This is a genomic window from Streptomyces sp. Y7 (assembly GCF_043195415.1).
GTDB lineage: Bacteria > Actinomycetota > Actinomycetes > Streptomycetales > Streptomycetaceae > Streptomyces.
This window is the reverse complement of sequence record NZ_JBIDDQ010000001.1, coordinates 398,707-454,804: the sequence shown is the minus strand read 5'-3', so window position 1 is coordinate 454,804 and position 56,098 is coordinate 398,707. Positions and strand designations below refer to the sequence as shown.

General features: G+C 70.4%; 53 protein-coding genes (2 of these 53 running past the window's edge). 22 read left to right on the top strand and 31 right to left on the bottom strand.

Annotated features, from left to right (window positions below):
- Both ACGFW6_RS01935 and ACGFW6_RS01930 read left to right on the top strand, forming a co-directional pair.
- A protein-coding gene (locus ACGFW6_RS01935) for a response regulator transcription factor (protein ID WP_030952744.1) crosses the window boundary here: on the top strand, positions 1–341 show its 3' portion. 313 nt of this gene lie to the left of the window's left edge; the window shows 341 of its 654 coding nt (coding positions 314–654); its start codon lies beyond the left edge, outside the window; its stop codon occupies positions 339–341.
- Positions 322–1,512 carry a sensor histidine kinase gene (locus ACGFW6_RS01930; RefSeq protein WP_393503462.1) on the top strand — a complete coding sequence of 397 codons (1,191 nt, stop codon included), beginning with the start codon at positions 322–324 and terminating at the stop codon, positions 1,510–1,512. The genes ACGFW6_RS01935 and ACGFW6_RS01930 overlap by 20 nt, the downstream gene beginning before the upstream one ends.
- A 21-nt stretch (positions 1,513–1,533) precedes the next feature.
- On the opposite strand, the gene ACGFW6_RS01925 is transcribed toward ACGFW6_RS01930, so the two are convergent.
- A complete protein-coding gene (locus tag ACGFW6_RS01925; protein ID WP_393503459.1) occupies positions 1,534–2,493 on the bottom strand; it encodes an LLM class F420-dependent oxidoreductase in 960 nt (319 codons plus the stop codon).
- Positions 2,494–2,608: 115 nt separating this feature from the next.
- Between ACGFW6_RS01925 and ACGFW6_RS01920 the strand changes: the two genes are divergently transcribed.
- Together ACGFW6_RS01920 and ACGFW6_RS01915 are read left to right on the top strand one after the other, a co-directional pair.
- Positions 2,609–3,019, top strand: coding sequence for a hypothetical protein (locus ACGFW6_RS01920; protein WP_393503456.1), 411 nt, complete (start codon positions 2,609–2,611; stop codon positions 3,017–3,019).
- A gap of 145 nt (positions 3,020–3,164) precedes the next feature.
- Positions 3,165–3,491, top strand: a complete 327-nt coding sequence (locus tag ACGFW6_RS01915; protein WP_393503454.1) for a plasmid stabilization protein — start codon at positions 3,165–3,167, stop codon at positions 3,489–3,491.
- A gap of 15 nt (positions 3,492–3,506) precedes the next feature.
- Here ACGFW6_RS01915 and ACGFW6_RS01910 read toward each other — a convergent pair whose 3' ends face one another.
- The 4 genes from ACGFW6_RS01910 to ACGFW6_RS01895 form a co-directional block, all read right to left on the bottom strand.
- A complete protein-coding gene (locus ACGFW6_RS01910; protein ID WP_393503452.1) occupies positions 3,507–5,033 on the bottom strand; it encodes an FAD-dependent oxidoreductase in 1,527 nt (508 codons plus the stop codon).
- Positions 5,034–5,207: 174 nt separating this feature from the next.
- Positions 5,208–5,429: a DUF6480 family protein gene (locus ACGFW6_RS01905; protein ID WP_393503449.1), complete on the bottom strand. Its 222-nt coding sequence runs from the start codon at positions 5,427–5,429 to the stop codon at positions 5,208–5,210.
- A 39-nt stretch (positions 5,430–5,468) separates the two neighbouring features.
- Positions 5,469–5,891, bottom strand: coding sequence for a CBS domain-containing protein (locus tag ACGFW6_RS01900; RefSeq protein ID WP_393503446.1), 423 nt, complete (start codon positions 5,889–5,891; stop codon positions 5,469–5,471).
- Positions 5,892–5,998: 107 nt separating this feature from the next.
- Positions 5,999–6,736: an NADPH-dependent F420 reductase gene (locus tag ACGFW6_RS01895; protein WP_393503444.1), complete on the bottom strand. Its 738-nt coding sequence runs from the start codon at positions 6,734–6,736 to the stop codon at positions 5,999–6,001.
- Between the two features lie 74 nt (positions 6,737–6,810).
- Here ACGFW6_RS01895 and ACGFW6_RS01890 point away from each other — a divergent pair, with 74 nt between their 5' ends.
- Entirely contained in the window at positions 6,811–7,188 is a 378-nt protein-coding gene (locus ACGFW6_RS01890) for a winged helix-turn-helix transcriptional regulator (RefSeq protein WP_393503441.1), read from the top strand.
- A gap of 42 nt (positions 7,189–7,230) precedes the next feature.
- On the opposite strand, the gene arsM is transcribed toward ACGFW6_RS01890, so the two are convergent.
- The 7 genes from arsM to ACGFW6_RS01855 form a co-directional block, all read right to left on the bottom strand.
- Positions 7,231–8,133, bottom strand: coding sequence for an arsenite methyltransferase (arsM, locus tag ACGFW6_RS01885; protein ID WP_393503438.1), 903 nt, complete (start codon positions 8,131–8,133; stop codon positions 7,231–7,233).
- A 4-nt stretch (positions 8,134–8,137) separates the two neighbouring features.
- A complete protein-coding gene (locus tag ACGFW6_RS01880; RefSeq protein WP_393503435.1) occupies positions 8,138–8,344 on the bottom strand; it encodes a hypothetical protein in 207 nt (68 codons plus the stop codon).
- Positions 8,345–8,354: 10 nt separating this feature from the next.
- On the bottom strand, positions 8,355–8,903 hold the full coding sequence (locus ACGFW6_RS01875; protein WP_393503432.1) for a GNAT family N-acetyltransferase: 549 nt from the start codon (positions 8,901–8,903) through the stop codon (positions 8,355–8,357).
- 47 nt (positions 8,904–8,950) lie between these two features.
- Positions 8,951–9,580, bottom strand: a complete 630-nt coding sequence (locus tag ACGFW6_RS01870) for a TetR/AcrR family transcriptional regulator (RefSeq protein ID WP_393503430.1) — start codon at positions 9,578–9,580, stop codon at positions 8,951–8,953.
- Positions 9,581–9,658: 78 nt separating this feature from the next.
- The gene (locus tag ACGFW6_RS01865; protein ID WP_393503427.1) at positions 9,659–10,594 is read right to left on the bottom strand and encodes an SDR family NAD(P)-dependent oxidoreductase; all 936 of its coding nucleotides are present in this window, start codon (positions 10,592–10,594) and stop codon (positions 9,659–9,661) included.
- 233 nt (positions 10,595–10,827) lie between these two features.
- Positions 10,828–11,487 carry a response regulator gene (locus tag ACGFW6_RS01860; RefSeq protein WP_393503424.1) on the bottom strand — a complete coding sequence of 220 codons (660 nt, stop codon included), beginning with the start codon at positions 11,485–11,487 and terminating at the stop codon, positions 10,828–10,830.
- Complete coding sequence (locus tag ACGFW6_RS01855; protein WP_393503421.1) at positions 11,484–12,677, bottom strand: sensor histidine kinase; 1,194 nt, start codon at positions 12,675–12,677, stop codon at positions 11,484–11,486. Before ACGFW6_RS01855 ends, ACGFW6_RS01860 begins: the two co-directional genes overlap by 4 nt.
- Positions 12,678–12,913: 236 nt before the next feature.
- Here ACGFW6_RS01855 and ACGFW6_RS01850 point away from each other — a divergent pair, with 236 nt between their 5' ends.
- Both ACGFW6_RS01850 and ACGFW6_RS01845 read left to right on the top strand, forming a co-directional pair.
- Positions 12,914–13,513, top strand: a complete 600-nt coding sequence (locus ACGFW6_RS01850; protein WP_393503418.1) for a hypothetical protein — start codon at positions 12,914–12,916, stop codon at positions 13,511–13,513.
- 72 nt (positions 13,514–13,585) lie between these two features.
- Positions 13,586–13,846: a hypothetical protein gene (locus ACGFW6_RS01845; protein ID WP_393503416.1), complete on the top strand. Its 261-nt coding sequence runs from the start codon at positions 13,586–13,588 to the stop codon at positions 13,844–13,846.
- A gap of 68 nt (positions 13,847–13,914) precedes the next feature.
- Here ACGFW6_RS01845 and ACGFW6_RS01840 read toward each other — a convergent pair whose 3' ends face one another.
- The 5 genes from ACGFW6_RS01840 to ACGFW6_RS01820 all read right to left on the bottom strand — a co-directional run bounded on the left by ACGFW6_RS01840 (position 13,915) and on the right by ACGFW6_RS01820 (position 20,154).
- Positions 13,915–15,348 carry a cellulose binding domain-containing protein gene (locus tag ACGFW6_RS01840; protein ID WP_393503413.1) on the bottom strand — a complete coding sequence of 478 codons (1,434 nt, stop codon included), beginning with the start codon at positions 15,346–15,348 and terminating at the stop codon, positions 13,915–13,917.
- Positions 15,349–15,396: 48 nt separating this feature from the next.
- The gene (locus ACGFW6_RS01835) at positions 15,397–16,929 is read right to left on the bottom strand and encodes a beta-N-acetylhexosaminidase (RefSeq protein WP_393503411.1); all 1,533 of its coding nucleotides are present in this window, start codon (positions 16,927–16,929) and stop codon (positions 15,397–15,399) included.
- Positions 16,930–16,961: 32 nt separating this feature from the next.
- Positions 16,962–17,771 carry a carbohydrate ABC transporter permease gene (locus tag ACGFW6_RS01830; protein ID WP_393505044.1) on the bottom strand — a complete coding sequence of 270 codons (810 nt, stop codon included), beginning with the start codon at positions 17,769–17,771 and terminating at the stop codon, positions 16,962–16,964.
- Positions 17,772–17,827: 56 nt separating this feature from the next.
- Entirely contained in the window at positions 17,828–18,814 is a 987-nt protein-coding gene (locus tag ACGFW6_RS01825) for a carbohydrate ABC transporter permease (protein ID WP_393503408.1), read from the bottom strand.
- Positions 18,815–18,897: 83 nt separating this feature from the next.
- Positions 18,898–20,154, bottom strand: a complete 1,257-nt coding sequence (locus tag ACGFW6_RS01820; RefSeq protein WP_393503405.1) for an extracellular solute-binding protein — start codon at positions 20,152–20,154, stop codon at positions 18,898–18,900.
- 279 nt (positions 20,155–20,433) lie between these two features.
- On the opposite strand from ACGFW6_RS01820, the gene ACGFW6_RS01815 reads away from it, so the two are divergent.
- Positions 20,434–21,276: a GntR family transcriptional regulator gene (locus ACGFW6_RS01815; protein ID WP_393503402.1), complete on the top strand. Its 843-nt coding sequence runs from the start codon at positions 20,434–20,436 to the stop codon at positions 21,274–21,276.
- Between the two features lie 106 nt (positions 21,277–21,382).
- Positions 21,383–24,739: a S8 family serine peptidase gene (locus ACGFW6_RS01810; protein WP_393503399.1), complete on the top strand. Its 3,357-nt coding sequence runs from the start codon at positions 21,383–21,385 to the stop codon at positions 24,737–24,739.
- Positions 24,740–24,866: 127 nt separating this feature from the next.
- Here the strand turns inward: ACGFW6_RS01810 and ACGFW6_RS01805 are convergent, their stop codons facing one another.
- The 6 genes from ACGFW6_RS01805 to ACGFW6_RS01780 all read right to left on the bottom strand — a co-directional run bounded on the left by ACGFW6_RS01805 (position 24,867) and on the right by ACGFW6_RS01780 (position 28,210).
- Positions 24,867–25,229 (bottom strand): ArsR/SmtB family transcription factor, encoded by a 363-nt coding sequence (locus tag ACGFW6_RS01805; RefSeq protein ID WP_393503396.1) that lies wholly within the window; start codon positions 25,227–25,229, stop codon positions 24,867–24,869.
- Positions 25,230–25,435: 206 nt separating this feature from the next.
- Complete coding sequence (locus tag ACGFW6_RS01800) at positions 25,436–25,810, bottom strand: hypothetical protein (RefSeq protein ID WP_393503393.1); 375 nt, start codon at positions 25,808–25,810, stop codon at positions 25,436–25,438.
- A gap of 157 nt (positions 25,811–25,967) precedes the next feature.
- Complete coding sequence (locus tag ACGFW6_RS01795) at positions 25,968–26,165, bottom strand: hypothetical protein (RefSeq protein ID WP_393503390.1); 198 nt, start codon at positions 26,163–26,165, stop codon at positions 25,968–25,970.
- Positions 26,166–26,184: 19 nt separating this feature from the next.
- Positions 26,185–27,000 (bottom strand): SAM-dependent methyltransferase, encoded by an 816-nt coding sequence (locus ACGFW6_RS01790; protein WP_393503387.1) that lies wholly within the window; start codon positions 26,998–27,000, stop codon positions 26,185–26,187.
- A gap of 83 nt (positions 27,001–27,083) precedes the next feature.
- Positions 27,084–27,341 (bottom strand): DUF397 domain-containing protein, encoded by a 258-nt coding sequence (locus ACGFW6_RS01785; RefSeq protein ID WP_393503384.1) that lies wholly within the window; start codon positions 27,339–27,341, stop codon positions 27,084–27,086.
- Positions 27,338–28,210 (bottom strand): helix-turn-helix domain-containing protein, encoded by an 873-nt coding sequence (locus tag ACGFW6_RS01780; RefSeq protein WP_393503381.1) that lies wholly within the window; start codon positions 28,208–28,210, stop codon positions 27,338–27,340. Before ACGFW6_RS01780 ends, ACGFW6_RS01785 begins: the two co-directional genes overlap by 4 nt.
- Before the next feature lie 316 nt (positions 28,211–28,526).
- Between ACGFW6_RS01780 and ACGFW6_RS01775 the strand changes: the two genes are divergently transcribed.
- Complete coding sequence (locus tag ACGFW6_RS01775) at positions 28,527–28,970, top strand: ATP-binding protein (RefSeq protein WP_393503378.1); 444 nt, start codon at positions 28,527–28,529, stop codon at positions 28,968–28,970.
- A 356-nt stretch (positions 28,971–29,326) separates the two neighbouring features.
- On the opposite strand, the gene ACGFW6_RS01770 is transcribed toward ACGFW6_RS01775, so the two are convergent.
- Positions 29,327–29,755, bottom strand: a complete 429-nt coding sequence (locus ACGFW6_RS01770) for a hypothetical protein (protein WP_393505123.1) — start codon at positions 29,753–29,755, stop codon at positions 29,327–29,329.
- Here ACGFW6_RS01770 and ACGFW6_RS01765 point away from each other — a divergent pair.
- The 4 genes from ACGFW6_RS01765 to ACGFW6_RS01750 all read left to right on the top strand — a co-directional run bounded on the left by ACGFW6_RS01765 (position 29,666) and on the right by ACGFW6_RS01750 (position 37,224).
- Positions 29,666–30,367: a 2OG-Fe(II) oxygenase gene (locus ACGFW6_RS01765; RefSeq protein WP_393505042.1), complete on the top strand. Its 702-nt coding sequence runs from the start codon at positions 29,666–29,668 to the stop codon at positions 30,365–30,367. The two genes, ACGFW6_RS01770 and ACGFW6_RS01765, sit on opposite strands and share 90 nt — an antisense overlap.
- A gap of 54 nt (positions 30,368–30,421) precedes the next feature.
- On the top strand, positions 30,422–34,699 hold the full coding sequence (locus ACGFW6_RS01760) for an amino acid adenylation domain-containing protein (protein ID WP_393503375.1): 4,278 nt from the start codon (positions 30,422–30,424) through the stop codon (positions 34,697–34,699).
- Positions 34,700–34,731: 32 nt separating this feature from the next.
- Entirely contained in the window at positions 34,732–35,490 is a 759-nt protein-coding gene (locus ACGFW6_RS01755; protein ID WP_393503372.1) for an SDR family oxidoreductase, read from the top strand.
- A gap of 123 nt (positions 35,491–35,613) precedes the next feature.
- On the top strand, positions 35,614–37,224 hold the full coding sequence (locus ACGFW6_RS01750) for a class I adenylate-forming enzyme family protein (RefSeq protein ID WP_393503369.1): 1,611 nt from the start codon (positions 35,614–35,616) through the stop codon (positions 37,222–37,224).
- A gap of 47 nt (positions 37,225–37,271) precedes the next feature.
- On the opposite strand, the gene ACGFW6_RS01745 is transcribed toward ACGFW6_RS01750, so the two are convergent.
- Positions 37,272–38,222, bottom strand: a complete 951-nt coding sequence (locus ACGFW6_RS01745; RefSeq protein ID WP_393503367.1) for an RNA-binding protein — start codon at positions 38,220–38,222, stop codon at positions 37,272–37,274.
- A gap of 136 nt (positions 38,223–38,358) precedes the next feature.
- Between ACGFW6_RS01745 and ACGFW6_RS01740 the strand changes: the two genes are divergently transcribed.
- Both ACGFW6_RS01740 and ACGFW6_RS01735 read left to right on the top strand, forming a co-directional pair.
- The gene (locus ACGFW6_RS01740; protein ID WP_393503364.1) at positions 38,359–39,147 is read left to right on the top strand and encodes a hypothetical protein; all 789 of its coding nucleotides are present in this window, start codon (positions 38,359–38,361) and stop codon (positions 39,145–39,147) included.
- Between the two features lie 259 nt (positions 39,148–39,406).
- Positions 39,407–40,816, top strand: coding sequence for a DEAD/DEAH box helicase (locus ACGFW6_RS01735; RefSeq protein ID WP_393503362.1), 1,410 nt, complete (start codon positions 39,407–39,409; stop codon positions 40,814–40,816).
- 134 nt (positions 40,817–40,950) lie between these two features.
- Here ACGFW6_RS01735 and ACGFW6_RS01730 read toward each other — a convergent pair whose 3' ends face one another.
- Together ACGFW6_RS01730 and ACGFW6_RS01725 are read right to left on the bottom strand one after the other, a co-directional pair.
- Complete coding sequence (locus ACGFW6_RS01730; protein ID WP_393503359.1) at positions 40,951–42,003, bottom strand: alcohol dehydrogenase catalytic domain-containing protein; 1,053 nt, start codon at positions 42,001–42,003, stop codon at positions 40,951–40,953.
- 24 nt (positions 42,004–42,027) lie between these two features.
- Positions 42,028–43,035, bottom strand: coding sequence for an NADP-dependent oxidoreductase (locus tag ACGFW6_RS01725; RefSeq protein ID WP_393503356.1), 1,008 nt, complete (start codon positions 43,033–43,035; stop codon positions 42,028–42,030).
- A 335-nt stretch (positions 43,036–43,370) separates the two neighbouring features.
- Here ACGFW6_RS01725 and ACGFW6_RS01720 point away from each other — a divergent pair, with 335 nt between their 5' ends.
- The 4 genes from ACGFW6_RS01720 (at position 43,371) to ACGFW6_RS01705 (ending at position 51,376) form a co-directional block, all read left to right on the top strand.
- Complete coding sequence (locus ACGFW6_RS01720) at positions 43,371–44,336, top strand: hypothetical protein (RefSeq protein WP_393503353.1); 966 nt, start codon at positions 43,371–43,373, stop codon at positions 44,334–44,336.
- A 105-nt stretch (positions 44,337–44,441) separates the two neighbouring features.
- Positions 44,442–46,331, top strand: coding sequence for a propionyl-CoA synthetase (locus ACGFW6_RS01715; protein ID WP_393503350.1), 1,890 nt, complete (start codon positions 44,442–44,444; stop codon positions 46,329–46,331).
- 401 nt (positions 46,332–46,732) lie between these two features.
- Positions 46,733–51,004 carry a discoidin domain-containing protein gene (locus ACGFW6_RS01710; protein ID WP_393503347.1) on the top strand — a complete coding sequence of 1,424 codons (4,272 nt, stop codon included), beginning with the start codon at positions 46,733–46,735 and terminating at the stop codon, positions 51,002–51,004.
- A 114-nt stretch (positions 51,005–51,118) separates the two neighbouring features.
- Positions 51,119–51,376 (top strand): hypothetical protein, encoded by a 258-nt coding sequence (locus ACGFW6_RS01705; protein ID WP_393503344.1) that lies wholly within the window; start codon positions 51,119–51,121, stop codon positions 51,374–51,376.
- A gap of 19 nt (positions 51,377–51,395) precedes the next feature.
- Here the strand turns inward: ACGFW6_RS01705 and ACGFW6_RS01700 are convergent, their stop codons facing one another.
- The gene (locus tag ACGFW6_RS01700) at positions 51,396–52,280 is read right to left on the bottom strand and encodes an NAD-dependent protein deacetylase (RefSeq protein ID WP_393503341.1); all 885 of its coding nucleotides are present in this window, start codon (positions 52,278–52,280) and stop codon (positions 51,396–51,398) included.
- Between the two features lie 184 nt (positions 52,281–52,464).
- On the opposite strand from ACGFW6_RS01700, the gene ACGFW6_RS01695 reads away from it, so the two are divergent.
- A complete protein-coding gene (locus ACGFW6_RS01695; RefSeq protein WP_393503338.1) occupies positions 52,465–53,469 on the top strand; it encodes an RNA polymerase subunit sigma-70 in 1,005 nt (334 codons plus the stop codon).
- Positions 53,466–53,921, top strand: coding sequence for a DUF6069 family protein (locus tag ACGFW6_RS01690; RefSeq protein WP_393503335.1), 456 nt, complete (start codon positions 53,466–53,468; stop codon positions 53,919–53,921). The genes ACGFW6_RS01695 and ACGFW6_RS01690 overlap by 4 nt, the downstream gene beginning before the upstream one ends.
- Positions 53,922–53,942: 21 nt before the next feature.
- Here ACGFW6_RS01690 and ACGFW6_RS01685 read toward each other — a convergent pair whose 3' ends face one another.
- The 3 genes in view from ACGFW6_RS01685 to ACGFW6_RS01675 are tightly spaced (at most 59 nt apart) and all read right to left on the bottom strand, a layout consistent with a single transcriptional unit that may run on beyond the window.
- On the bottom strand, positions 53,943–54,176 hold the full coding sequence (locus ACGFW6_RS01685) for a hypothetical protein (RefSeq protein WP_393503332.1): 234 nt from the start codon (positions 54,174–54,176) through the stop codon (positions 53,943–53,945).
- A gap of 59 nt (positions 54,177–54,235) precedes the next feature.
- On the bottom strand, positions 54,236–55,630 hold the full coding sequence (locus ACGFW6_RS01680; protein WP_393503329.1) for a sensor histidine kinase: 1,395 nt from the start codon (positions 55,628–55,630) through the stop codon (positions 54,236–54,238).
- Positions 55,627–56,098, bottom strand: partial view of a response regulator transcription factor gene (locus tag ACGFW6_RS01675; protein WP_393503326.1) — the 3' portion only. 215 nt of this gene lie beyond the right edge of the window; 472 of the gene's 687 nt are visible here — the last part of the coding sequence; the start codon falls outside the window, past its right edge — the gene reads right to left on this strand; it ends in the stop codon at positions 55,627–55,629. Before ACGFW6_RS01675 ends, ACGFW6_RS01680 begins: the two co-directional genes overlap by 4 nt.

Sequence of the window (56,098 nt, the reverse complement as noted above, 5' to 3'; positions counted from 1 at the left end):
TCGCCGAACTCGTCGCGCGGATCCGCGCCCTGGCTCGCCGTGCCCACCCCGCCGTGCCGCCGGTGCTCACCCACGACGACCTGTCGCTGTCGCCCGCCGAGCACACCGCCTGGCGCGGCGGACGCCAACTGGACCTGTCTCCCAAGGAAATGGCCGTACTGGAGCTGCTGCTGGCCGCGCGCGGCGCGGTGGTGTCCGCGGAGGAACTGCTCGAACGGGCCTGGGACGAGGCCACCGACCCCTTCACCAACACGGTGAAGGTGACCATCAGCCGCCTGCGCCGCAAGCTCGGCGACCCGCCGGTGATCGAGACGGTGCCGCATGTCGGCTACCGCATCTGAGCCCGCCGGCCGGTTCCGCATCCGCTGGTCGGCCCGGCTCCGGCTCACCCTCCTCTACGGCACGCTGTTCTTCGTCTCGGGCGCCACCCTGCTCGCCGTCACCTACCTCCTGGTCGTGCAGAGCCCCGCCTCCAAAGGCACCAAGATCACCACCGGTAACGCCTCGCGCAACCCGGCGGTCCAGGAGATCTCGGGCCAGATCTCGTACGTCGCCGACCGCCAGCGGCAGGAGGCCCAGCGCACCCTGCTCACCCGGTCCGGCATCGCGCTCGGCGTCATGACCGGCGTCTCCGGCGGCCTGGGCTGGCTGGTGGCCGGGCGGGTGCTGCGCCCCGTACGTGTGATGACGGAACGCGCCCGCCGTATCTCGGCGCACAACCTGCACGAACGGCTCGCCATGCCCGGCCCCGCCGACGACGAACTGAAGAACCTCGGCGACACCTTCGACGGCCTGCTCGGCCGCCTGGACGCCGCGTTCGACGCCCAGAGACGCTTCGTCGCCAACGCCTCGCACGAACTGCGCACGCCGCTGACCCTGCAACGTACGGTGATCGAGGTCGCGCTCAGCACTCCCGACCCGGACGCTAAGGCCCTGCGGGCGGTGTGCGAACGGGCCCTGACCATAGGTGAGGAGCAGGAGCGGCTGATCGAGGCGCTGCTCACCCTGGCGAGCAGCCAGAGCGGTGTCTTCGCCACGGAACCGCTGGACCTCGCCGAAGTCGTCACCGACGTGCTCGACAACCTCACGCCCACCCGCCCCGACGACGTCGCCCTCGACGTCAGGCTCGCCTCCGCCGGGACCGAGGGCAACGCCAGCCTCGTGGAACGGCTGGTGACCAACCTGGTCGGCAACGCCCAGCGCTACACCAACCGGGGCGGCTGGATCACGGTGACCACCAGCCTCGAAGGAGGGGTGCCCACGGTGCGCGTCGTGAACAGCGGACCGGTCGTCCCGCGCGACGCCATCCCGTCCCTCTACCAGCCCTTCCAACGGCTCGGCCACCGTTCCGCACGCCACGACGGCCACGGCCTCGGCCTGTCGATCGTCGCGGCCGTCGCCAGCGCCCACCGGGCCAGGATCGTCACCGAGCAGGGCCCGGAGGGCGGCCTCGACATCACGGTCGCGTTCCCGCGGCGCAGGGACGGGGTGTTCGGGGTGCCCGTGCCGTGATCCGAGGCCCGTCGGCGGGCCTCACGCGTCGCGCATCTGCGGCAGGATCTTCGTGCGGTAGAAGTCGAAGAAGCCCTGCTGGTCCTTGCCGATCTGGCTGACGTACACGGTGTCGAACCCCGCGTCGACGAACGCGCTCAACGCCTCCAGATGCGGGTCCGGATCATCGCCGCAGGGTACGGCGGACGCCACCTGGTCCTCGGTGACCTGCTCGGACGCCTGCTCGAAGTGGCGTGGCGTGGGAAGGATCTGGGGGAGTTCGCCGGGCAGCTGCTCGTTGGCCCACAGCCGGTGCGCCGTGCGGATCGCCTCCTGACGGTCCGCGCCCCAGCACACCTTGAGCCCGCCGTACACCGGCTTGGTGCCGCCGCCCGCACGGCGGAAGCGCTCGACGAGAGCGGGATCGGGCATCATCGTGATCAGGCCGTCGCCGATGCGTGCCGCGCTCTCGACGGCCTGCGGTCCGAAGGCGGAGACGTCGATGGGCACCGGCTCGTCCGGCAGGGTGTACAGGCGGGCGTTTTCCACGGTGTAGTGCTTGCCGTAGTGGCTCGTCCGCTCGCCGGTGAACAGATGCCGGATGATCTGGACGGCCTCCTCCAGCATCTCCAGACGCACCGGTGCCTCGGGCCAGTGCGTGCCCAGAATGTGTTCGTTGAGCGCCTCACCGGTACCGACCCCCAGCCGGAACCGGCCTCCCAGCTGGGCGGCACTGGTGGCGGCCGCCTGGGCGATGACCGCGGGATGCGTGCGGACGAGGGGGCAGGTCACGGCCGTCTCCACCGGCAGGGACACCGCCTGCGACAGGGCGCCGATCACCGACCACACGAACGGACTCTGGCCCTGGTTGTCGTTCCACGGGTGGTAGTGGTCCGAGATCCACAGTGAGGTGAAACCGGCCTGTTCGGCCATCCGGGCCTGATCGACGAGTTCGGCCGGGGTGTGTTCCTCGCACGACAGGAAGTATCCGAAGTCGGGCATGGTGTCTCTCTCAGAGGAGGCGGGGACAGCGGTACTGCGACGCGTCGGCGAGTACCCGGTGGGCTGAGGGGCCTAACCGCGGCGTGCGCGTGTTCCGGGCGCGCGGGAGGTACTGATGATGACCGAGACCGGCGTGCCGGTGGTCATGGGGCTGCTCGCCCGGGTCAACCCCCTGGTGCTGACCACGATGGGCGCGGCCGCTGTCGCACACGGCGCCACCGCGGTCTACGACGTGTCGCTGGCCACTGGCGAACGGGAGGTCCGGCCGATCGAGCAGCACATCCACAGTTTCCTTGAAGTGCTGCCGCTCACCGCGCTGGCCTTCACCGCTTGTCTGCATCCGGACCAGGTCCGTTCAGCGCTGCGCGGCGGACGGCACCCGCGGGACTGGCGGCTGCTGCCCAAGGAGGACCCGCTGCCGCCTGCGTACCTCGCCGGACTCGCCGCCGTCATCGGGCTGGGGGTCGTCATGCCGTACGCGGAGGAGCTGCGACGGTGTCTGCGGGCCGGGCCCGGAACCGCGTAAGGGCCCACCCGGCGGCCGCCGCCCATGCTTCGGACAACCCCCCCCGGGGAACTCGGGTGACCTCGGTGCCCCGGCTCGGCGGGCAGGTTCCCCGGCTGGGCCGCGATGCCGATCTCACCGCAGCGCGTAGGTAAGGAGAGGTGTCATGCCGGCAGGTTCGAGCTCGAAGCGCGAGCGTCAGTACGAGCACGTCAAGGAGAGCGCCCGGGATCGTGGCGAGTCGCCGAAGCGGGCCAAGGAGATCGCCGCGCGGACGGTGAACAAGGAGCGGGCGAGGTCGGGGGAGTCGAAGACCGCCGGCAAGGCCTCGACCCGCGATCCGAAGTCGGCGTCGCAGCGTGGCGGGCAGCGCTCGCACAGCGGTGCCGAGGGGCCGACCAAGGATCAGCTGTACGAGGAGGCCAGGAAGCGGAACATCCAGGGCCGCTCCTCGATGACCAAGAAGCAGCTGGAGAACGCCCTCGGCCGCTGAGCGGCGGCGTACCCGTCAGAGCTCGCGCTTCTTCAGCGGCCGCACCGCGGGCCCCTGCAGGACCCGGCCGTCCGGAGCGAAACGGGAGCCGTGACACGGGCATTCCCATGCCTTCTCCGCCCGGTTGAAGGCGACGACGCAGCCCAGATGCGTGCAACTGGCCGAGACAGCGTGCAACTGACCCTGCTCGTCGCGGTGCACCGCACATTGCCCCGCGCCCACGCGCACCACGGCGCCGTCGCCCCGGGCGATGTCCTCCGGGGCGGGCCCGGTCAGCGGCGGTATGCGGTCGCCGACGAAGTGCCGGGCCACCTCGGCCTGGTGCTTCAGGAACGACCCGCCCTCGCGCACGACCGAGGCGATCCGCCGGGGATCGTAGAGGCCGCTCCACTCGACCGCGCGACCGGCGATGAGGTCGCTCAGCAGCAGGCCCGCCATGATGCCGCCGCTGAGGCCCCAGCCGCCGAAGCCGGTTGCCACGTAGGTGTGACGGCTGCCGGGACGGAGCGGTCCGACGAGGGGGACGGAGTCGGTGGAGTCGTTGTCCTGAGTGGCCCACCGATGGGTGAGCCTGACGTCGGGGAAGCGGGCCTCGGCCCAGGTGGACAGGCGGGTGAACCGCTTCTCGACGTCGGCGGTGCCGGGCGTGAAGTGCTCCCCGGTGACGATCAGCAGACGCTCACCGTCGCCGAGGGGTGCCGTGCGCACCGAGCGTGTGGCCTGATCCGGCGTGATGTACATGTCACGAGGCGCGCGCTCCTCGTCGATGACCCCGGCCACGACCAGTTCCCGGCGCGGGGACAGCCGGGAGAAGAGCAGGGCCCGGTCGAAGACGGGGTAGTGGGTGGCGATCACGACCTCGCGGGCGCACACCGACACCCCGGCCTCGGTGGTCAGCGTGCAGGGCTCGCCCTCGGTGAGACCGACGACCCGAGTGTCCTCGTACACCGACGCACCGCGCCGGCGCAGGTCGTCAGCGAGCGCCAGCAGATATTTCCGGGGATGGAACTGGGCCTGACCGCTCACCCGCACCGCTCCCGCGACGGGATACGGCAGCCCCGTCTCCGTGACGAACTCGGCGGGCAGGCCCGCCTCCTGTGCCGCGTCCGCCTCCGCGCGCAGTTCCGTCAGGCGCCGGGGGTTCTCGGCGTAGGTGAAGGCTGCCGCCTCCTCCCAGTCGCAGTCGATGTCCAGTTCCTCCACGACGGCTTCGGCATGCCGGATCGCGGCGGTCTGCGAGCGGGCGTACAGCCGGGCGCCCTCGGCGCCACGGGTACGGCGCAGGTGGTCGTAGATCAGGGTGTGCAGGGCGGTGAGTTTGGCGGTCGTGTGCCCGGTGACCCCGGCTGCGAGGCGCGCGGCCTCGAGTACGGCGACCTCGCGTCCTTGGCGTGCGAGTTCCCAGGCCGCGCTGAGTCCCGCGATGCCGCCGCCGACCACGGCGACGTCGACGCCGATGTCGGCGTCCGGTGGGGGAGCGGGGGCGCCGGCCGGGGCGGTTTCGAGCCAGTAGGAGCTCTGCGACAGTCGCTCAGCGTTCATGGCGGCCGAGTTCCCCTTCCACCGTCGTGGCACGCGGACCATTCGGCCTGGGGTTCGCGGCTCGCGTGCGACACCCCTGCCGGGCGGGGCCGTGCCCCTGTCCGACAAGCGCACACGCACACCCCTGCCCGACAGGGCTGTGTGCCTGCCTCACTGGGGCGCGATGTGCTCGCCTCACAGGGCCACGGCCATGGCGATCAGGCCGATCGCCACCAGCACCACCAAAGCGATGATCACGGTCAGAGGCATCGCGCCCCAGCCCTTGCGCAGTTCGGGCGGTTCCGGATGGGAGATGCCGTAGGTGCCCCCTTCGGCGGGCGGGGTCTCTCCGGGGGAGACCTGACCACCTGGTTCGAGTCCGGGGGTCCGGGTGGGCTCGGGGTCGGGAGAGGTCATGGTTGCTGCCCTCCTTCCGGCTGTCGGCCGGGCGGCAGGTCAGGTGTGGGGAGTGGCGGCACTGATGTCACCCAGTGCGGAGTGGGGATCACGCTCGATGGCCAGGTCGCCGAGTGAGACGACACCCACCGCGTGCTGTTTCTGATCGACGACCGGGACCCGGCGTACCGAGTGCTCACGCATCACGTCGACCGCACGGTCCAGGTCGTCGTCGGGCCCGACCGTGATCACCTCGTCGCTGCACGCGTCGACGACGGTCGTGGCGGCCGGGTCGTGCCCCGCCGCCACCGAGCGAACGACCAGGTCGCGGTCCGTGACCAGGCCCCGCAGCTGGTTGCCGTCGGTGACGAGTACCGCCCCGATGTCCTCGTCACGCATCATCTCGGCGACGACTGCCACCGACGTCTGCGGTTCGACGGTCACCAGGTCGGTCGTCATGACGTCGCGGACATGGTGAGCCATGGGAAGCGTCCCTTCGTGACGGGGCGGTGCGTTTCACCGCCGCTGCAGCCCGAGTACCCGCCCACGGCGTACCGCCACGTGGCCACGACCGTCCTTTCGTCCTCCTCTCACGGCCGCTGATCACGGCCGGCTGACCTCTGACCGTGCATGCCCTGCCGCTGACCGACCGCCTCCGTGCCGCCTGCTCCTGCCTGCCCACCCGGTCCGGTCGCGTATGCCAGCGGTGGTGCGATGGCCTGCGCGTCCGCTCCCTGGCCGACCCACAGGGCGATGAACAGGGCAGCGGTCGCCTCCAGGAGCCCCGCCCGTTCCAGACCACCACCGGCGAGGGGTGTACAGCCCAGGTCCCGCACCAGTTCCCGTACCCGCGCCAGGGCGGTTTCGTCGTCCCCGCACACCGGGACGGCCAGGGGCCGACCGCCGAAGACCGGCGGCCGCATCCGCCACACGTCCTCATGGCAGAGGTTGAAGGCTTTCACCACGTGAGCGCCCGGGGCTGCCGCGGCCAGGTGCTGCGCGGCTGAGACGCCGGGCCGCGTCAGCAGCCGGAAGCCCGGCCCGACGGGGTTGGAGCAGTCGATCAGCGCCTTGCCGTCCAGGGCCGCCTGGTGCTCCCGCGCCACGTCCTCGCCCGCCCCGAAGGGCAGCGCCGCCAGCACCGCGTCCCGGCCGGACGCGGCCGCCTCGCGCAGACCGCCGGCCCGGGCGTCGCCTCCGATCCGCGTCGCGAGCCGCCGCGCCTTGTGCGCATCACGTCCTCCGACGGTCACCTGATGTCCCACGCGCACCCAGTGCGTGGCCAGCGCCTCGGCCATGTTGCCCGTCCCCAGCACACCGATCCTCATCACAAGCTCCCTCTTCGCGTCGGCGACTACGGTTCACAGAGACGCTAGAGAGACGTGCGGGCACCATTTGGTACGTGACCAACGACGCCTTCCTCGCCGACTGCCGCGCCCGCCTCGCCTTCGACCTGCTCTCCCACACCTGGAACGCCGTGGTGCTCTGGGCGCTGCGTGACGGCCCGAGCAGGCCGGTCGAACTACGGGAGCGGATCGGCGGGATCAGCTCCAAGGTCCTCACCGAGACGCTGCGGCGGCTGCAGTTCAACGGCCTGATCGACCGGCACGTCCACGCCGACTCACCCTCGCGGGTCGAGTACGAACTCACCGCTCTGGGACGGACCTTGCTCACCCCCATCGACGCCTTCGGAGCCTGGGCCTTCGAGCACGGCGACGAGGTGATGGCGGCCCAGGAATCGGCATGTGCTTCCGGCGATCGACCTCCTGCCGCCAGGTGACAGGGACAGCAGGGTCGGGGGTCCGGACCCTGCCGGCGTGCGTCAGTCCTGGCTGTCCTGGCAATCGCACCCCGACGCGTTCTTGGCGTCCGACACCGTGCGGGCAGGGGCGACCGAGGTCTCGGCGGGTGTGCAGCAGGAGTTGACACCGCAGCAGGCTCTGCTCGCTTCGGTGGCCGGTGGGGCGCTTTCGGCGGCGACGGGCTTGGTGGCGCGGACGATCGCGGAGTGCATGCCGTCGGCGACCGCGTGGGTCGGGGTGATCTCGACGTCCGTGAACCCGGCGGCTTCGAGCCCGGCGCGGTACTCGGCGAAGGACAGGGCTCCGGCGATGCAGCCCACGTGGTCGCCGCGCTCGGCCCGCGCCTCGGCGGTCAGGGTGTCGTCGGCGACGACGTCGCAGACGCCGATCCGGCCGCCGGGCTTGAGGACGCGGAAGGTCTCCGCGAACACGGCGGGCTTGTCGGTGGACAGGTTGATCACGCAGTTGGAGAGGACGACGTCCATGGTGTTCGCGGGCAGCGGGACCGCCTCGATCGTGCCTTTGAGGAACTCCACGTTGCGCGCGCCCGCCTTCGCCGCGTTGGCCAGCGCCAGGGCGAGCATCTCCTCGGTCATGTCCAGGCCGTACGCCTTGCCGTCTGGACCGACACGGCGGGCGGAGAGCAGGACGTCGATGCCGCCGCCGGAACCGAGGTCGAGGACGCGTTCGCCTTCGCGGAGCTCGGCGACGGCGGTGGGGTTGCCGCAGCCGAGGGAGGCGGCCACCGCTTCGGCGGGCAGGGCGTCGCGCTCGTCGGCGGCGTAGAGCGTGGAGCCGAAGCTCTCGTCGACCTCGACCGGCTGCGGCCCGCAACAGGCGGTGCCGCCCTCGGTGACCTTCACGGCCGCCGCCGCATACCGCCGGCGGACGGTCTCCCGGAGGTCGGTGGACTGCTCGCTCATGACTTCACTCCTGGATGACGGGCCAGGCGGTGCCCGAACGGCCTGTATTGACGTTCATTGATGCAACCTTGCGCCTTGAATCGAGGAACGTCAACATAGAGATGTGTCGAAGCAAGAGCTTGAGGTGATCGGCCAGGCCGCCGCCTGCTGCGCGGGCCTGTCCATCGCCGCCGGACGAGGCCCAGACCGCCGACCTGGCGAAGGTCTTCAAGGTGCCGACCTCAGGCGGACGGGGGGAGCGCGGTCCGCACACCGAACCACTGCTCGGTGCCGTACTGCTCGAACCGCGCGACCTCGGTGAACCCCAGCTTCCCCGCGAGGCGCCGCGCGCGGTCATTGCCGCTCTGGGTGCAGAGCACCACCGGCTCGCCGGGAAGCGCGTCGGCGAACCAGTCGAGCGCCGCCGCACACGCCTCGGCGGCGTACCCGCGTCCCCAGGCCCCGGGCAGGAACATGTAGCCGAGCTCCGCCTCCCCGGCATACGGGTTCACATGACCGGGACTCTCCGGTGCGCGACGTTCCAGCGTGATCATGCCGATCATCGCTCCGTCGAGATCGACCACGAAGACGCCGGGGCGCCGCCCCGGCACCTCGGGCACCGCGCGTTCGAGTTCCTCGCGGGGTCGCGGGCCACCGATGTAGGTACCGACCTCGGGTGAGGCGAACAGTTCGATGAACGCCGGGCGGTCCCGGGCGTCGGACGCGCGCAGCACGAGCCGTTCGGTCCGTATCGGGGCCGGGGGCCAGGCGGCGGTTCCGAAGTCGGTCATGGCACGCAACCTATCCCGGCCCCTGAGAGAGATCGGCGAGAGAAGGCTCAAGTGGTGCTGTCGGGGCGGCGGTAGGCGCCGTGCCACCAGATCTGGGCGAGTTCGCGGGCGAAGACGCTGTCCCCGGTGCCGTCGTCGACGCGGATGTGGTGGGCGATGGCCTGGGCGCCGCCCCAGACGATGATGCGGCTGGCGGAGACGGCGTCGACGTCGGTCGGGGTCAGGCCGGCGCTCTGGTCGGACAGCAGCGAGCGCAGGGCCGTCTCGTCGAAGCCTTCGAGGTCGGCGGTGTAGAAGTCGTCGACCGTGGAGTCGTAGGCCGACGCCTCGCGGACCGCGGTGATCACGCTCTGGTGAGCCCGGTGGATCTTGATCACTTCCTCGAAGAACCGGGCGAGGCTGTCGGGACCGGCGGAGGGGTCCCACTGCTGGGCCAGTGTCAGCAGGGACGCGCGCAGGTCGTTCGTGAGTCGCACCAGGACGTCGGACTTGCCCTGGAAGTGCGCGTAGAAGGTGGCTCGGGAGATGCCGGCCTCCTCCAGGATCCGCTGGACGCTGATCTCGGAGAAGGCCTCGCCCGCGTCGAGAAGTCGCTGAAGGGTGGACATGACCTGGGCCACGGTCGCGGCCGAGCGTGCCGCATGGTGGTCGGCCTGGCGTCGGGTCACGGGTCTCATCGGGAACCTTCTGGTGTGTCTACGTTCTCGGTCGAACCACTGCTCCTCGAAGGAGCATGGCCTGCGGGCGGCAGTGGATCAACGCACAACGGGGAGAGCGTAGTCCCACAGCCGGTCGGCGGCGGCGGGGTCGACCGACCACTTCGCCACGCCGGCCATCACCTCGGGACCGCCGTCCACGACCTCGGCCTCCTGGTTGTCCTCGAAGTACCGTCCCGTGACGCCTTCGAGGAGAGGTGACGCGGCCAGCAGAACCGCCGTGGCGGCGCCCTGCGCCGGGGTCTTGTAGTAGTCGGGAGTGAGGAGATTGCCGTCCGAGTCCATCGCGCCGAGGGCCTGCATGGTGGCCGTGTCGATGTGCCGGGCCAGGTTGGTGTGGATCCATCCCGGCGCGCAGGCGTTGGCGCTGATGCCGTCCTCGGCCCACCTGTCGCTGATACCGACGGCCAGCAGCACGTCCGCGGTCTTGGACCGCGCGTAGGCGACGAACGGGTCGTAGGGGTGCCGTTCGAACTGCGGGTCGTCGAAGTCGAATCCCGCCCGCAGTTGTGCACCGGAACTGACCACCACGACACGCGGCTTCTCGGCCTCCCGCAGAGCGGAGTGCAGGCCAACGGCCAGGGCGAAGTGGCCCAAGTAGTTCGTGGCGAGCTGCATTTCCCAGCCCTGCGCGTTGACCTGCCGGGTCGGGAGCATCATCACGCCGGCGTTGGCGATGATGCCGTCGAGGGGCCCGCTCCAGGCGGCGCAGAAGGCACGGACGGACGCCAGGTCGGCAAGGTCGACCGCGACGGCCCTGGTCTCCGGGAACTCCTCGAGCAGCGCCTTGGCGGCCTCCGGGGTCCGGGTGGCTATGGTCACCCGCGCTCCCGCACCGGCGAGTGCGCGCACCGTCTCGACGCCGAGGCCGGAGGCTCCTCCCGTGACGACGATCCGGCGTCCGCTCAGATCGACCCCGTCGAGCACCTCCGCGGCGGTGGCGCGCATCCCGAATGGAGTGGTGGTGAGCGTCATGGCTGTGTCCTGCCTTCAGAAGGGGTCGCTGCTTCTTGGGTGGTGGCGTGCGTGGCGCTGCTTCGGCAAGCCATCGCGCGAGTAACCATACAGTGTGTTCGGACATGATGAATGAGTTGACGGAGCGGTTCCAACTCGCCACAGAGGGTGACGGTTCGCAAGCATGGCGCCGCGCAGATGAGGCCGCGTACGAGGTGCGGAGGGCCGCGCGAGGTCGACAGCGCGGCCGCGGCTCAGGGGTAGAGGCCCGCCCGGAAGGTGAACGAGACGAGTTGCGCGCGATCACGTGCGCCGACCTTCGTCATGGCCCGCACCGCATGCGTCTTCACGGTGAACGGCGACACGGACATCTGCGCCGCGATCTCGTCGTTGCCGAGACCGCTCGCGACGAGAACGACCACGTCCCGCTCCCTGGGCGTCAGGGCGTCGAAGCGGCGCAGCAGTTCCCGGTCGATCACCGGGGGCGGACTGTCGGTCATATGGCCGATGAGCGCCGCTGTCGCGGCGGCCGACAACGCACCGCCACCACCGACGACCTCGGTGATGCCGGCGACGAGTTCGGCGGGACTGACCGTCTTGCTGAGGAAACCGTTGGCGCCGGCGCGCAGGGCGGCGAGCACGATGTCGTCCTGGTCGAAGGTGGTCAGCACGATCACCCGGGTCTTCTCGGGCGGATGCTCCAGCCGGATCCGGCGGGTGGCTTCGACGCCGTCGATGCCGGGCATCCGGATGTCCATCAGGACCAGATCGACGGGGTGGTCCCGGAGGAAGGGGACGACCTGGAGTCCATCGGAGAGATCACCCACGACGACGAGGTCCGGGTCGAGCCGGAGCATCGTGCGGATCCCGGCCCTGATCTCGTCCTGGTCGTCGACGATCAGAACGCGTGTCATCGGACGACCGCTCCCAGCGGGCTGAACTCGGCGTGGACCCGGAACCGCCCGTCGTGACGGTCGATCGTCAGCCGTCCGCTGGAGGACTCGACACGTTCGCGCATCCCCACGAGCCCGAGTCCACTGCCCGTCCCCGAGCCGCGGGGCGAGCGGGCGACGGGGTTCTCGACGGTGACGCAGATCCTGCCGTCGCGCTCACGCACCTCCACCGTCGCCGTCCCCTCGCCGTGCCGGTAGGCATTCGTCAGCGCTTCCTGGACGACCCGGTAGACCGTCACGCCGACGCTGGGTTCCACGAAGCCGGCAGGGATGTCGAGGGAGGGCCGGACGTCGAGACCGATGCTCTCGAAGGAGGCGACGAGTCCTTCCAGGCCGCTGAGCGCCGGGGTCGGCCGGAGCGCCTCGTCGCCGGAGACGTCGTCCCCGAGGCGGAGGAGGGCGAGGATGCGTTGCGTCTCCACGACCACGGTGCGGGCACTGGACCTGGCCGAGTCGAGGGCCTGCCGGGAGGACTCGGAGCCTTCGGGCAGCCCGATCTCGGCGGCGCCGAGGTGCAGGCTCAGCATCGCGACCTGGTGGCCGATGACGTCGTGGAGGTCTCGGGCGATGCGGAGCCGTTCTTCGGTGACGCGTCGGGTGGCTTCGATCTCACGGGTGGCGATGGCGCTTTCGGCGCGTTCCTCCAGGGTCCACCAGTGCTCGCGGTGGATCCGCAGCGCGGCTCCCGTCGCACCGCCCGCCATCGCCGAGAAGAGGGCGGCGGCTCCCACGACCGCACCGCCGCGGAATCCTCCCACCGTCATGAACGCCCCGAGGAAGAACGCCGCCACGATCCCGGTTCCGGCCAGCGGCTGCTTTCCCCGGAGCGTGACCGAGAACAGCACGAGAACCGCCATCATCCACACCGACAGGGGGTCGTGCCCCACCGCCGTCACGGCGAAGGACGCCGCGCTCGTCACGACCAGTCCCGCCCACGGCTTCCACCAGGAGAGGGCGACACCGCCGCCGGCGAGGAGCACGGAGAGGGCCGTGGGCCAGTCCGAGCCCCTCAGGACCGCGGCCACGATCTGGGTTGTGAACACCAGCGCGGCCACTGCGTAGGCGACTCGGTGCAGCACCTCCGGCCGGCGGACCCACAGCGGTGCCGCGGGCCCGTCGTGACTGTTCTGCGCCTTGACCATGAGCACCATGAGCCGATTCTCGTCCACGCGTGCGGCGGCCGTGTACTTCAAATGATGTAGACGAACGAAGTCGCTCCGGTCGCCGCATGCGGCGGTGCTCCTCCCGCCTAAGTGGAGACAGAGGTACCGCGCCCGAAGTGAGCGGCAGAACTACTTCGTTCGAAGTACGCGGCCCTTGTCGAGGCCGCTGAGACTCGTGGTCGAGGCGACCGCCTCACACCGTCACGATCACCACGGGACACCTGATGACTCAGACCACCGTAACCACGACCGCTTCGACCGCGGCCACGACGCTGTCCTCCGGGCTCCGCTCGCTCTACCTGATCCGAGTCGCCTTCTCCCTGATCTGGGTGGCACTCGTCTTCGGTACGTCCGGCCGGCTCGTGTCGGGGGACAGGCCCACGGCGATCGCGGCAGCGCTCCTCGTCGTCTACCCCCTGTGGGACGTCATCGCCACGCTCCTGGAACGTCGCCTGGCGGGCCCCGGCTCCACCGACCGTGTCAGTACCGTCACCATCGGTCTGGGCCTCGCCACCACCGCCGGAATGATCGTCGCCGCCTTCTCCACCATCGGCAAGGCACTCCTCGTGTTCGGCGTCTGGGCCCTCCTCGCCGGAGCCGTCCAGCTCGCCGTGGCGCTCCGGCGCCGTCGCACGGTCGGCGCCCAGTGGCCCATGGTCATCAGCGGCGGGCAGTCCGTCCTCGCCGGCGCCACCATCGCCGGCACGTCCGCCTCGGCGACGAGCGGTCTGTCCACCGTGGCCGGCTACTCGGCCTTCGGTGCCTTCTGGTTCCTCGTCTCCGTCATCGTCCTGAGCCTCCGCGGCCGAGGTGACAGGCGCTGACCTCGGCAGTCCCCCCAAGGCGCGGCGAGGTCAGCTCTCCGGCCGGTCCGGGCGCCGCAGGCCGCGTCCGAGATGGCGCGCACGCTGCGCGACGGCCTCGGCGCGAACGGCCGCAGGGTGTCCACCCGCCGGATACCCGACGCCGTCGTCCGCCTCATGGCCCGGTACCGGGACCCGTCCCTGAGGGAGATCACGCCCTCCCTCGGCCGCCGCAACCGGCACACCACCGACAAGGCCCGAACGGTCCTCGGGTGGCAGCTGCGGCCCGCCCGGGAAGCGGTGCTCGACTGCGCGGAGAGCCTGCTCGCACACGGCGCCGTCGAAGGAGTCTGAGGAGCGTCCGGCGGCCGGCGGGGCCCGTCGAGGTGAAACCGGGGGCCCCGCCGCCGCGTCGGCGTGCGCTAGCTGCTGGGGACGGTGTCCTCGAAGGCCGTGCCGGCCGTACGGTAGGCACCGACCTTCGCCGCGACCTGTGCCGGGGTCAGGACCTGGTCCTTGACGTGGAGGACGTAGTCGACCTGCTGGTCGTAGGACCGCGGCGTGGTGCTGGTCTGGCCCGCCAGGTCGATCAGCCACTGGTTGAAGTTGATCGACATGGGGCGCTCGGGCAGATAGGCGGCGTCGTGGGTGCCGAAGAGCTGTCCGTCGACGTAGTACTTGATGGTGCTGTTGTCGATGGTGAGCACCAGGTCGTGCCAGCCCGCGTAGCTCTGCCGGGACTCGGTGTGCTGGTTGACGGCCTGCCAGGGATCGGGGTTGTAGGTCTCCCACGACGTCGTGTACAGGATGTTGGCGGGCTCGCCCCAGCCGCCGTTGGGCAGGTACTCGAAGTCGTACTCCGCGTAGTCGTCGGCCATGGGCGCCTTGAGGTCGTTGATCGTGAAGAACGTCTGGACGAGGCGGTCGCCGTCCGGACCGGACACCGGCGCGTCGGCGAACTTGACCCGGGCCGCGTAGGTGCCGTTCTTGAACTTCGTCGCCTTGGTGAGGACTTCGGTCTGCTTGGTGCTGTCGGCCGTGCCGGCGGTCGAGGTCCGCAGGTTCATCACCGAGTTGCCGCCGGAGGCGGCGAAGGTGACGTTCTCCGGGGACCAGGTGGCACCGGGCACGCCCGGACCGCCGGAGCTGGCGCGTACGTTCCAGCCGTTGGCCGAGATCTTCGGGTCGCTCGAGCTGGTGTAGTTGAAGTCGTCGAACAGGCTCTGCCCGCCGGCCGGAGGGTCCGTGGGCGGGTCGGTGGGCGGATCGGTCGGCTCGTTGCCCTCGGGGGCCGTTCCCCACACCGTGCTGCCGGACACCTGGGCGGTGACCTTCGACCAGTCCGCGTACGTCGTCTGGGACGCGCCGAAGGAGTAGTCGTCGCCCTGGTTGAGCGTCTGCCAGTCCGCCCGGTGGAAGCGCAGCTGCATGTCCCCGGTGTCGGCGCCGGGAGCGAGGGTGCCGGCTCCCGCGGTGAAGCCGATGTCCAGGTAACGGTCGGCGGTGGCCGTGGGATTGGCCGGCGTGCCGAAGGTGCCGGTGATGTTGGCGCAGCCCTTGACCGCCCAGGAGCAGGCGAAGCGGTAGGCGGTGCCGGCCGAGTCGGCCTTGAAGTAGTAGCGCACCTTGACGGTGCTGAGCGACAGGGCGCTGTCGCCCGTGTTCCTGACCTTCAGCCAGGGTTCGGCCTGGTCCGCCGTGAGACCCGTGGCGCTGGTCCGGTACTGGACCGTCACGTCGTCGGTCGCGGCGCTGGCGGTGCCGGTCAGGGCGGTGAGGCCGACGGTGCCCATGGCCATGGCCACGGAGGCGGCTGCGACGATACGCAGCCTGCTCGGAGTGGTTCGGGACGTCATGCCGATTCCTTCCAACACGGGATGTGGGGTTCGTCGTGCTCGGTGGGATCAGGGGTGGCGGCGCACGTCGAGGGCGTCGAGACGCGGGAGGTGCCGGTCCAGGCGGGAACGGAAGTCCGTCCACGGCGTCGGGCCGCTCCAGGCGCGGTCCGCCAGGGCGCACAGCCGGGGGTAGGTGAGGTATTCGAGCCGGTCAGGGGTGGCGGCGTACTCGGTCCAGAGGTGGGCCTGGGTGCCCAGCACGCGGGCCGCGGCTTCGGGCGTCGCCTCTTCGGGTACGGGGTCGTGGGCGTGCACGCCGCGCAGCGCGACGACGGCCCCGGGTTGTGCCGGTTGCTCCTGGGGGCCCTCGCTCTGCGGGTAGTCGAAGTAGGTCGACCGGTAGTGGGCGTTGATCACGTCCAGGCCGCGTCCGGCGGCGGCCAGGGCGTGCGCGGGGTCGCGCCAGGCCATCACGGTGAAGTGGTCGGGCAGTTCGGTGCCGGTCTCGGCCCAGCCGACCGGCTTGCGTCCGTTCCGGGCCAGGAACGCTCCGACGCGGCCCAGGAACCACCCGTGCAGGGCGGCGGGCCCGTTCAGCCCCGCGTCCCGCGCCCGCGCCAGGGCGTGCGGGCTCTGCTCCCACTCCACGGTCGGGCACTCGTCCCCGCCGATGTGGAGGTACGGGGAGGGGAAGACGTCCATGACCTCCTCCAGCACGGTGCGGCAGAAGTCGAAGACCTCCTCGTGCACGCCGAGGACGGTGTCGCACACGCCCCACCGGGTCCACACGTCCAGCACGCGGTCGGGACGGTTGCCCAGGTGCGGATACGCGGCCAGGGCGGCGCGGACATGGCCGGGCATCTCGATCTCGGGCATCACGGTGATGCCGCGGGCGGCCGCGTAGCGCACCAGGCCAGCCAACTCGGCGCGGGTGTAGGCGCCTTCGTGCGGCACGCCGTCGTGGACGTCGCTGCCGGCGCGGAGCACGGACCGGGCACGCCGGGAGCCGATCTCGGTGAGCTTGGGATACGCCGCGACCGGCATCCGCCAGCCCTGGTCGTCGGTCAGATGCAGATGAAAGACATTGATCTTGTGCAGCGCGAGGAGGTCGACGTAACGCCGCAGGTACGACACGGGCTGGAAGTGGCGGGCCACGTCGAGCATCGCGCCGCGCCAGCGGTGCCGGGGGACGTCCGTGATCTCCACACAGGGCAGTGACCACGCCACCCCGCGCTGCGGGGACCCCGCCAGGGCCTGCGGGGGCAGGAGCTGACGGATCGTCTGCACTGCGCGCAGCAGGCCGGTGGTCTGTGCGGCGCGCAGCAGTACCGAGTGCGGTCCGACCGTCAGGCCGTACCCTTCGCTGCCGAGTCCGGTCAGGGCCGGATCGAGCGCCAGGACGACGGTCGCGTCCTCGGCGGAGTGCAGCGGCAGGCCGGTGGCCGGGGTGAGCAGGGCGCGCAGCAGCTCGGCGGCGGGTTCGGCACCGCTGCTGATACGCAGGCAGGTGTCGGGGCCGAAGGTGAAGTGACCTGCACGGGCGTGGGCCTTGGTGGGGCGGGGGAGCAGGGAGAAGGTCACGGGCGGGGGTGCGGGCACAGATGTCTCCGGGGGTCGGGTGCGGGGGAGTGTCAGCCCTTGACGGCACCGGCGGCGAAGCCGGCCGTCACATGGCGCTGGAGCAGCAGGAACACGGCCAGCGCGGGCAGGGCGAAGAGCGTGGAGGCGGCCATGGTGGCGCCCCAGTCCGTGCCGAAGACGTTCTGGAAGGACGACAGCCACACGGGCAGCGTGCGGCTGTCCTGGTGCTTGATGATCAGGAAGTTGGCGTAGGTGAACTCGTTCCAGGCGGTGATGTAGCCGAACAGCGACGTGGCCATCAGACCGGGGGCGAGCAGCGGGAAGGCGATGTGCCGGAAGGCGCTCAGCCGGGTGCAGCCGTCGACCTGTGCCGCCTCCTCCAGTTCCGGTGGGATGGCGGCGATGAACCCGCGCAGCACCACGATGGTGAACGGCAGCGTCATCATGAAGTAGACGAGCGTCAGGGTGGGCAGCCGGTCGAGCATGCCGGTGTCGCGGGAGATGATGTACACCGGGATGATCAGCGCCTCCCAGGGCGCCATCTGCGCGATGAACACCATCAGCATGAACTGCCGTCTGCCGCGCCAGCGCATGCGTGCCACCGCGAACGACGCTCCGAGGGCGACCAGCAGGGACAGCAGGACGGCGCCCAGGGTCACCAGGATGCTGTTGCGCCAGAACAGTCCGAAGCCGTCGGCGTCGACAGCGGCCCGGAAGTGGTCCAACGTCCAGGTCTGGGGCAGCAGTTGAGGGTTGTCGGACTGGATGTCCCGGTTGGGCTTGAACGCGGTCGCGACCATCCAGTAGACCGGGAAGAGGCAGACGACGACGATCACTGCGGCGGCGATGTACAGCGGCATGCGCCGCAGCCGCAGCGACAGGAGCGCCGTGCCGCGGGTACCGCCTCGCGGGATGCTCACAGGGCCTCGCCCTCCTGGCGGAACATCTGACGGAAGTAGAGGACGAGCACGCCGGCCAGCATCAGCACGGTGACCATCGAGGCCGCCGAGCCGAGGTCGTAGCGCTGGCTCGACAGAGCGGTCTGCACGGCGTAGACGGGCAGGATGGTGGTGGCGTCGCCGGGGCCGCCGTTCGTCATCACCCAGATCTGTACGAACGCCTTGAAGGTCCAGATCACCTCCAGCGAGAACACCAGCATGAAGATCGGCCGGATCATGGGGAACGTGATGGCGCGGAAGATGCGCCGTGCGGAGGCGCCGTCGATGCGTGCCGACTCGTACAGTTCCGTCGGCACGGTGACCAGGGCCGAGTACAGGGTGATGGCCGCGAACGGCACCGACTGCCAGACGATCAGCACGACCAGGATCGTGAAGGCGGCCCAGCCGTGGGCGAACCAGGGATAGCGGTCGAACGACGTGAACCCCAGCTGTTTCAACGCCCAGTTGACGATGCCGAACTCCGAGTGGAACAGCCACTGGAAGACCGTTGTGGCAGCGATCACCGGCATGGCCCACGTCAGCACGAGCGCGCTGAGCACGGTGACGCGGCCGGCCCGGCCCAGCCGTTCGATCACCAGGGCGACCAGGGTGGCGAGCACCATGATCAGGACGACGTTGACGGCCATGAACAGGAACGTGCGCCGTACGACCTGCCAGAAGTGGGCGTCCGTCAGCAGGGTCCGGTAGTTGCGCAGGCCCACGAACCGGGCGTCGCCCTGGATGAGTTGCCGTAGTTGGAAGTCCTGCAGCGAGATCAGCACGGTACGGACCAGGGGGTACGCCAGCAGATACAGCATCCCCAGGATCGCGGGGGCGATCAGCAGATAGGGCCATACCGCGCCCCCGATGGGCCCGCGCCCGCCGCCGCGGCCCGGCCGGGCGGTGCCGCCCGGAGGCCGGGGGAGCGAGGCGGGTGGTGCGCCGGCCTCACGGACGACCGTCACGATGTCCTCTCCTCTCGGTGTGCGGCTCGCGCTGTACGGCGGGACGAAGGGCACGACGCGCCGAACGCGGGGCAGTCGACGGGTCAGGAGCCGGTCGTCATGGCCGCGGTGATCGCCTCGGACGCCTTGGCGGCCTCGGACCGGGTGTCGGCGCCGGTGAGCACGGCGGTCATGTAGTCCTTGATGGGGTTCTTGGCCTCGACGGCGGCCCAGCCGGGGGTGTTGGGTGTCGCCCGGCCGACCGCGGCGCCCACGGCCATCGCGGAGGCACCCGGGTCGGCGGCGACCGCGTCGGCCAGGGTCGTCTTGTTCGGTACGTAGCTCATGGCCGCGGCGAGCTTGCGCTGCCAGGCGTCACCGGTGAGTTCCTTGACGAACGTGAAGGCGGCGTCCTGCTTGCCCGATGCGGCCGGAATGACGAGGTCGGAACCGCCGATGAACACCGAACCGGGCTGCGCGGCGGTCTTGCCGGGGATCGGGAAGAAGCCGAGCTTGCCCTTGAGCTCCGGGTTGTTCGCCAGGACGACGTTGGCCCCGCCGGGCGTCGAAATGATCTGCGCCACCTGCCCCTTGGCCATGACCTCGGCCTGCGGGGGCTGCGCCTCGTCGGAGTCCTTGGGGCCCTTGCCGAGGGCCTGGAGCTGCTCGTAGAAGTTCATGCCGCGGACGGCTTCGGGGCTGTCGAGCGCGCCCTTCCAGGTGTCGCCGGACCGCGTGGCGAGGTCGCCGCCCTCGTCCCAGACGAACCCGGCCAGCGCGTACCACATCTGGCCCGGCAGGTAGATGCCCTGCGTCCCGCCCTTGTTGAGCTTCTCGGTCGCGGTGATCCACTGGTCGCGGGTCTTGATGGCTGCTGCGTCGACGCCGGCCTTCTCGAACAGGTCGGTCCGGTAGATCACGACCCGGTTGGCCGCGTAGTACGGGATGCCGTACTGCTTGCCCTCGTAGGCGCCCGGTTCCGCCAGCCCCTTCAGCCAGTCACCGCCGCCGAGTTCGCCGACCTTGTCGCTGAGGTCGAGCAGCCCGCCGCTCTGCGCGAACTGGGCGACCTGGGTGTTGCCCGTCTCGATGACGTCCGGGGCGTCGTTGCTGGCGAGTGCCGCGGTCACCTTCTCGCCGATGCCGTCCCACTCCTGGATCTGGACCTTCACATCGATGTCCTTGTGAGCCGCCTCGAAGCCCGCGACGAACTCCTTCTGGAACTGCGCCGAGACGCTGTCGCGCATGAGCCAGACGTCGATCGTCGTCCGGCCGTCGGCGGATTTCCCGGACGACTCCGAGTCGCCGCCGCAGGCACTGAGGCCGCCGGCGAGGACCAGCGCGGAAACACCAGCAAGCATGCGGAGCTTCACAGTTCACCCCTGGGAGGAAAGCGCCACGCCACCTGACCAGTTCGTCGACTGGTCAGGTGACCTCTTGTTGGTCGATGAAGGTGGCATAGACCAATCGAGGCGTCAACCCTCCGCGCTGGACTGGCTGTTGGTTGAACGATTCACGCCGAGCCGTCCCGCGGCGGGGTGCTATCTGGTTACACTCCACCTGACCAGTACCCGACCAGTGGTAAGAAGGAATGAGGGCTGGTCAGGTGAAGTCACGGACGGCGGGGCGGGAGCAGCAGCATGGACGCTGGCGAGTCGGGGACGCTTCTCAAGCGAGAACGCGTCCGGGACCACATCCTCGAACTCATGGAATCGCTCGACCCCGGCGACGCCATCCCCTCCGAGCGGTCCCTGTGCGCCGAGCTCCATGTCTCCAGGCCGACCCTGAGGGCAGCCGTCGACGAACTCGTCGCCGCGGGACTCCTCGTGCGTGAGCACGGCCGCGGCATGTTCGTCGCGCCGGAGAAGATCACGCAGGAGCTGGTGTCGGACCAGCGGGCCATGGTCGTTCCCCGGGCGTCGGGCGCCTGGACGAGCCGCCTGCTGGAGTTCACCACCATCGCCGCCGGGGCCCGGGTCGGCCGCAAACTGCACCTGTCACCCGCCGCCGACATCGTCTACGTGGCGCGGCTGCGGCTGGTCGACGGCGTCCCCATGGCCATCGAGCACCTGCACATCCCCGCGCGCCTGGTGCCCACGCTGACCGCCCAGGAACTGGAAGCGGGCGACCTGTACGAGCACCTCCACGACCGCCACGGAGTGCGGGTGAGCGAAGCCGTGCAGACGATCGAGCCCACCGTCGTCAGCCAGGCAGAGGCCAAGATCCTCGGCGTGCCGCACCTGTCGCCGGCGCTCCTCTTCGAACGCCTCACCAACGACACCGACGGCCAGGCCGTCGAATACGTCCACTCCATCTACCGCGGCGACCGCTACCGCATCGTCACCCGCCTGACCCTGGGCCCGCCGACCGGCGACGAGCGGACGACCTCGGCGCACTCCATTCCCGGCATCCCGCCGGGCGCGTTTCCCCAGCGCGAGGGGGTCGTTCTCACGGCTCAAGGGGACGTCCACGCGGACCGTTGACGGTTTCTGCTCCTCACCGGCTCGCGAGTGACACCGAGAACCGAACGCAACTCCCGTGCGTGATACCGAGGAACGCGTTGGCATGCACACGAGGCGGGGGAGACGAGTGGGATTCACGGCACGCGCGAGAACGGCGGCACTGGCCGCCTTAGCGGCGGGGGCGCTGGTCACGGGAGCGGTATCGGCGGGAGGGCAACACGCGCAGGCCGCCGGGTCCGGCGCGGGCGACGGGAAAAAGGCCCCGGCGAAGGCGAAGCCTCCGGCGACGGTCACGTTGATCACCGGCGACCGTGCGACCGTCGCCTCCGACGGTCAGGTGGTCCGGCTGGAGCGCGGCGAGGGCCGCGAGGGCATCGGCTTCTCGGTGCGGCGCGAGGAGGGCCACACGTACGTCGTCCCGCAGGACGCCCTGCGCATGGTCGCCGACGGAGTGCTCGACCGCCAGCTCTTCGACGTCGCGCGCCTGGTCAAGGACGGGTACGGCGACGCGCACCGCGCCACGCTGCCGCTGATCGTCGGCTATGGCAAAGACGGCGCCGGTGCGAGGGACTCGGCAGGCGGCGACCCGTTCGCGGGCGTGGCCCTGCGGGAGCGTCGCGCGCTGCTGGCGGTCGGCGGTGAGGCGTTCAAGGCGTCCAAGGCCGGTGCCCCGGAGCTGTGGGCGGCCCTCACAGGCCGCTCTTCGGCCCGTACGTCAGGCGGTACGGCCGCCCCCGCGCGACCCGTCGCCCATGTCTGGCTGGACGCGAAGGTCCGGGCCGACCTGGCCGAGAGCGTGCCGCAGATCGGCGCGCCCACCATGTGGCAGTCGGGTTACACGGGCAAGGGCGTCAAGGTGGCGGTCCTGGACACCGGCGTGGACCAGACCCACCCGGACCTCAAGGGCGTCGAGATCGCCCAGAAGAACTTCAGCGAGGCCCCCGACGTCAAGGACCGCTTCGGGCACGGCACACACGTGGCCTCCATCCTCGCCGGCAGCGGCGCGAGGTCCGACGGCCGCTACAAGGGCGTGGCGCCCGACGCGAAGGTGCTGGACGGCAAGGTCCTGGCCGACGACGGCTTCGGATCCACGTCGAACATCGTCGCCGGCATGGAGTGGGCCGTCGAACAGGGTGCGCAGATCGTCAACATGAGCCTGGGCCACCCGGACACTCCCGGTGTCGATCCGCTGGAGGAGGCCGTCGCCCGGCTCTCCGGCAAGGCCCTGTTCGTGGTGGCCGCGGGCAACGACGGTGACGGACCCCGCACGCTCGGCTCGCCCGGCAGCGCCCCCGCCGCGCTCACCGTCGGCGCCGTCGACAAGCAGGACGCGATCGCGGACTTCTCCAGCCGCGGCCCGAACCTCGACGGCACCCCCAAGCCGGACATCACCGGCCCCGGCGTGGACATCACCGCCGCCCTGACCACACAGAGCGACGCGCCCCCGAGCGAGGGCTATGTGTCGCAGTCCGGTACGTCGATGGCGTCTCCGCACGTCGCGGGCGCCGCCGCGCTGGTGCTCCAGCAGCACCCGGGCTGGAGCGGAGCCCGGCTGAAGGCGCTCCTGACCGGTTCGGCCAAACCCAACCCGCTGCTGAACGCCCATCAGCAGGGCTCGGGCCGGGTGGACCTGGAGCGCGCGGCCACCGCCTCCGTCGTCTCCGAGCCCGGCTCCCTCGACTTCGGCATGCAGGCCTGGCCGCACGCCGACGACAAGCCGGCCGCCAAGACCCTCACCTACCGCAACCACGGCACGCAGGCCGTCACCCTGCGGTTGAGCGCCGCCGGTGTCGACGCGGCGGGCCACCCCGCCCCGACCGGCATGTTCACCGTCAAGGACGCCCAGCTCACCGTTCCGGCCGGCGGCACCGCGAAGACCACCGTCACCGCCGACACACGCCAGGGCACGGCCGACGGCGTCTTCGGCGGAACCGTCCTTGCGTCGGGAGACGGCCAGCAGGTGCGCACCGGTCTGGTGGTCGAGCGCGAGGTGGAGTCGTACGACGTCACGGTGCGGCACATCGACGCCGACGGGGCGAGCCCCGCCACCTACGCGACGACGATCAACCCCGTCGCCGGGGAGGGAGGGCGCGTGGAGCTCCCGTACAGCGAGAACGGCACGGTGGTGCAACGGCTGCCCAAGGGGTCGTACCAGCTGGAGAGCCTGGTCTTCGCCGAGGACAACGAACTCGGCTTCTTCGTCCAGCCCGTTCTCAAGGTGACCGGGAACGTCGCCGTCACCCTCGACTCCCGCAAGGCGAAGCCGTTCGTGGTGAAGGCCCCGGACCCCGCCGCGAAGCTCGTCACCTCCATCGTCGGCTACTACGACGAGGCCCTGGGGCTGTCCAACTCCTGGTCCACCAACGGGGTCCCGCCGATCCGCACCGCCTCCCTCGGCCCGGCGTCCGACGCGATGCGGGCCCAGTTCAACGGAGTGTGGAAGACGCCCGGAGCGGCCGGCGGGAACGTCGACTACCGGCTCGCCTTCAACCGCAAGGGGAGCTTCTTCACCGGCCTGAACCGCACCGTCACCCGGGCCGACGTCGCCGAGGTGAAGCTGGGATTCGGCGCGTCCGTCACCGGGGCGAAGGGGCAGGTCCACATCACACCGCTGGACGAGCGCGGCATGAACATCGGCATCCAGGACCCGCAGGAACAGAAGCTGCCGCGGAGCACCACCCACTACCTCAGCACGGCCGGCGTGCGCTGGTCCTGGAGGGCGTCCCAGCTCAACGACGCCGGCGAGGTGCGCATGACCTATGGGAAGGACTGGGTGGCGTACGAGGCGGGCTCCAGCCACACCCTGAGGTTCAACACCGGGGTGGTCGGCCCCGATCTCGCGGCCGGGAGCCCGGAGGAACAGGGCGCCGAGCGGACCGGTGACTACATCAGCGCGAGGATCCCGCTGTTCAACGACGGCAGCGGCAACTGGGGGTCCTCGATCGTCGCCGGCGGCTTCGGCCGACTGGAGTCCGGCGGCCGGGTTCTCGCGGAGGGCGCGGCCACGGACTGGATCGGCGCGGAAGTCCCCGTCGCCTCGGCCCCGTACCGGCTGACGTTCGAGGCGAGCCGCTCCGCCGCGGACACTTCCACCAGCACGAAGGTGTCAGGCGTGTGGACGTTCACCTCGGCCCGGCCGGCGTCGGACGCCACAGCCAGGCTGCCGCTGTCGACGGTACGGCTCGCACCGAAGCTGAGCCTGACCGGAACGGCCCCGGCGGGCAGCACACTCACGGTGCCGCTGAAGCTGAGCGGTGCGGCCGCCGCGGCGGGGCAGGTCGCCGCGCTGACTGTGAACGTCTCCTTCGACGGCGGGCGGACCTGGAAGCCGCTGACCGTGACGACCGCCGCGAACGGGGCCCGCTCGGTGAGCGTGAAGCACCCCGCGACCGCCAAGGCAGCGTCCTTCCGAGTGGACCTGAAGGACAAGGGCGGCAACACCGTCCGCGAGACGATCACGAACGCCTACCGGCTCGCGCCATGAGGTGACCGTACGACGGTGACCGTGGTGCGGCGCCGCTGAACCTCCGGCCCGGTCCTTGCTCGCGCGGGGACCGCGCCGGAGCGTCTCACGGCCAAGTCCTGGAGCCGGCCGAGGGAGCACCCGGCCGTCACCTGGCGGTGGTGTGCAGACCGGTGTCCGGCGCGTCGACCTGCTGGAGTTCGGTGAGGAGCTGGTTCTGGCCGGCGAGCAGTTCGGTGAGGATCCGGCGCGCCGCGCGCAGGAGTTCGGCGACGTCCCCGCCGGCCAGCGCGTAGCGGACGGTGGAGCCCTCCCGCATGGACACGACGATGCCGGAGCGCCGTAGGACGGCCAGTTGCTGCGACAGGCTGGACGGCTCGATCTCGATGTCGGCCAGCAGGTCCCGGACGGACACCGGCCCGTGCTGGAGGAGTTCCAGCACCCTGATGCGCACGGGGTGGCCGAGCATGCGGAAGAACTCTGCCTTGACCTGGTAGAGGGGGGCCTGCATGGATGCTCGCTCCTGGTCGGGTGGGTGGGACCGCGGTCGCCGCGATGCGGCGGCGTCGCAGGACACCGCCGCGTCGCGGACCGTCTCGGATGCCGATCCTTCACGTCTCGGACCCGGTAGGAACGCACCTTCGCACCATGCTGATGTGGTGACTTGAAGAAGTCTTCACATCATGGGCAGACGTGGCCACCGGCGTCGTCGGGACGCTAGATCTCGATCGCCTCCTCCACGCGCTTGAGTTGATGGCGGGCCATCGCCAGGTTCGAGTTGGCCTTGTCGAGGACGAGGTACAGGAACAGCCCGTTGCCCGTGCGGCCGGTCACCAGGCGGATCACGTGGTACTGGTGGTCCAGCGTGATCAGGATGTCCTCGATCTGGCCCTTGAGACCCAACTGGTCCATGGTGCGGACCTTGGCCCGGATGACATCCGTGTTGCCGGCCGCGGCGACGGTCAGGTCCAGATCCTTGCCCCCACCGAGCGTGCCCAGCGCCATCCCGCTGGTGTAGTCGACGACGGCGGCTCCCAGGGCCCCCTCGACCCCGGCCATCATCTCCTTCAACGACACTTCCACACTCGCCACAACGCCTCCCAGTACGTGCCTTCGACTAAGCGGGCCGATGCCGCCCGACCCGCCTCGGTGTCCGGACGGTAGGCATGCCGCCGTCACGTGAGGACGTACTGTTCGGGACTGACCTTCGACGACCGAACGGCGGCGCGAACTGATCGGTCGACGGACGTCAAGTGCCCTGCCGTGGCATGAAGTTGATGCCGGACCTCAGCTCGTGAGCTGTGCCGGCTCGGCGGCCTCCCGGCCGGCCGGTGGAGGCGAGGGCGACGACCGCACGCACCGGGTCGGTGTTCTGCCGGGTGAAGCTCTCCCGGTCGCCGAACAGGCGGTGCTTCGCGGGGGCACCGGACGGCGCCCGCGCACGCACGATGTGCCGCCGTCCTCGATCAGGGCTTGATGCCCACCCCGGTCCACAGACTGACCTGGGCATCCGTCACGGGCTCCGTCCCCGCGGCGGCCTCGGGGCGCCAGCGGTGTCCGACGACGACACCCGGCTCCAGCAGGTCGAGCCCGTCGAAGAAGCGGACCACATCCTTCTGGGAACGGAACTGCACGGGCGTACCCGCTCCGTTGTAGATGTCCGTGACCTTCTGCCAGGTTCCCGGGTCGAAGTCCGGCGTGCAGTGGCTCAGCGCCAGAGCGCTGCCCGAGGGCAGGACGTCGAGCAGGTTGCCGACGATGCCGTACGGGTCCTGCGCGTCCGTGACGAAGTGCATGAGGGCGTTCAGGGACAGCGCGACAGGCTTGGTCATGTCCAGGACCTCGGCCAGCTCGGGAGCGCTGATGAGAGCCTGCGCGTCGTTGACGTCCGCCTCGATGTAGGTGGTGCGTCCCTGGGGAGTGCTGCGCATGAGGCGCTCGGCGTACTTCAGGACGAGGGGGTCGTTGTCGGCGTACACCACGCGGGCGTCGGGAACCACGGTCTGCGCGACCTGGTGCAGGTTCGGCTCGGTGGGAATGCCGGTGCCGATGTCGAGCCACTGCCGGATGCCGTGCTCGGTGGCGAGGACCCTGGTGGCCCGGTGCATGAAGGCACGGTTCTCGCGAGCGCAGACGAAGATGCCGGGATAGGCGGCGGCGACGGTCTCGGCCGCCACCCTGTCGGCCTCGAAGTGGTCCTTGCCGCCCAGGTAGTAGTCGTACATGCGAGCGGAGTGCGGCCTGCTGGTGTCGATGTCCCGCGCGGCGTGGGGGCTGCTCATTCTCTTCCCTTCGGTGGTGTACGTGTCCTGCCGGGCGGGTCGCGGCCGGGTTCGGCCGGCGTCCTTCCCACTCGGGTCCTGGCTCAGCAGGCCGTCAGATGATCGGCCATCCCCTGCTTGACGCCGGCGACGAACGCGGCGATCTCCTGCGGGGTGTAGATCAGCGCGGGGCCGTGGGGATCGGTCGACTGCCGCAACGCGACACGGCCGTCGGCGAGCTGCTTGGTCTGTACGCACTGGCCGCCGTTGGGACCGCTCCACGGGCTTTCCCAGCCCTGCTCGCCGAGGTCCGAGGCGGGCATGCCGTTGTAGAAGGAGAACGGGTCGTCGGTGACGGTCATGAATACTCCTTACGCATGCGGTTCAACAGGCCCCGGCTGTCCGCCGACGAGGTGAGCAGCGACATCCGGTTGTGCGCCTCGAGATGGGCGACGACATCGGAGCGCTGATCGAGATACATGGAGGCGGACAGGATCTCGGAGTAGACGACGTCGGGCAGTTCCGGCTCCTCGAAGCGGAAGTAGGTGAACGGCGCGCACGCCCCCACGTGGGCGCCGGCGGTGAACGGCACGATGTCCACGCTCACGTGGTCCAGCTCCGAGACCGCCAGCAGCCGATCGATCTGCTCACGCATCACCTCGGCGCCGCCCACCACCCGGTGCAGCACCGCTTCCTCCATCACCACCCATAACGTGGGGGCGTCGGGTCCCTCCAACAGGTTCTGCCGACGCAGCCGCAGATCCACTCTGCGCTCCAGGTCCTGCGGAGTGTCGTTGGGAAAGCCGCCTCGCAGGACCGCGCGGGCGTACCCGTGGGTCTGCAGCAGCCCCGTCACGTAGTGGGGCTCGTAGGTGCGCAGCGTCTTGGCGCCGGTCTCCAGACTGACGTACGCGCTGAACCAGGACGGCACCACGTCGCGGTACGCGTGCCACCAGCCCGGTTCGTTCGCCTGCTCCGCGAGACCGACGAACTCGTCGATCTCCTGCTGCTCCGCCCCATAGGTCTGCAGGAGTTTCTCGACGTAGAGGGGCTTGAGACCGACCTCCGCCTTCTCCAGGCGGCGGATGGTCAAGGGCGTCACACGCAGCGCCTTCGCCGCGTCGTCCAGCGACATGCCCGCGTCCTCACGCATGTCGAGCAGACGTCGGCCGAGGATCATGCGCAGCACGGTGGGTGCGCTGGCGCCCGCGCTCGAACGGACCTCACTCACACCCGGACCTCCTGATGATCTGTCACCAGCCGCAGTCTGACAGGTACTTGCTGATGCCACCAGACCGATACCGGCTTGCTGAAATTATCAGGCAGCGCCTTGCAGCATGAACTCCGCTGCGAGCATAGTGACGTGCGTGAACGACCCTGCCGAGCGTCCACACGTCGGGGGCGAACAGGCCCTGCCCGTAGGTGAGTTGGAGCACGCAAGGACGTTCGAGCCCCGGTTCGCGACCAGGAACACCCCCGCCCGGTCGGCCCGTTGCTCACTCTCCCGTCATCCGACTGCGCCCGCTCACCGATGGAAGGCGACCGCCGTGTCCCCCCACACGACCCACCCCCCACAGCTCCTGGACATCGCCGATCCGGAGCGCTCCCGCTGGCTCGAACTCCCCGCCCAGCGCACCAGCGTGCGCATCGCCCGAGGCTTCGTGGGTAAGGGCCTGGCCGCCTGGCGGCTGCCCGTCGACGTGTGCGCCGACGCCGTGCTCCTCGTGTCCGAACTGGTCACCAACGCCGTACGGCACACTCCGAGCGCAAGAATCCTGTGCGGCATGGGCCTCGTCGCGACCGCCTGTCTGCGGGTGGAGGTCCACGACCACGGACGCGCCGCCGCCATGCCCCCTTGCGAGCCGGGCCCCGAGGACGAGAACGGGCGCGGACTGTTACTCGTGCAGGCGATCGCCGGCGGCTGGGGCGTCGAGCGGTCCCGGCTCACCGGTGGCAACGTTGTCTGGGCGACCTTGACCACCACACCCTGACGTCAGTCGAACGTGCGCGATACGTGTTCCGTCCGAAAAATGTACGCGCATCGTACGTTTCATGGTTTCGCCTTGAAAGCATCGCCTGCGAAGTGCGCGACGAGCAAGTAATTCAAGCCATTCTCGGCGAGGGAGCGCAACCGATCGGGCACGAAGAGGGACCGAATGCGGCGGCGGGCAGGCCCGTTCGGTGCCCGTATCGATTGCCCCTTCGCCCCTCTGCAGATTCTGGAAGATCCTCCACGCCGGCCGTCTGAAAGACGGCCGGCCCTTCTGATGACTGGGCTCGAAAGCGCATCGACCTTTAGTGGTTTCCCTAGTCCTCATTGCTGCATCGTTGACACGACTCGGAGAGATCACCAGACTCCAATCCGGTACCGCCACTGGATCCTGGCGAACTCTGGATTCCGGGTCGATATGAAACTCGGGAGCAGCGTATCGGTGACCTGCGGTGATGCAGCGCCTATTGAATTCCAATCCTTCCTGCCACCGCGGTTATTGGCTGCGATGACCACGTGGGCTGCACCGACGAACAACGTGGCACCGCTCGCACCCATCCCGCGCCGCCCACAGAGAGGAAGCCACCCGTGACCACCCTGCCCGACGTCGTACGGTCCGCGACAAGCACGGTCGCGCACGAACTCACCACAGACAATCTGCTCAAGCTGGCCGGTCGAGAGATCGCGGCGATCCATGTGCGCGGCTATTACCCGGCGGAGGTCGCTGCCAAGGTCGCGGAAAAGGCAATCAATCACCAAGAACTCGGCCATTATCACAAGCAGCACACCAGCAGTGTCGGCCGTGTTCACATGCCCCACATCGATACCAAGTGGGACGAGGAACTGACCAGCAAGTACCACGAGCAGGCGCTCCCGGCGATCGAGGACGTCCGCTCGATGTTCCACCCCTACATCGCGCCCGTGGACCGCATCCGACTGGAGCTGCAGGAGCTGTGGCCGGCCGGAGCCAACCTGCTGCGCCTGCGGGGCCGGACCTGCTTCGTCGGCGCCCTCCGGGTCTTCCAGCCGAACACTTCGGAGTTCTGGCCGCACAGCGACTCGATCGACTGGGAGACCGACGCCCCCGAGATCGAGGGCGTGCTCAATCAACTCGTCGCCAACATCTTCCTGCAGTCCGCCGACGAGGGCGGCGACCTCCAGCTCTGGCTGCGCGAGCCCACGCCGGAGGAGAAGGCGCGGATCCTCGAAGTCGAGGGCCTGGACCCGGACACCATCGAGAAGCCGGCGCTCCAGATCCACCCGGAAGCCGGTGACCTCATCCTCATCAGCCCCCGCCAGCTGCACGCGGTGACACCGGCCAGGAACCAACACCGCGTCGGGGCCAGCACCTTCATCCTCACCAAGGGCCCGCAGGAACCGCTCCTGTTCTGGAGCTGACGCCCCACCACCAGCCACCCCGGCCACGCGTCGACACCCAGAGGACGACAGTAGATGCTCCCGGCTCAGGTCCACGCGCACGCCAGGGCTCACCCGGACCGGACGGCCGTTGCCGTGGGTCACGAGCGTCTGACCTACGCACAACTCGACGGCCAGGTCTCACGACTGGCCGGCCGACTGCGCCGGCGCGGCATCGGCCGCGGGCACCTCGTCGGCGTACACCTGGACCGCACGCCCGCGGCTGTCGCCGCGCTTCTGGCCGTGCTCCGCGCCGGTGCGGCGTACACCGTGATCGACCCCTCCGATCCGGTTTCCGAAGGGGCGGGCCGCCTCGCCGCGGCCCGCCCCGACCTCGTCCTCGCCGCGGCGCCGTACCTCGACGAACTGCGTCGGCACGGGCTCGACGTCGTCGACGTCCACGAGAACGTCCCCGAGGACGCCGACGAGCCGGCCGAGGCGGGCCTGAGCACGCCCGCGGCCGAGGACATCGCGTACGTGCTGCACACGTCCGGGTCGACCGGGGTGCCCAAGGGCGTCATGGTCACGCACGCCAACATCCGGCACTACACCGAGTCCCTGCTCGAGCGGCTCGACATCACCGAGCCGCTCACGTACGCCCACGTCACCACGCTCGCCGCCGACCTCGGCAACACCTGTGTCTTCCTGGCCCTGTGGACCGGCGGCACCCTGCATCTGGTGGACGACGCCACACGGCGCGACCCGGCAGGTCTGCTCCGCCATCTGCACACCGAGAAGATCGACGTCCTCAAGACCACGCCCTCGCACTGGAGCGTCCTGTTCCAGGCTCACGGACTCGACGGCGCCACCCGGCCGAAGCTGCGGCATCTGCTGCTCGGCGGCGAGCTGCTTCCCCTGCCCCTGGCACGCCGAGTCATCGCATCCGGTATCACCGGCACCCTGGTCAACCACTACGGCCCGACCGAGACGACGGTCGGTGTCTGCGTCCACCTCCTGGCCTCGGAGGCCGACCTCGACGCCCTGGGCGACGCGGTGTCGGTACCGATCGGCCGCCCGCTCGGCGCGAACCGGCTCTTCGTCCGCACGCCGGACGGAGCCTTCCACGAGCGCGAGGCGACCGGCGAGCTGTACGTCGCCGGCCCCTCGGTCGCGCTCGGCTACCGCGGCGCCCCGGAGGCCACGGCGGCGGCGTTCACCGACGAGGTGTCCGCATGCCACCCCGGTCTCGGCGTGGCCTATCGCACCGGCGACCGGGTCCGGGCCGACGCCCACGGCGTGCTGGAGTTTCTCGGCCGCGGCGACCGGCAGGTCAAGGTACGCGGCCACCGTGTCGAACTCGGCCACGTCGAGGCAGAGTTGCGGCGGCTTCCGGGTGTCACCGACGTCCGCGCGATGGTGCTGCCCGGCGAGCAGGGCCGACTCGTCGCCGTGGTCAGCGCGCCCGGTATCCACGAGCGCTCGGCCGCGCTCCGTGCCCGTGCCCGGGAAGTGCTGCCTGCGTACATGGTCCCGGACCGGATCGACGTGCTCGACGCCTTCCCGCGGACCGGGAACGGAAAGACCGACCTCGCCGCACTGCGTCAGCTCGTCGAGGACAGCCCCACCGGGCGCCGAAGCCCGCATTCCACCCAGGACCCGCTGCTGGACGAGGTGCTGACGGCTTGGCGGCGCCAGCTCGGCCACGACGACTTCACCCCGCACGACGACTTCTCGTCGGTCGGCGGCAACTCCATCGACGCCATCCAGGTGATCGCGGACCTCCAGTCCCGCGGGCATCGGGTGTCGGCTGCCGTCTTTCTGGCCGAACCCACCGCGGCCGCCCTCGCCATCCGGCTACGGGCCGGCGCGGCGGGGGAGAGCCCCGAGGCCGCCGACCGTCCGGCGGCCCCCATCCTGGCGGAGGACACCGCGCTCTCCCCCGCCCAGGAATGGTTCTTCCGGCAGCACTTCGCCCAGCCCGACCAGTGGAACCAGGCGCTGCTGCTGGACGCCGACCCACCCGTCCGCCCGGAGATCATGGCCGCCGCCGTGGCCGACGTGGTCCGCCTGCATCCGTTGCTCCGCACCGCTTTCCGGCCCGGACCAACCGGTGTGCGCCGTGTGCTCACCGAGCCCGGCACCCCGTTCACCAGCTCCGCTCTGCCGCACTCCGCCGATGAGGCCGGACGGCACATCGAGGAGACCGCCGCCACCTGCCAGCGGCGGATCCGCGTCGAGGACGGCACCCTGTTGCAGGTCCATGTGTTCCACGGCGCGGACCGCGGCCACCTGCTGCTGGTGGCCCACCACCTCTGCGTCGACGCCGTCTCCTGGCGGATCATCACCAGCGATCTGGCCCACTGCTACGCCGAACGCCTGCGCGGTCGAACCCCGTCGCTGGCCCCCGCACCCACCGACTTCGGCGCGTGGGCGACCCACCTGCGCGTCCAGGCCCCTGCCCTGGCCGACGACCTCGGGTACTGGGGCGACCTCACCACCCGGCCCGCCGCCCTCACCGACAACCGTGAGGCGGACGCCGAGACGGTCTGGTTCCGCCTCTCCCGCGCCCAGACGGACGCGCTGCACCGCACCGGGATGCCCCCGCACGCCGTCCTGCTCGGCGCCCTCGCCCAGGCACTGGCCACGGCACGCGGCACCGACGAGGTCGTGGTGGACGTCGAGAGCCATGGGCGCCTCCCGCTCGACGAGGCCCTTGACGTCTCCCGCGTCGTCGGCTGGTTCACCTCGACCTTTCCCGTCGGCATCGCCTCCGTCGCCGACGACATGACGGCCACCGTCAAGGCCGCCGAGGCCGCGCTGGCGGATGTGCCGCGCCTCGGCGTCGCCTACGGGCTGCACGGTCAGCCGCAGCGCACCGACGTGTGCTTCAACTACCTCGGCACGCTCGCCTTACCCCAGGACGACGAGCTGCGGCTGGCGCCCTCACGGCACCGGCTGGGCCCGGTCCGGGGACCCGAGAACGACCGCGGTCACACCCTCAAACTCACCGCGCGCCTGCACGACGGACAGTTGGTCGCCGACCTGTCCTACCCCGCACGCCTGAACGACTCCGGGCAAGGGCTCGACCTGGCACGCGACACGCGGGCGCATCTGCTGCAGGCCACGGGACTTCCGCCGGAGGAAGGGCAGTTCGTGGTGCGGCGCGGCTCCACCACGGGATTGCTCGTCCAAGTCCCCGGCACGCTGCGCCTCGAGCCGCCGGCCGACAGCGGCCCCGGACGGACCGGTGTCCGGGAGTACGGCACCGTGCTCCTCACGGGGGCCACCGGCTTCATCGGTGCCCACCTCCTGCATCTGCTGCTCACCCGTACCAGCGGCAGGATCCTCTGCCTGGTCCGTGACCGCGACGGCCGCCCGGCCGCCGAGCGGCTGCGCGAGACGCTCACCTGGTACCTCCCCGACGGTGCCCTCGACGGTGGTGCCGACCGACTCACCGTGCTGGCCGGTGACCTCGCCGAGCCCCGGTTCGGCCTGCCGGACCGGGAGTACGCACGGCTGGTCCGCGAGGTCGACGCCGTCTACCACCTCGCCGCCGACACCCGCCTGTTCGGCGACCGGGAGAGCTTCACCCGGCAGAACACCGATCCGGTGCGTGCGGTCGTCGCCCTCGCCTCCACCGGCCGGCCGAAGGACCTGCACTACGTCTCCACGCTCGCGGTCAGCGGTGCCGGGCCGGACGGTGAGCGGGCGGTCTTCTCCGAGGAAAGCCTCAACATCGGCCAGCGCTTCCTCAACGAGTACGAGCGCAGCAAGTACGAGGCGGAGCGGATCGTGCACGCGTTCACCGCGGCCGGCGGCGCGGGTTTCGTCTACCGGTCGGGGAACGTCACCGGCCACTCGGTCACCGGCCGCTTCCAGCGCAACGGCGGCGACAGCCGGCTGGTCCAGCTCCTGCGCGCCGCGGTACGGATCGGCCGGGTGCCCGGCGTCGACGCGCGGACGGTGGCACTCAGCCCGGTGGACGTGGTCGCCGAGGGCATCCTGGCGATCTCGCGAAGCGAACGTGTATCGGGCGGCACCTTCCATGTCGACACACACCACGAGGTGCGCTACGCGGACTTGTTCGCCGCCCTGCGCGACCTCGGGTTCGACCTGGAGCCCGACGCGGCCGCCGACTTCGCGCCGCTGTTCGCGGCCCACCTGGCCGACGGGGACGAGCAGATCGCCCTGGCGCACTTCTGGGCGAACCGCCCGGAGCGCAACGTTCGCTACGACCACAGCCGTACCCGTCGCCTGCTCGCCCGCCTGGACGTGTCGTTCCCCGCGCCGGACCGCACCTGGCTGCACGCCTGGCTGACGGGCCTGATCGACCAGGGCGAGCTGCCGCTCCGGCCCGCCCCGCCCTCTCCATGAGCCAGCCGACCGACGAAGGACAGGGACTCACCATGACAGACCGACGCATCGCAGTCGTGACCGGCGCCTCGTCGGGCATAGGGCGGGCCGTGGTCCGCGACCTCGTCCAGCGGGGCACCCGGGTGGTGGCCGCCGGCCGGCGCGCCGAACGACTGACGGAGCTGACCGAACAGGTGCGCACGGCGCCCGGCCACGCCGTAGCGGTGGCCGGCGACATCACGCAGGCCGGCCACACCGAGGAACTGTTGGCCACGGCCGAACGCGAGTGGGGACCGGCTGACGTGTTCGTCGCCGCCGCCGGGCAGGGCTTGCCCGGCACCGTGCTGGGCTCCGACCCGGAGCGCTGGGAGCGACTGGTGGAGGTCAACTACCTCGCCCTGCTGCGCCAACTCCGGGTGGTGGCCGCCGAGTTCCGCAAGCAGGCCGAGCCCGACGACGGCGCGCGAGCGCGTGACGTCGTGGTCATCGGCTCGACCGTCGGCCGGCAGGTGTCAGCCGCCAACCCGGTGTACGGCTCGACCAAGTTCGCGGTGCACTCGCTGGTGGAGGCACTGCGGCAGGAGGTGTGCCACCACAACATCCGGGTGACGCTGATCGAACCGGGCTTCGTGCGCTCCGGATTCCAGGAGGCAGCGGGCTACGACGCGGCGTGGTTCGAGGCGATCGCAGAGGAGAACGGCCCACTGCTGGTCCCGGAGGACGTCGCCGACGTCATCGGGTACGTGATCGGCCGCCCGACGCACGTCCACCTCGACGACATCCGGCTGCGCCCCACGCGCCAGCGGCCCTGACCGGCCGGCCGCCGGCCCTCGCCGTACGTGCCGTGATCCATGACCACGACCGCTGCCACGCCGCCCAGCCGCATCTCTCGATCCCGCACCGCCCGAAGAGCGGGGCGGCGAAGTGGAGTTCCGATGTCTTCGCATGAGAATTACGCCCGCCGGGTGCTTGAGGCGTTGGCAGCCGCCCCCGACCGGATCGCCCTCTGGCGGGAGGGGGAGGTGCTCACCGCCGGGCAGTTCACCGGGGCGGTGCGCACGGCGGCGGAGGCCCTACGGCGCCATGGCACGGGCAAGCGAGCTCCAACCGCATCCGAGGGGAGCCCGGTTGTGGCGGTGCTGACCGTCACCAACAGCCCGGCGACGATCATCCTCCGCTACGCGGCCAACCTCGTCGGCGCCACCTTGGTCCATCTGCACTCCACGAACGCGGTGGATCCCACCGACCAACTGGCCGCCGAGGGACGGGAGAAGATCCTCAGCAGGACCGGGGCGACCTTCCTCGCCGTCGACAAGGAGAACCTCGACGCGGCCCGTGAGCTGTGCGACCGCCTGCCCGAGTCACCGCGCCTCGCCGCGCTCGGTCCCCTCGGCCCCGACGTCCTGGACCTCTCATCGGGCGACCCGGACGCCTTCGACCTCGAAGCCGTCGAAGCCGACCCCGAACGGCCTGCCGTAGTGATCTGCACGAGCGGAACCAGCGGCAGCCCCAAGGCCGTCACCATGCCGTACCGCGTCCGCAGCCGCTACCTGGAGGTGGGCCTCAAGGTGGGCTTCCAGTCCCCGGAACCCCTCGTGTACCTCTCGACGTTGCCGGTGAGCAACTCGAGCGGCTCCATCGTCGACCTCGCCCTCGCCTCCGGCGGAACGGTCGTCCTGCACGACGGGTTCGACGCCGGCGACGTGCTGCGGGCCGTGGAACAGCACCGCGTCTCCACGCTGACGATCACCCCACCTCAGCTGTATCTGCTGATCGACCACCCCGACCTCGCCACCACCGATCGCTCCAGCCTCACAAACATCACCTACGTCGGCTCCCCGGCGGCCCCCGCCCGACTGGCCGAGGCGCTGGAGGTGTTCGGCCCGGTACTGCTCGGCATCTACGGGACCACGGAGACCAGCCCCATCGGCGTCCTCACCCCGCCGGACCACGCCGACCCGGACCTGCGCCGGACCGTCGGCCGCCCGGCCGCCGAGGTACGCATCCGCGACCTGGACGACGACCACGACCTTCCGCCGGGCGAGATCGGCGAGGTGTGCGTGCGGAGCCCATCCACCATGCTCGGTTACTGGGGCGAACCGGAGTTGACCGCTTCCACCGTCCGCGACGGCTGGGTACACACCGGCGACCTCGGCTCCCTCGACACGAACGGCTACCTGCGCCTGCACGGCCGGATGGGCGAGGTGATCAAGGCCAACGGCATCAAAGTCCGCCCCACGGACGTCGAGCACGCACTACTGACCCACCCCGCGGTCGCGCAGGCCGCGGTGTACTGCGTGATCGACGACGACCGCGTGGAGCACATCCACGCCGCGGTAGTAGTGCGCCCCGGCGCCACCGCCGACTCCGGAACCCTGATCTCCCACGTGGCAGCCGAGCTCACCCCGAAGCACGTACCGGCCGTGGTGACCTTCCACGACACACTGCCCCTCACGGCCGCCGGCAAGCCGGACAAACAGAGACTGGCCGCACGCGTCAAGGAGGGGACGGAATCTCTCCGCGGGGGGCGTCGACGAGAGTCGTGACCTCGACCCGGCACGTGCCTGTCGACTCGTCCGCTGTGCGGCACGGGTTACCACCGAGCGCGTACCACCCCATCGCTGTCGGGCAGAACGGCGCAGAGCAGCGGGTGGCTTTCGTCCTGGTACAAGGACAGAGCACATGCCGCCCGCGCGTCGGCGACCAGCTTTGCGAACTCCTCGTACTCGGTGGCGTCGACGATCGAGTACTGGATCGTGCCGTCCTGCGTCTCCCAGACGAACTCCACGGACCCCTCCTCGGGCAGCGAGGCGAGGACCGATCCGACATCGGGAAACGGGCCGGGCCAGACGCTCAGCAGGGCGCGCGGGCGCAGACGCGAGCGCACCGGGTCGAGGTTCTGCGGCGTGAGGCGGTGCCAGCGAACGGCGTTGCGGACGTAAGCCTCCTCCAGGAGGAGCGTGTGTCGTGAGGCCAGCTCTGTGCGAACGCGCTCCCAGAAGTCCTCGTCGGCCGGCTCCACCACTTCCGCTTCCTCCAGGTCCGCCGCGTAGGGCGAGGCGGCCATCGGTTCCGGGAAGAGGCCGAGTTCGCGTGCGCGAGCCACGGCTTCCGCGCAGGGCCGGTCGGTGCCGACGTACACGTACTGGTCCCACCCGACGTGCACCGTGAACATGTCTCCTGCCTCCAGTCGGCACCAGGCGCCCTGGTCACGGAGCATGGCCCGAACCAACTCCAGAGCGACCGGAAGCGAGACTTCCGCGCCGTCGTGGTAGCCGGTGAGGTCGGGCGGGAAAAGCCCGCTCAGGCCGTGTCCCTGGGCGGGAGGCTCTCCGCCGAAGTGGACGAAGCCGGTGACCCCGGGCTCGCGGATCTCCAGTCGGTCGATGCCCATGGCGTCCGCGAAGGCGGCGATCGCGGCGAGGTACGCCTCCTCGACCGGCCCGTGGTCGCTGACCGTGTCCTCGGCGCCGGTGTAGTGGCCGCCCTCGTCGCGGTCGGCGGGGTCGTACTTGGTGATCCGGTGGACGAAGGCCGGCGGCACGCTGCTCCTCGGTGGGTCAGAAGGGGTGCCAGCGTAGTTCCCCGCCTCGGCATGGCCGTTGTCCGGGGCGAACCTCTGTGCGAACTCGGTTCGACCGGCTGTGTAATCTCGCTCCCCTCATCAAAGGGGAGGGATCATGCGAGGTAGAACGGCCAGAGCGGCCTGGATCGCGGCCGGTGGGGCGGCGGCCCTGACGCTGCTGTCCTCGACGGTGGCCCATGCGGAGGGCCGAGGGGACGTCCGGGTCACCAAGACGGTCGTCAACAATGGCAACAACGTCATCATCGGCACGACGGCGCGCGTCACTTACCCGATCGCCATCACCATCCGGGACAACTCCGGAGTGAAGGGCCTGACGGACGTCAGCGTGTTCAACAAGACGAACGGCTGGGGCTTCAGCGACTGGGTGGACACCCGGTGCACGAAGACGAGTTCCACCACGTCCGTGTGCACCGCCTCGATGACGATCGCGCCGGCCTGGCTCCCGGGCAGCGTGCCCGAGGACGTGAACCGCACCGCGGGCGTCTGGCAGGTCAACGCCACCGTCAAGGCCAACGACGGTGACTACTGGATCTCCGACCACATCGCCGAGTTCAAGATGAAGCGCGCTTCCAAACTCACGACGGACGCGGCACCTGAACCCGTGGCCAAGGGCGCCCAGCTCACCATCACGGGCAAGCTGTCCCGGGCCAACTGGGAGGACCTGAAGTACCACGGCTACGCCCGGCAGGACGTGAAGCTGCAGTACAGGAAGTCCGGCGCCGCCCACTACAGCACCGTCAAGACGGTGAAGACGGGGGACACCGGACAGCTGAGCACCAAGGTCACCGCCACCTCGGCCGGAAGCTGGCGCTGGTACTTCCCCGGCACGACGACGACCGCGCGGGTCGTGTCGGTCGGAGACGCTGTCGCCTTGAAGCAGTAACCGCTCGGCAGGATCTGCGCACCCAGGTCACGCCGTGCTCCGGTGTGACCTGCGGTCGTTCTGCCTCGGCCGGGCCCCGCAGTCGGCGCCTCTGCTCCAGGCAGGCGGCGCCCGAGCCCGACAGCTGGGACGACGCGTGGCGTGCTAACGTTGACCGTTTGCAGCGTCGCTGCGTCGGTGGTCCGTTCGGTGTCCCTGGCTGGTGACCGCGTCCCCGCCGCGCCTTCCTCGGTACGGTCCCCCTGGAGGAAGGCTTTCTGTGAGCACATCAGCACGGTCCGATGCCCGGCGGCAGGACCACGTGTCCGAGGCGTCGCACGTTGCTCCGGCGGCCTCCTTCGCGCAGCTGGGGCTGCCGGCCGAAATTCTGCGGGCGCTCGACGAGCGCGACGTGACCGTGCCCTTCCCCATCCAGGCGGCGGCGCTGCCGAACGCGCTCGCGGGACGGGACGTCCTGGGCCGGGGCCGTACGGGATCCGGCAAGACCCTCGCCTTCGGCCTGGGGATGCTCGCCCGGACCGCCGGGCGGCGTGCGCAGTCCAAGGAGCCCCTCGCGCTCGTGCTGGTGCCCACCAGGGAGCTGGCGCAGCAGGTCGGTGAGGCGCTCACCCCGTACGCCGAGGCACTGCGGCTGCGGATCGCGACCGTCGTGGGCGGCGTGTCCATCGGCCGCCAGGCCGCCGCGCTGCGGGACGGCGCCGAGATCGTCGTCGCCACGCCCGGTCGGCTGCACGACCTCATCGAACGCAAGGACTGCCGACTGGGACGCGTACGCATCGCGGTCCTGGACGAGGCCGACCAGATGTGTGACATGGGGTTCCTGCCGCAGGTCACCGAGATTCTGGACCAGGTGCGTCCCGACGGGCAGCGGATGCTGTTCTCCGCCACCCTCGATGACGACGTCGATCAACTGGTGCAGCGCTACCTGCGCGACCCCGCCGTGCACTCCGTGGACCCCTCCTCCGGCGCGGTGTCCGCGATCGAGCACCACGTATTCGTCGTCCACGGTCCGGACCGGTACGCGGTGACCACGGAGATCGCCTCCCGGGACGGCCGTGTCCTGCTGTTCCTGGACACCAAGCACGGCGTCGACCAGCTCACACGGCATCTGCGGGCCAGCGGAGTGGCCGCCGCCGCCCTGCACAGCGGGAAGTCCCAGCCGCAGCGCACCCGGACCTTGGCCCAGTTCAAGAACGGGCAGGTCACCGCGCTGGTCGCGACGAACGTCGCAGCGCGCGGCCTGCACATCGACGACCTGGACCTGGTGGTCAACGTCGACCCGGCCACCGACCCGAAGGACTATCTGCACCGCGCGGGCCGCACGGCCCGGGCCGGCCGCTCGGGCACCGTCGTGACACTCGTCCCGTCGGGCGGACGCCGTGAGACGAGCAAGGTCATGGCGGACGCCGGCGTCGCTCCCAAGGTGACCAAGGTGCGGTCCGGCGAGGCCGAGCTGAGCCGGATCACCGGCGCCAAGACTCCCTCGGGGGTCCCTCTCGACGGCGGGCCGTCGCTGCCGCGCCCCAAGAACCACAACGCCCCGTTCCGCGGCCTGGGCAGCGCCAAGACCGCGAAGAGCGGATCCGGCGGCAGGTCGTCCCGCAAGAGCAGCGAGGCCGCCAAGCTCGCCGAGGCACGCAAGGCGGCCCGGGTACGACGCGGGGGCTGAGCCCGGCGTCCCGGACCTGCATCGCGTGGGCTGAGCCCGGTGTCCCGGGCTGCACCGACCAGGCTGAGCCCCGCCCCCCGGTCCCTCCACCGCGCTGGCCGCCCGGGCCGGCCGCCCGGGCACCGGATGAGAGATCAGCCCGTGGGGTCCAGAACGATCTTGCGGACGCCGTCGGAGCGCCCCGCGAACAGTTCGTACGCCGCCGGGCCGTCGGACAGCGCGAAGCGATGGGAGACCACGGCCTCGGGCTTGATCCGGCCGGCACGGGTGAGGGCGATCAAGGGCGGGAGTTCGTAGTGCACCGAACACAGCCCGATGGCGAACTCCAGTTCCTTGATCTGCGCCAGTCCCATGTGGAAGGGAAACGCCTTGCTCTGGCTGACCCCGATGACACTGACCCGGCCGGCCTGTCGGACGGCCTTGAGGGCGAGTTCGATCGTGGTGTCCGAGCCCACGGCCTCGACCACGGCGTCCGGCCCGCGCCCGCCGGTCATCTCCCGTATGGCCGCCCGCACGTCCTCGCCCTCGACCGGCTCGACACCCAGCGTGGCGGCGAAGGCGCGGCGCTCCGCGACCAGGTCCGTGCCCAGCACCCGCGCGGCGCCCATCGCGAACGCGGACTGGGCGGCCATGAGGCCGACGGGACCGAGGCCGACGACCAGGACCGTCTCGCCGGGCTGGATGCGGGCGCGCCGACAGCCGTACCAGGCGGTGGGGGCATTGTCCGTCAGGACGATGGCGGCCTCGTCGGAGATGCTCTCGGGCAACCGCACCAGATTGACGTCGGCGCAGGGCACCGCCAGGGCCTGCGCCTGGCTGCCCGGGAGCTGCGGGCTCACTCCGTAGCAGAGCTCCGTGCTCGACTTGGCGCGCTCGCACCGGGCGGTGAACCCGGCCGCGCACGAACCGCACTGCGCACAGCCGACGGACGCGGGCACCAGAACCCGGTCGCCCGGCTTGAAGCGGGTGACCTGGCCGCCGGTCTCGACGACCACGCCGACGCATTCATGGCCCGGGGTGTAGCCGAGTTCCGGGCTGAACGGGTTGCCGCCGTAGATGTGCAGGTCGCTGCCGCAGATGCCGGCCGCGGTCACCTGCACCACCGCGTCGGCGGGGCCGGCGACGACGGGGTCGGGGACATCGCCGTACCGGATGTCGTGACGGCCGTGGTAGGTCAGTGCCTTCATCGGTCTTCTCTCCGCTCAGCCCGGTCAGTCGGCGATCTTCAGCACCAACTTGCCGTGGTTGTCACCACGGAACAGGCGCATCAGCGTTTCGGGGAAGGCCGTGACCGGGCCGGACACCACGTCCTCCAGGGACGTCAGCCGGCCCTGCGCCCGCCACGTGGCCAGTTGGGCGACGCCCTCGGCGTACCGGTCGGCGTAGTCGAACACCACGATGCCCGTCATGGAGGCCCGGTTCACCAGCAGTGACAGGTAGTTGGCCGGGCCCTTGGGCTGGGTGCTGTTGTACTGGGAGATCGCGCCGCAGACGACGACGCGCGCACCCCGGGCCAACCGCAGGAGTACGGCGTCCAGCACGTCGCCGCCGACGTTGTCGAAGTACACGTCGACGCCGTCGGGGGCGTGTTCGCGCAGCGCCTTGCGGATGTCCTCGCTCTGGTAGTCGATCGCGGCGTCGAATCCGAACTCGTCCACCACCAGCCGGCACTTGGCCTCGCCGCCGGCGATGCCGATGACCCGGCAGCCCAGGATCTTGGCGATCTGCCCGACGACGCTGCCGACGGCCCCGGCCGCTCCGGAGACCACCACGGTCTGCCCGGGTTCGGGACGCCCGACGTCGATCAGGCCGAAGTAGGCCGTCAGGCCCGACATACCGAGCGTGCCGAGATACGTCGGCAAGGGGGCCGCCGCCGGGTCGACCTTGGTCACGTCGCGCCCGTCCGACACGCAGTACTCCTGCACGCCGAACCCGCCCGACACATGGTCGCCGACCGCGAATCCGGGATGGCGGGAGTCGATCACGCGTCCCACGGCGCCGGCGCGCATCACCTCGCCGAGCTCCACCGGACGGATGTAGGACCTGCCCGCGTTCATCCAGCCGCGCATCGCCGGGTCGATCGACAGGCAGAGCACCTGCACCAGGAACTCCCCGTCGCCCGGCTGCCCGGCCGGCTCCTCGACGTGCTCCCAGTCGGTGGGCCGCGGCTCTCCCACGGGACGTGCGGCCAGGCGCACCTGACGGTTGATTCTGGTCATCTCCGGCGGCTCCTTCGACGGTCGAGCTGACACGGTGGCCGGTACGGCCGGCAGCTTGCCGTCGTGGCACACCGACCTTCCCCTGGGCATACCGTCTGGTCGGTACGGGTGGAGCGTACGGGTGGCACGTGGCTCGCGGCAAGAGAGAGCCCGGTATTCAGGTGCCGTGGCCGCTTCCACCGGGACGAGGTCCGGGATGATCGCGGCGACGGCGCGTTCCCTCATACCCGCAGCTCGCGAACGGCAGACCCGCGCCGGAGCTGTGATGCGGCTGTGACCCGGAAGTGTGGCTTCCGCCACGGTCGGCCCTTCTCGCGCCCTGATGAGGTGGGCCCATGCGTACCGCCGCCGCCCCCCTCTTACCGGTCCTCGCCGTGGCCCTGGCCCTGGCGGGATGCGGGCAGGAATCCGACCCGCCCACATCCCACGCGAGCCCCACCTCCTCGAACGACCCGCGCTTTCTGCCGCTTGCCGCGTACGACATGAGCGACGACGACAGCAGCACAGTCGGCAGGGCTCGGTGGACGCTGGCCAAGGAGTGCATGGTGCGCCTCGGTTTCGCGGGCCTGAAGGAGCTCGACATCGATCCCCTTCCTGCCTGGCCCCGGCGCCCCGCGGGCACCGGAGTGGTGCAGCTCGCCCTCTACGCCTCCGACGACCTGCGCTACGGCGTCCAGGACCCGGAGGAGGCCGCGCGGTACGGGTACCAGGGGGCGCGGGCCGAGCATGAGCGCCGCTCTCCGGACAGGGACTGGACGCTGTCCGAACACCTCGCGCTCACCGGCCAGTTCGTCGCCGAGGACCCCAAGAGCGTGCACGGCCACCGCATCCCGAGGCGGGGCTGTCTCGGCGAGGCGGACCGGGCGATATACGGTTCGAATCCGCAGGACCGCAAGGATCCGGTCCTCGATCTGGAGACCGAGAGCCTGGAGCAGGGGAGGCGGTCTCCCGCCTGGAAGGCCGTGGACAGGAAGTGGGCGTCCTGTATGCGCGAGGCGGGCTACCCCTACGCGAGCCCCAGGGACGCCGAGATCGGAGAGGACCGCCGGCGTCAGGAGCTGGAGGAGCGGTTGAACGGGGCGTCCCGTGATCCTGACGGGCCCTCCGCCCTCGAGAAGCGGACCGCGGCCGCCGACGCCCGCTGCAAGCAGCGGACCGGCTACGTCCGCACCGTGCACGCCATCGACGTACGCGTGCAGAACGACCTCGTCGCCCGGCACCGAGGGGCGCTGGAGGCACACCGCCGCTGGAACGAGGACGCGATCCGCGCGGCCGAGGAGATCCTGGAGGACCGCTCGTGAGCGCGTGACGCGTTCCCGGTGGCCGCGGACGGCTTGGCCGATCGCATGATCGACGTGTGACATGGTGGCGGGCGGGCGACCACGACTCTGGTCAAGGAGAGCGCGATGGGAATGTACGAGGACGTCTTCCGGGCCAGCCTCGAGGACCCCGAGACCTTCTGGCTCCGAGCGGCGGAAGGCGTCGACTGGGAGGTGGCGCCGTCCCGCGCCCTGGACTCCTCGGGCGCGCCCTTCCACCGCTGGTTCCCGGACGGCCGCCTCAACGTCTGCTTCAACGCGGTGGACCGGCATGTCGAAGCCGGCCGGGGCGAACAGCCCGCGCTCGTCTACGACTCGCCGGTGACCGGCACCCGGCGTACCTACACCTACGCCGGGCTGAGGGACGAGGTGGCGGCCTTCGCCGGAGCCCTCGCCGGGCTCGGTGTAGGGCACGGCGACCGCGTCGTCATCTACATGCCGATGGTCCCCGAAGCCGCCATCGCGATGCTGGCCTGCGCGCGTATCGGCGCCGTCCACTCGGTCGTCTTCGGCGGCTTCGCCCCGCCCGAACTCGCGGTCCGTATCGACGACGCCACCCCCAAGGTGGTCGTCTCCGCCTCCTGCGGCATCGAGGGCGAGCGTGTCATCCCGTACAAGCCTCTGCTGGACCGCGCGATCCAACTCGCCGGGCACAAGCCGGACAAGCAGGTGATCCTTCAACGTCCGCAGGAGCGCGCGGAGTTGGGTCAGGACGATCTCGACTGGGTCGACCTGGTCGCTGACGCGTCACCGGCCGCCTGTGTCCCGGTGGCCGCGACCGACCCGCTCTACATCCTCTACACCTCCGGAACGACCGGAAAACCCAAGGGCGTTGTCCGCGACTGCGGCGGTTGTGCCGTGGCCCTGCACTGGTCGATGGGCGCCGTGTACGACATCGGCCCGGGCGAGACGATGTTCACCGGATCCGATGTCGGCTGGGTCGTCGGGCACTCGTACATCGTCTACGGGCCGCTGCTGGCCGGCGCCGTGACCGTGCTGTACGAGGGCAAGCCGGTCGGTACCCCGGACGCCGGCCAGTTCTGGCGGGTCGCCGCCGAGCACGGTGTCAAGACGATGTTCACGGCGCCCACCGCCTTCCGCGCCATCAGGAAGGAGGACCCGAAGGGCACCCTCGCCGCCGCGTACGACCTCTCCCGGCTGCGCTACCTCTTCCTCGCCGGCGAGCGCCTCGACCCCGAGACCTACCACTGGGCGAGCGCCCTGCTGGACATCCCGGTGATCGACCACTGGTGGCAGACGGAGACAGGGTGGCCGATCGTCGCCAACCCGGTCGGCATCGAGGCCGTCCCCGTCAAACCGGGCTCGCCCACCCGCCCCCTGCCGGGCTGGGACGTCCGGGTCCTCGACCCGTCGGGGCAGCCCGTGCCCGCGGGCGTCGACGGCGCGATCGTCGTGAAGCTCCCCCTGCCGCCCGGTTCGCTGCCCACCCTCTGGAAGGACGACGCCCGTTTCGTCGCCTCCTACCTCTCCGCCTACGACGGCTACTACCTCACCGGCGACAGCGGGCACCTCGACGAGGACGGCTACGTGTACGTCATGGGCCGCACCGACGACGTCATCAACGTCGCCGGACACCGGCTGTCCACCGGCAGCATGGAGGAGGCCCTGGCCGCGCACCCCGACGTCGCCGAGTGCGCGGTGATCGGTGTCGCCGACGCCCTCAAGGGGCAGGTGCCGCGCGGCTTCGTCGTCCTGAAGGCGGGCACCGCCCGCGAGCCGGGGGAGGTCGAGGCCGAACTGGTCCAGCTCGTACGCGAACGCATCGGAGCCGTCGCCTCCCTCAAGGAGGTCGCCGTCGTGGCGGCGCTGCCCAAGACGCGCTCGGGGAAGATCCTGCGCAGGACGATGCGCGGTATCGCCGACGGCCTGGACGAGCCCATCCCGTCCACGGTGGACGACCCGAGCGTCATCGAGACCCTGCGCCCCCTTCTCGTTCGGCCCGATCACACCGCGTGAACAGGCCGCCGCAGCGGCAGCCTGCTGCTTGACACCGTTTACGCAAGAACTTGCGCGGCTTACGCGCGCTTGCGTTCCGTGGACGTAAGTCCTGCAATCCATGGCCCGGGCCGCAATCCTCGATGTGCCGCCCGCTCGAAGGCCGCGGCGGCGTCCGCCACTTGACCGGTTGGCCTCGCATGCGCCGCAGGCGTCGCACTCACCTCTGAGTCGTGGGTGCTTCTGGTGAAACTTGTGTTGTCTCAGCTGTAGACCATCGCTCAGTGCTCTGCAATATTTCGATGAATCAATGCAAAATCCTGCCACGAAGCGCTTCTGAGGATCACGCACCGCTGCCGTAAGGAACGAGCCGCCCTCGCCGCCCCATCCGGCGTGCGAGCCTCCGTAGGAAGTGACCCCGTATGACTCCACACCAGCCGAGACCCCCACGCCGGCGCGCAGCGACCACGCTGATCGCCCTGGCCGTCATGGTGCTGGGCCTGCCCGCCGTCGGAGCGCACGCGGCCGACGTGCCCAGGGACACCGGCGACGCCGCCACTACGGCGGGCAGCGCCGGCGCCGGACACCAGGCCGCCCACATCACCGACGGCGACACCGACACCTACTGGCAGGCCGAGAAGAAGTCGGCCCAGTGGGTGCAGACCGACCTCGGCCGGACCCAGCGCGTCCGTCAGGTCGTGCTGCGGCTGCCCGAGCACTGGAAGACCCGCCGGCAGACACTGGCGCTCCAGGGCAGCGCCGACGGCAAGACGTTCGCCACGCTCAAGCCGTCGGCGCCGTACGTCTTCAGCCCCGGCAACGCCAACACCGTGAAGATCTCCCTGCCCGCCACCCTCGCCCGGTACATACGGGCGGACTTCAGCGCCAACTCGGCCGCCCCCACCGCCCAGCTCGCCGAGATGCAGGTCCGCACGACCGCCGCCGCCACCCCCAACCTCGCCCAGGGCAAACCCTTCAGCGAGAGCGGGCACGCCGATGTCTACGGCGCCGCCAACGCCGGTGACGGCAACCGCAACACCTACTGGGAGAGCACGAACAACGCCTTCCCGCAGTGGCTCCAGGTCGACCTCGGCTCCTCCCTCAAGGTCAACCAGGTGACTCTGCGGCTGCCCGGCGGCTGGCCGAGCCGCAGCCAGACCCTCAAGGTCCAGGGCTCGACCGACAACCAGAACTTCACCGACCTGACGGCGTCCAAGGCGTACACCTTCGACGGCTCCGACGACCAGTCGACGACCATCTCCTTCGACGCGACCACCACCCGCTACGTACGCGTGCTGATCACCGCCAACACCGGCTGGCCCGCCGGGCAGGTGTCCGAGCTGGAGGTCTACGGACCGGCGACAGGCGACACCCAGGCGCCCTCGGCGCCCGCCGGCCTGAGCTACACCGAGCCGGCCGGCGGACAGATCAGACTGACCTGGAACGCGGCCACCGACGACACCGCCGTGACCGGCTACGACATCTACGCCAACGGCCAGTTGCGGGCGAGCGTCGCCGGGAACGTCCTGACCTACACCGACACCCAGCCGGCCGGCAGCGACATCACGTACTTCGTCCGGGCCAAGGACGCCGCGGGCAACGTATCGGCCAACAGCAACACCGTCACCCGCAAGGGGGCCGGCGGCGACACACAGGCCCCCACGGCACCCGGCAACCTCGCCTACACACAGTCCGGCAGCGACGTGAAGCTCACCTGGCAGGCGTCGAGCGACAACGTCAAGGTCACCGGGTACGACGTCTACGCCGACGACCAGCTCGTCAGGACCGTGGCGGGTGACGTGACGACGTACACGGACACCCCGGCCGCGTCCGCCACGGTCACCTACCACGTGAAGGCGAAGGACGCCGCCGGAAACGTGTCGGCGGCGAGCAACAGCGTCACCCGCCCCGGGTCCGGCACCGGCTCCGACCTCGCCCGGGGCAAGCCCATCGAGGCTTCCTCCCACACCTTTACCTATGGGGCCGCGAACGCCAACGACGGGCAGACGAGCACCTATTGGGAGAGCGGCGGCGGCGCCTACCCGGCCACCCTCACCACCGAGCTGGGTGCCAACGCCGACCTCGGCCAGGTCGTCGTCAAGCTCAACCCGGACGCCGCATGGTCCACGCGCACGCAGAACATCCAGGTGCTCGGACGCGACCAGGACGCCACGTCCTTCACCAGCCTCGCCGCGGCGAAGGACTACACGTTCAACCCGGCGAGCGGCAACACCGTGACCATCCCGGTCTCCGGCGCCGCCGCGGACATCCAGCTCAAGTTCACCTCCAACACCGGCGCCCCGGGCGCGCAGGTCGCCGAGCTGCAGGTGATCGGCACCCCGGCGGCCAACCCCGACCTCAAGGTCACCGCCCTCACCCACTCACCCGCCTCTCCCGTCGAGTCGGACGCCATCAGCCTCACGGCGACCGTCACCAACAGCGGCAGCAGGGCCTCCAAGGCGACCGACCTGAACTTCACGCTCGGCGGCACCAAGGCTGCCACGGCCGACGTTCCGGCCCTCGCGGCCGGTGAGTCGAAGACGGTCACCGCGAGCATCGGCACCCGGGACGCGGGCAGTTACACGGTCGGCGCCGACGTGGACCCCTCGAACAAGGTCATCGAGCAGAACGACGCCAACAACTCCTTCACCCGCTCGGACGCCCTCGTCGTCAAGCCGGTCGCCAGCTCCGACCTGCTCGCCGCGCCGGTCTCCTGGAGCCCGTCCAGCGCCTCGGCCGGTGACGAGGTCAAGTTCACCGTGGCGATCAAGAACCAGGGATCGGTGGCCTCCGCGTCCGGCGCTCACGGCGTCACGCTGACGATCCAGGACTCCAAGGGCGCCGTCGTCAAGACACTCACCGGCTCCCACAGCGGCGCCATCGCCTCCGGCCAGACGACCGCCCCGGTCGGCCTCGGCTCCTGGACGGCAGCCAACGGCAAGTACACCGTCAGGACGGTCATCGCCGACGACGCCAACGAACTGCCGGTCAAGCGCGCCAACAACACCACCGAGCAACCTCTGTTCGTCGGACGCGGCGCGGACATGCCGTACGACATGTACGAGGCGGAGGACGGCACGGTCGGCGGCGGCGCCAAGGTGGTCGGCCCGAACCGCACGATCGGCGACGTCGCGGGCGAGGCGAGCGGCCGCAAGGCGGTGACGCTCAGCGGAACCGGACAGTACGTCGAGTGGACCACCCGCGCGGCGACCAACACCCTGGTGACGCGCTTCTCCATCCCGGACGGCACCAACACCACGCTCAACGTCTACGTCGACGGCCAGTTCCTGAAGCCCATCGACCTCACCTCCAAGTACGCCTGGCTGTACGGCAACGAGACCGCGCCCGGCAACTCGCCCGGCTCCGGTGCCCCGCGCCACATCTACGACGAGGCGAACCTGCTGCTCGGCAAGACCGTCCCGGCAGGCTCCAGGATCCGGCTCCAGAAGGACGCCGCCAACAGCTCCACCTACGCCATCGACTTCATCAACACCGAACAGGCGACGGCGAACCCGAACCCGGACCCGGCCGCCTACGCGGTCCCCGCCGGCTTCTCCCACCAGGACGTGCAGAACGCCCTCGACAAGGTCCGGATGGACACCACGGGCAAGCTCACCGGCGTCTACCTGCCCGCCGGTGACTACGAGACCTCCAGCAAGTTCCAGGTCTACGGCAAGGCGGTCAAGGTCGTCGGAGCAGGTCCCTGGTTCACCCGCTTCCACGCTCCCGCCTCGCAGGAGAACACCGACGTGGGCTTCCGTGCGGAGGCGAGCGCCAAGGGCTCGACGTTCGCCGGCTTCACCTACTTCGGCAACTACACGTCCCGGATCGACGGTCCGGGCAAGGTGTTCGACTTCTCCAACGTCTCCGACATCGCCATCGACGACATCTGGGTCGAGCACATGGTGTGCCTGTACTGGGGCGCCAACACCGACAGCATGACCATCAGGAACTCCCGCATCCGGAACATGTTCGCCGACGGAATCAACATGACGAACGGCTCCACGGACAACCACGTCGTCAACAACGACGCCCGGGCCACGGGCGACGACAGCTTCGCGCTGTTCTCGGCGATCGACGCGGGCGGCGCCGACGAGAAGAACAACCTGTACGAGAACCTGACGTCGACGCTCACCTGGCGTGCGGCCGGTATCGCCGTCTACGGCGGCTACGACAACACCTTCCGCAACATCCGGGTCGCCGACACCCTCGTCTACTCCGGCATCACCATCTCCTCGCTGGACTTCGGCTACCCGATGAACGGCTTCGGGACCGAACCGACGACGATCGAGAACGTCTCCCTGGAACGGACCGGCGGCCACTTCTGGGGCTCCCAGGTCTTCCCGGCCATCTGGGCGTTCTCCGCCTCGAAGGTCTTCCAGGGGATCCGGGTCAACAACGTCGACATCGACGACTCCACCTACGGAGGCGTCATGTTCCAGACCAACTACGTCGGCGGCCAGCCGCAGTTCCCGGTCAAGGACACGATCTTCACGGACATCTCCATCACCAACTCCAAGAAGAGCGGCGACGCGTTCGACGCGAAGTCCGGGTTCGGCATCTGGGCCAACGAACTTCCCGAGCCCGGTCAGGGACCCGCCGTCGGTGAGGCCGTCTTCCGCAACCTGCGGATGAGCGGCAACGCCGAGGACATCCGCAACCGGACGACCACCTTCAAGATCACCATCGAGTAGCTCCCACCGGTGTCACACAGAGCGGGGTCGCCTTCGACGAGGGCGGCCCCGCTCACCCTTGATGCGGGGCTATCGTCGGATCTTCCGGCGAGCCCGTACCACTTGGAGGTCTGTATGGCCGATCAGCCCCTCAAAGCCCACTTCGTGGCTGAGCCGATCGTGCTTCCCGACGGCCGAAGGATCGGCGTCAGCGCGTACCCCGACGGCAGCATCCGTTTCCGCGTGGACGGACTGCCGTACGTCCTCACCGAGGCGTATCTCAGCGGAAACCCTGAGAAGGACAAGGCGATTGTGAAGCTCTCGCCCGGCAAGCAGGGGAGCGCTGCGGCATACAACTACGCCGAGGAACTGGAGAAGAGGAACCAGGGCTAGGGGTCTGTGCGGAAGGACCTCACTCGACCGCGATGTCCAGCTGCTCGGCGACGGTGCTGAGGGCTGTTCCCAGGGGCAGGGCGATGCGGGTGGTGGCGTGGCGGTCGCCTCGGGTGGGGTCCCGGTTGATGATGAGCACCGGTTTCTCGGTCTCGGCTGCCAGGCGGACGAACCGAAGCCCGGACATCACCGTGAGTGAGGAACCGAGAACCAGCAGTGACTCCGCTTCGCGGATCAGTGTGCGGCAGTGTGCGACGCGCTCTGGGGGCACGTTCTCACCGAAGAACACGACATCCGGTTTGAGGATGCCTCCACAAAGCGTGCAGGGCGCGACCCGGAAGTCCCCGACCTGCTCGTCGGTGAGGTCGGCGTCGCCGTCCGGGTTGAGGGCCGCGGCCACCGGGTCGAAGCCGGCGTTGGCTTCTTCCAGACGTTCGGCGAGCTCAACACGCGGGCTGAAGGTGCCGCAGGAGAGGCAGACGACCCGCTGCAGGCTCCCGTGGAGCTCCACGACATCCGTGCTGCCCGCCGCCTGGTGCAGGCCGTCGACATTCTGCGTGATCACACCGGCGAGCAGGCCGTGCCGTGCGAACGCGGCAACGGCCCGGTGCCCCGCATTCGGGCGAGCACGTCCGAAGGTACGCCAGCCCAGGTGGCTGCGCGCCCAGTACCGGCGCCGCGCCCGCTCGCTCGTGGTGAACTCCTGGTACGTCATCGGCGTGTGCCGGCTCAGGCTCCCGCCCTCACCCCGGTAGTCGGGAATACCCGACTCGGTGGAGATGCCCGCGCCGCTGAGCACGAGCAGACCGCCCGAGCGCAGCGCCTCGGCGACCGGCCGCAGATCCGTGCCGGCCGCCGGCCAGTCCTCGGTCGGGGTCCAGGTGAGCGTGGGTCGCATGCGCATGCGACCAGGGTACGTAGCGGGCCACGGTCAGTCCCTCTTTCGCTCGGGCGTGATGCCGGACGGGGGATCGAGGATCGCGTCCGCGATCACCAGGGCACCACTCGCCGCGACGATTGATGAGTTTTCGCGCCCTCGCCCGTCACACCTACGAAGGGACGACGCGACGAGGCGGAAGGATGACGTGATGAGTGCGGACACGCGGCTGGAGGAGCTGGGCGTGAGCGGTCTGGGCGAGGTCGACGAGGCGGAGTTCTCGGGGCTGGCGGAGCGGTACCGGCGGGAGCTGCACGTGCACTGCTACCGGATGCTCGGGTCGTTCGAGGACGCCGAGGACACCGTGCAGGAGACGTTCCTCCGTGCCTGGCGGCGGCGGGAGACCTTCGAGGGGCGGTCGACGTTCCGGGCCTGGCTGTACCGGATCGCCACCAACGCCTGCCTGGACCTGCTCGCCAAGTGCCGTCCGGAGCCCGCGACCGGCGGCGAGGTGCTGTGGCTGCAGCCCTACCCCGACCGGCTGCTCGACGAGCTGTCCGCGGGCGACGCGGACGAGCCCGAGGCCGTCGCCGTCGCGCGGGAGACGATCGAGCTGGCGTATCTGGTCGCGGTCCAGCACCTCGCGCCACGCCCGCGGGCCGTGCTGATCCTGCGGGACGTGCTGGGCTGGCCGGCGAAGAACGTCGCCGAGCTCCTCGGGGACTCCGTCAACTCAGTGAACAGCGCGCTGCAACGCGCCCGCGCCGGCATGCGGGAGCACCTCCCCGCCGAGCGGCAGGACTGGACCGGCGGCGACCAGGACGCCGGGACGCGCGAGCTGGTGCGCCGCTACACCGACGCCAGCGTGGCCACGGACATCGACCGGCTCGCCGCACTGCTGCGGGACGACGTCCGCTGCTCGATGCCGCCCACGCCGGGCCTGTACGTCGGCCGCGACGCGGTGGTGAAGGACTGGATCGAGAGCGGCTTCGTGGGCATGAAGGGCCTGCGTACCGTCCTCACCTCCGTGAACCGCCAGCCGGCCGTCGCCTTCTACCAGCGGCGGGAGCGGGAGGGCGCCTACCTGCCGCTGACGATCGACGTCCTGCGTGTCACCGGCGGGGCGATCGCCGAGATCGTCACGTTCCACGACGACCGGTTCCCGCGGCTCGGGCTGCCGGAGCGCCTGCCGGCGGACGGCAGGGAGCAGGCATGACCAGCACGCACGACGATGGGGTCGTCGCAGGCCGGGCAGCGGACCGGACCAGCCACACCCACCGGCTCCGCGGGCTCGCCGGCACCGGCTTGCCTGCCGCGCTCGCGGCGACACTGGCGACCACGCTCGCCGCGGCGCTCGCCCGGACCGCCGGCGTCGACTTCCAGATCCCTGATGGCGGCGACACGATCCCGTTGTCCGGGTTCGCCGTGGTGACCGGCTTCTTCTCGCTCGTGGGCATCGTCATCGCCGTCGCCCTGCTTCGGTGGAGCGCTCGCCCCGCCCGGCGATTCGTGTGGACGGCGGTGACGCTGACCGCGATCTCGTTGATCCCGCCCGTCCTCTCGGGGGCGAACACGGCCACCATCGCAGCCCTCCTCGGGCTCCACCTCGTTCCCGCGGCGGTGATGATCCCCACCTTGGCGCGAAGCCTCCGCACCCGGGCCGATTGACGTCCCCACGCAGGTGCTCGCTCACAAGGGATCAGCGGCGTTGCGCGTCGCCGCGCTCTTCGCCCGGCGTTGGAACGTCGACCCGTACGTACCCTCCGTGATCCCCTGGACGACCCGGTCGACAGCTGCCCGTCGCTCCGTGTCGTCCGTCAGGGCCAGGGCCTGGTCCAGGTCCTGGCGCAGGCGTCGTGGCATGCTGCGTTCCTTCGCGGCGGTGGTGCGGCGTCGCGACCCTTTGCCGAACAGCCTGTTCATCCTGCTCCTCCTCCGCACGGCCGTGGGGAGGAGCCTGACGGTGTGCGGCTACGCCCACGTCAGGGGTTTGTCAGGGGCGTGTAAGGAGGGGCGGAGTGGGACGGCAGCCGGACGGTGAACCAGGCGCCGCCTTCCGGCGCCTGTCCCCGCGCGGTGATGGCGCCGCCGAGCCGGCCGGCCAGGCGGTGGGCGATGGCCAGTCCGAGGCCGCTGCCGACCGGGCGGACGCCTCGGTAGCGGTCGGTGAGGGCTCCGCGTACGAAGGCGACCTCGATGTCGTCGTCGGTGAGCCCGGGACCGCCGTCGCGCACCTCCAGCAGGGCCCCGGGACCGTCCGCTCGCAGGGCCAGGACGACGGGCCGGCCGGCCGGGGTGACGCGCAGGGCGTTCTCGGCGAGGCCGTCGAGGAGTTGACGTACGCGGAAGCCGTCGGTGGTGATCAGCACAGGGTGCCCCGGACGCTCGACGCGGAAGTCGACATCGTGCCGGGCACACCGTGCCGACCAGGCGCTCGCGGCCTCCGCCACCAGAGCGTCGAGGTCGACCTCGGCGATGTCGAGGCGGAAGTCGTCGGCCTCCAGCCGCGCCAGGGCGAGCAGATCACCGACGAAGTGCTCGAGGCGTTCGATCTCGGTGCGCAGGATGCGGCCGGCCTCGGGCACCTCCTCGCCGGTGATCACTTCGTCGGCGAGTGCCTCGGCGTACCCGCGGGCCGTGGTCAGGGGGGTGCGGATCTCGTGGGAGACGGAGAGCAGGAAGTCGCGTTGGCGGTTCTCGCTGTGGGTGAGGGCCGTGTCCAGGGTGTTCAGCGCGCCGGCCAGTTCCGCCACCTCGGCGGGGCCTTCCGCGGGAACCGTCACTCCGCGGGCGCCCTCCGACAGCCGGTGCGCGGTGCGCGCGGCCGAGACGAGCGGGCGCGCCAGACGCCGGGCCAGCAGCGCACCGGCGAGGGCCGCCCCGGTCAGGCCCAGGACCAGCGGCAGCGCGAGGCTGCCGCGCATACGGTCGGTGGCCCGGTCGACGGCGCTCATCGGCTGGGTGAGCACGAGACCGCCGCCGGTCGGGGTCGGCGCCCCCTCCACCAGTACCTCGTGGCCGTCGAGACGCGCGGTCGTGGACACCCCGTCGCCGGAGAGCAGCGCGGCACGGCTCCCGGCGCCGACCGCGGCGGCCGCCGGACCGTCGATCTCGCCCGAGGGCCGCACGATGGCGAGACCGATGTCGTCGGGCCCCGCGATGCGTTGCTGCCGTTCGAGTATCCAGAAGGCCAGGGGAGGGGTGCGGGCGAGCACCTCCGCCTGCCGGGAGAGCTGGTCACGTTCCTGCGCCTCCGCGTTGACGCGGATCGTTCGCCAGGCGAACAACCCGGTCAGCAGGACGGCGACCGCGGCCACGGCGCTGGTGAGCAGGACGATGCTCCTGGTCAGTGAACCGCGGCCGTCCACGGTGCTCATCGGCCGCTGTCGGAGACGCTGTAACCGACCCCGCGGACGGTACGCAGGAGGCTGGCGTCACCGAGCTTGGCGCGCAGTTGCGAGACGTACACGTCCATCACGCGCGTGTCCCGGTAACCGGCGTACCCCCAGACCTGGGCCAGGAGTTGCTCGCGGGTGAAGACCTGGCCGGGATGGTGCATCAGGAAGGCCAGCAGGTTGAACTCGGTGGTCGTCAGCTCCACCGCCCGGTCGTCGACGTGCAGGGTCCGGCGGCCGGTGTCCAGCGTGAGACGGCCGATCCTGCGCACCGGGTCGAGCCGTGGGCCGGCGGCACGCCGCAGCAGGCTCTTGACGCGCGCGACCAGTTCCTGCGGGGAGAACGGCTTCGTCAGATAGTCGTCGCCGCCCAGCTCCAGCCCCAGGACGCGGTCGGTCACCTCGTCCCGCGCGGTCACGAACAGCACGGGCGTCCAGTCGCCCTCCTCG

What these genes read in the sequence shown, in the direction of transcription:
- ACGFW6_RS01930 (WP_393503462.1), top strand. Translation starts at nt 322, where the DNA reads ATGTCGGCTACCGCATCTGAGCCCGCCGGCCGGTTCCGCATCCGCTGG.
- ACGFW6_RS01925 (WP_393503459.1), bottom strand. Translation starts at nt 2,493, where the DNA reads ATGCCCGACTTCGGATACTTCCTGTCGTGCGAGGAACACACCCCGGCC.
- ACGFW6_RS01920 (WP_393503456.1), top strand. Translation starts at nt 2,609, where the DNA reads ATGATGACCGAGACCGGCGTGCCGGTGGTCATGGGGCTGCTCGCCCGG.
- ACGFW6_RS01915 (WP_393503454.1), top strand. Translation starts at nt 3,165, where the DNA reads ATGCCGGCAGGTTCGAGCTCGAAGCGCGAGCGTCAGTACGAGCACGTC.
- ACGFW6_RS01910 (WP_393503452.1), bottom strand. Translation starts at nt 5,033, where the DNA reads ATGAACGCTGAGCGACTGTCGCAGAGCTCCTACTGGCTCGAAACCGCC.
- ACGFW6_RS01905 (WP_393503449.1), bottom strand. Translation starts at nt 5,429, where the DNA reads ATGACCTCTCCCGACCCCGAGCCCACCCGGACCCCCGGACTCGAACCA.
- ACGFW6_RS01900 (WP_393503446.1), bottom strand. Translation starts at nt 5,891, where the DNA reads ATGGCTCACCATGTCCGCGACGTCATGACGACCGACCTGGTGACCGTC.
- ACGFW6_RS01895 (WP_393503444.1), bottom strand. Translation starts at nt 6,736, where the DNA reads ATGAGGATCGGTGTGCTGGGGACGGGCAACATGGCCGAGGCGCTGGCC.
- arsM (WP_393503438.1), bottom strand. Translation starts at nt 8,133, where the DNA reads ATGAGCGAGCAGTCCACCGACCTCCGGGAGACCGTCCGCCGGCGGTAT.
- ACGFW6_RS01875 (WP_393503432.1), bottom strand. Translation starts at nt 8,903, where the DNA reads ATGACCGACTTCGGAACCGCCGCCTGGCCCCCGGCCCCGATACGGACC.
- ACGFW6_RS01870 (WP_393503430.1), bottom strand. Translation starts at nt 9,580, where the DNA reads ATGAGACCCGTGACCCGACGCCAGGCCGACCACCATGCGGCACGCTCG.
- ACGFW6_RS01865 (WP_393503427.1), bottom strand. Translation starts at nt 10,594, where the DNA reads ATGACGCTCACCACCACTCCATTCGGGATGCGCGCCACCGCCGCGGAG.
- ACGFW6_RS01860 (WP_393503424.1), bottom strand. Translation starts at nt 11,487, where the DNA reads ATGACACGCGTTCTGATCGTCGACGACCAGGACGAGATCAGGGCCGGG.
- ACGFW6_RS01855 (WP_393503421.1), bottom strand. Translation starts at nt 12,677, where the DNA reads ATGGTGCTCATGGTCAAGGCGCAGAACAGTCACGACGGGCCCGCGGCA.
- ACGFW6_RS01850 (WP_393503418.1), top strand. Translation starts at nt 12,914, where the DNA reads ATGACTCAGACCACCGTAACCACGACCGCTTCGACCGCGGCCACGACG.
- ACGFW6_RS01845 (WP_393503416.1), top strand. Translation starts at nt 13,586, where the DNA reads ATGGCGCGCACGCTGCGCGACGGCCTCGGCGCGAACGGCCGCAGGGTG.
- ACGFW6_RS01840 (WP_393503413.1), bottom strand. Translation starts at nt 15,348, where the DNA reads ATGACGTCCCGAACCACTCCGAGCAGGCTGCGTATCGTCGCAGCCGCC.
- ACGFW6_RS01830 (WP_393505044.1), bottom strand. Translation starts at nt 17,771, where the DNA reads ATGCCGCTGTACATCGCCGCCGCAGTGATCGTCGTCGTCTGCCTCTTC.
- ACGFW6_RS01820 (WP_393503405.1), bottom strand. Translation starts at nt 20,154, where the DNA reads ATGCTTGCTGGTGTTTCCGCGCTGGTCCTCGCCGGCGGCCTCAGTGCC.
- ACGFW6_RS01815 (WP_393503402.1), top strand. Translation starts at nt 20,434, where the DNA reads ATGGACGCTGGCGAGTCGGGGACGCTTCTCAAGCGAGAACGCGTCCGG.
- ACGFW6_RS01805 (WP_393503396.1), bottom strand. Translation starts at nt 25,229, where the DNA reads ATGCAGGCCCCCCTCTACCAGGTCAAGGCAGAGTTCTTCCGCATGCTC.
- ACGFW6_RS01790 (WP_393503387.1), bottom strand. Translation starts at nt 27,000, where the DNA reads ATGAGCAGCCCCCACGCCGCGCGGGACATCGACACCAGCAGGCCGCAC.
- ACGFW6_RS01785 (WP_393503384.1), bottom strand. Translation starts at nt 27,341, where the DNA reads ATGACCGTCACCGACGACCCGTTCTCCTTCTACAACGGCATGCCCGCC.
- ACGFW6_RS01760 (WP_393503375.1), top strand. Translation starts at nt 30,422, where the DNA reads ATGCTCCCGGCTCAGGTCCACGCGCACGCCAGGGCTCACCCGGACCGG.
- ACGFW6_RS01755 (WP_393503372.1), top strand. Translation starts at nt 34,732, where the DNA reads ATGACAGACCGACGCATCGCAGTCGTGACCGGCGCCTCGTCGGGCATA.
- ACGFW6_RS01750 (WP_393503369.1), top strand. Translation starts at nt 35,614, where the DNA reads ATGTCTTCGCATGAGAATTACGCCCGCCGGGTGCTTGAGGCGTTGGCA.
- ACGFW6_RS01740 (WP_393503364.1), top strand. Translation starts at nt 38,359, where the DNA reads ATGCGAGGTAGAACGGCCAGAGCGGCCTGGATCGCGGCCGGTGGGGCG.
- ACGFW6_RS01730 (WP_393503359.1), bottom strand. Translation starts at nt 42,003, where the DNA reads ATGAAGGCACTGACCTACCACGGCCGTCACGACATCCGGTACGGCGAT.
- ACGFW6_RS01725 (WP_393503356.1), bottom strand. Translation starts at nt 43,035, where the DNA reads ATGACCAGAATCAACCGTCAGGTGCGCCTGGCCGCACGTCCCGTGGGA.
- ACGFW6_RS01720 (WP_393503353.1), top strand. Translation starts at nt 43,371, where the DNA reads ATGCGTACCGCCGCCGCCCCCCTCTTACCGGTCCTCGCCGTGGCCCTG.
- ACGFW6_RS01715 (WP_393503350.1), top strand. Translation starts at nt 44,442, where the DNA reads ATGGGAATGTACGAGGACGTCTTCCGGGCCAGCCTCGAGGACCCCGAG.
- ACGFW6_RS01710 (WP_393503347.1), top strand. Translation starts at nt 46,733, where the DNA reads ATGACTCCACACCAGCCGAGACCCCCACGCCGGCGCGCAGCGACCACG.
- ACGFW6_RS01705 (WP_393503344.1), top strand. Translation starts at nt 51,119, where the DNA reads ATGGCCGATCAGCCCCTCAAAGCCCACTTCGTGGCTGAGCCGATCGTG.
- ACGFW6_RS01700 (WP_393503341.1), bottom strand. Translation starts at nt 52,280, where the DNA reads ATGCGCATGCGACCCACGCTCACCTGGACCCCGACCGAGGACTGGCCG.
- ACGFW6_RS01695 (WP_393503338.1), top strand. Translation starts at nt 52,465, where the DNA reads ATGAGTGCGGACACGCGGCTGGAGGAGCTGGGCGTGAGCGGTCTGGGC.
- ACGFW6_RS01690 (WP_393503335.1), top strand. Translation starts at nt 53,466, where the DNA reads ATGACCAGCACGCACGACGATGGGGTCGTCGCAGGCCGGGCAGCGGAC.
- ACGFW6_RS01685 (WP_393503332.1), bottom strand. Translation starts at nt 54,176, where the DNA reads ATGAACAGGCTGTTCGGCAAAGGGTCGCGACGCCGCACCACCGCCGCG.
- ACGFW6_RS01680 (WP_393503329.1), bottom strand. Translation starts at nt 55,630, where the DNA reads ATGAGCACCGTGGACGGCCGCGGTTCACTGACCAGGAGCATCGTCCTG.